This window comes from Vitreoscilla stercoraria DSM 513, assembly GCF_000382305.1.
Classification (GTDB): Bacteria; Pseudomonadota; Gammaproteobacteria; order Burkholderiales; family Neisseriaceae; genus Vitreoscilla; species Vitreoscilla stercoraria.
Map to the genome: position 1 here is coordinate 1 of NZ_KB908019.1, position 57,671 is coordinate 57,671.

54 protein-coding genes, 1 tRNA gene, 1 rRNA gene, 1 pseudogene and 1 riboswitch (1 of these 58 running past the window's edge) are annotated in these 57,671 nt (G+C 44.7%); of the genes and pseudogenes, 41 read left to right on the plus strand and 16 right to left on the minus strand.

The features are described from left to right. Positions 1 to 63: 63 nt before the first annotated feature. Positions 64 to 177 (plus strand): 5S ribosomal RNA (gene rrf / locus H150_RS0101360). A 490-nt stretch (positions 178 to 667) separates the two neighbouring features. After that, a complete protein-coding gene (locus H150_RS0101365) occupies positions 668 to 1,531 on the plus strand; it encodes an SEL1-like repeat protein (RefSeq protein WP_019957249.1) in 864 nt (287 codons plus the stop codon). A gap of 11 nt (positions 1,532 to 1,542) precedes the next feature. Here H150_RS0101365 and H150_RS0101370 read toward each other — a convergent pair. Continuing rightward, positions 1,543 to 1,617 (minus strand) — tRNA-Arg (locus H150_RS0101370). A gap of 44 nt (positions 1,618 to 1,661) precedes the next feature. Then, positions 1,662 to 2,636, minus strand: coding sequence for a polyprenyl synthetase family protein (locus H150_RS0101375; protein ID WP_026353379.1), 975 nt, complete (start codon positions 2,634 to 2,636; stop codon positions 1,662 to 1,664). Positions 2,637 to 2,871: 235 nt separating this feature from the next. Between H150_RS0101375 and rplU the strand changes: the two genes are divergently transcribed. The 8 genes from rplU (at position 2,872) to H150_RS0101420 (ending at position 10,615) form a co-directional block, all read left to right on the plus strand. After that, a complete protein-coding gene (rplU, locus tag H150_RS0101380; protein WP_019957251.1) occupies positions 2,872 to 3,180 on the plus strand; it encodes a 50S ribosomal protein L21 in 309 nt (102 codons plus the stop codon). A gap of 18 nt (positions 3,181 to 3,198) precedes the next feature. Continuing rightward, entirely contained in the window at positions 3,199 to 3,465 is a 267-nt protein-coding gene (gene rpmA / locus H150_RS0101385; protein WP_019957252.1) for a 50S ribosomal protein L27, read from the plus strand. A gap of 173 nt (positions 3,466 to 3,638) precedes the next feature. Further along, the gene (obgE, locus tag H150_RS0101390) at positions 3,639 to 4,790 is read left to right on the plus strand and encodes a GTPase ObgE (protein ID WP_019957253.1); all 1,152 of its coding nucleotides are present in this window, start codon (positions 3,639 to 3,641) and stop codon (positions 4,788 to 4,790) included. An 18-nt stretch (positions 4,791 to 4,808) separates the two neighbouring features. Beyond that, positions 4,809 to 5,447 (plus strand): DUF937 domain-containing protein, encoded by a 639-nt coding sequence (locus tag H150_RS0101395; protein ID WP_019957254.1) that lies wholly within the window; start codon positions 4,809 to 4,811, stop codon positions 5,445 to 5,447. A gap of 171 nt (positions 5,448 to 5,618) precedes the next feature. Next, the gene (gene cysS / locus H150_RS0101400; RefSeq protein WP_019957255.1) at positions 5,619 to 7,037 is read left to right on the plus strand and encodes a cysteine--tRNA ligase; all 1,419 of its coding nucleotides are present in this window, start codon (positions 5,619 to 5,621) and stop codon (positions 7,035 to 7,037) included. Between the two features lie 239 nt (positions 7,038 to 7,276). After that, a complete protein-coding gene (gene rpmE, locus H150_RS0101410) occupies positions 7,277 to 7,492 on the plus strand; it encodes a 50S ribosomal protein L31 (protein ID WP_019957257.1) in 216 nt (71 codons plus the stop codon). A 123-nt stretch (positions 7,493 to 7,615) separates the two neighbouring features. Then, positions 7,616 to 9,292, plus strand: a complete 1,677-nt coding sequence (locus tag H150_RS0101415; RefSeq protein WP_019957258.1) for an ArnT family glycosyltransferase — start codon at positions 7,616 to 7,618, stop codon at positions 9,290 to 9,292. 12 nt (positions 9,293 to 9,304) lie between these two features. After that, a complete protein-coding gene (locus H150_RS0101420; protein WP_019957259.1) occupies positions 9,305 to 10,615 on the plus strand; it encodes a TRZ/ATZ family hydrolase in 1,311 nt (436 codons plus the stop codon). Positions 10,616 to 10,683: 68 nt separating this feature from the next. Here H150_RS0101420 and H150_RS0101425 read toward each other — a convergent pair whose 3' ends face one another. Beyond that, positions 10,684 to 15,585: a FimV/HubP family polar landmark protein gene (locus tag H150_RS0101425; protein ID WP_081619519.1), complete on the minus strand. Its 4,902-nt coding sequence runs from the start codon at positions 15,583 to 15,585 to the stop codon at positions 10,684 to 10,686. A gap of 565 nt (positions 15,586 to 16,150) precedes the next feature. Here H150_RS0101425 and H150_RS0101435 point away from each other — a divergent pair. Genes H150_RS0101435 through H150_RS0101450 form a run of 4 tightly spaced genes read left to right on the plus strand, consistent with a single transcriptional unit; the run spans position 16,151 to position 18,369 of the window. Beyond that, on the plus strand, positions 16,151 to 16,438 hold the full coding sequence (locus tag H150_RS0101435; RefSeq protein ID WP_019957261.1) for a YciI family protein: 288 nt from the start codon (positions 16,151 to 16,153) through the stop codon (positions 16,436 to 16,438). Next, positions 16,435 to 16,722, plus strand: a complete 288-nt coding sequence (locus tag H150_RS0101440; RefSeq protein WP_019957262.1) for a BolA family protein — start codon at positions 16,435 to 16,437, stop codon at positions 16,720 to 16,722. The genes H150_RS0101435 and H150_RS0101440 overlap by 4 nt, the downstream gene beginning before the upstream one ends. Continuing rightward, positions 16,719 to 17,582, plus strand: a complete 864-nt coding sequence (locus H150_RS0101445) for a peptidylprolyl isomerase (RefSeq protein ID WP_019957263.1) — start codon at positions 16,719 to 16,721, stop codon at positions 17,580 to 17,582. Before H150_RS0101440 ends, H150_RS0101445 begins: the two co-directional genes overlap by 4 nt. A 25-nt stretch (positions 17,583 to 17,607) precedes the next feature. After that, positions 17,608 to 18,369 carry a peptidyl-prolyl cis-trans isomerase gene (locus H150_RS0101450; RefSeq protein WP_019957264.1) on the plus strand — a complete coding sequence of 254 codons (762 nt, stop codon included), beginning with the start codon at positions 17,608 to 17,610 and terminating at the stop codon, positions 18,367 to 18,369. A 68-nt stretch (positions 18,370 to 18,437) separates the two neighbouring features. Here the strand turns inward: H150_RS0101450 and rsgA are convergent, their stop codons facing one another. Together rsgA and H150_RS0101460 are read right to left on the minus strand one after the other, a co-directional pair. Next, positions 18,438 to 19,301, minus strand: a complete 864-nt coding sequence (rsgA, locus tag H150_RS0101455; protein WP_019957265.1) for a ribosome small subunit-dependent GTPase A — start codon at positions 19,299 to 19,301, stop codon at positions 18,438 to 18,440. Beyond that, positions 19,301 to 20,551 carry a M48 family metallopeptidase gene (locus H150_RS0101460; RefSeq protein WP_019957266.1) on the minus strand — a complete coding sequence of 417 codons (1,251 nt, stop codon included), beginning with the start codon at positions 20,549 to 20,551 and terminating at the stop codon, positions 19,301 to 19,303. Before H150_RS0101460 ends, rsgA begins: the two co-directional genes overlap by 1 nt. Positions 20,552 to 20,661: 110 nt before the next feature. Here H150_RS0101460 and orn point away from each other — a divergent pair, with 110 nt between their 5' ends. Genes orn through H150_RS0101475 form a run of 3 tightly spaced genes read left to right on the plus strand, consistent with a single transcriptional unit; the run spans position 20,662 to position 23,368 of the window. Then, a complete protein-coding gene (gene orn, locus H150_RS0101465; RefSeq protein ID WP_019957267.1) occupies positions 20,662 to 21,234 on the plus strand; it encodes an oligoribonuclease in 573 nt (190 codons plus the stop codon). A 27-nt stretch (positions 21,235 to 21,261) separates the two neighbouring features. Further along, positions 21,262 to 22,926, plus strand: coding sequence for a glucose-6-phosphate isomerase (pgi, locus tag H150_RS0101470; protein ID WP_211206661.1), 1,665 nt, complete (start codon positions 21,262 to 21,264; stop codon positions 22,924 to 22,926). Then, positions 22,892 to 23,368 (plus strand): CinA family protein, encoded by a 477-nt coding sequence (locus H150_RS0101475; protein ID WP_019957269.1) that lies wholly within the window; start codon positions 22,892 to 22,894, stop codon positions 23,366 to 23,368. Before pgi ends, H150_RS0101475 begins: the two co-directional genes overlap by 35 nt. 245 nt (positions 23,369 to 23,613) lie before the next feature. Here the strand turns inward: H150_RS0101475 and H150_RS0101480 are convergent, their stop codons facing one another. Continuing rightward, positions 23,614 to 24,099 carry a DIP1984 family protein gene (locus tag H150_RS0101480; protein ID WP_019957270.1) on the minus strand — a complete coding sequence of 162 codons (486 nt, stop codon included), beginning with the start codon at positions 24,097 to 24,099 and terminating at the stop codon, positions 23,614 to 23,616. Positions 24,100 to 24,139: 40 nt separating this feature from the next. Beyond that, positions 24,140 to 24,862: a bifunctional 2-polyprenyl-6-hydroxyphenol methylase/3-demethylubiquinol 3-O-methyltransferase UbiG gene (ubiG, locus tag H150_RS0101485; RefSeq protein ID WP_019957271.1), complete on the minus strand. Its 723-nt coding sequence runs from the start codon at positions 24,860 to 24,862 to the stop codon at positions 24,140 to 24,142. A 90-nt stretch (positions 24,863 to 24,952) separates the two neighbouring features. Here ubiG and truA point away from each other — a divergent pair, with 90 nt between their 5' ends. The 8 genes from truA to H150_RS0101525 all read left to right on the plus strand — a co-directional run bounded on the left by truA (position 24,953) and on the right by H150_RS0101525 (position 31,647). Beyond that, a complete protein-coding gene (gene truA, locus H150_RS0101490) occupies positions 24,953 to 25,768 on the plus strand; it encodes a tRNA pseudouridine(38-40) synthase TruA (protein WP_026353383.1) in 816 nt (271 codons plus the stop codon). After that, a complete protein-coding gene (locus H150_RS0101495; RefSeq protein WP_019957273.1) occupies positions 25,765 to 26,397 on the plus strand; it encodes a phosphoribosylanthranilate isomerase in 633 nt (210 codons plus the stop codon). Before truA ends, H150_RS0101495 begins: the two co-directional genes overlap by 4 nt. After that, positions 26,372 to 27,571 (plus strand): tryptophan synthase subunit beta, encoded by a 1,200-nt coding sequence (trpB, locus tag H150_RS0101500; protein ID WP_019957274.1) that lies wholly within the window; start codon positions 26,372 to 26,374, stop codon positions 27,569 to 27,571. Before H150_RS0101495 ends, trpB begins: the two co-directional genes overlap by 26 nt. Positions 27,572 to 27,595: 24 nt before the next feature. Next, positions 27,596 to 28,390: a tryptophan synthase subunit alpha gene (gene trpA, locus H150_RS0101505; RefSeq protein WP_019957275.1), complete on the plus strand. Its 795-nt coding sequence runs from the start codon at positions 27,596 to 27,598 to the stop codon at positions 28,388 to 28,390. A 10-nt stretch (positions 28,391 to 28,400) separates the two neighbouring features. Continuing rightward, positions 28,401 to 29,273, plus strand: coding sequence for an acetyl-CoA carboxylase, carboxyltransferase subunit beta (gene accD / locus H150_RS0101510; protein WP_019957276.1), 873 nt, complete (start codon positions 28,401 to 28,403; stop codon positions 29,271 to 29,273). 159 nt (positions 29,274 to 29,432) lie between these two features. Continuing rightward, entirely contained in the window at positions 29,433 to 29,879 is a 447-nt protein-coding gene (locus tag H150_RS0101515; RefSeq protein ID WP_169708855.1) for a hypothetical protein, read from the plus strand. 22 nt (positions 29,880 to 29,901) lie between these two features. After that, positions 29,902 to 31,053: a PQQ-dependent sugar dehydrogenase gene (locus H150_RS0101520; RefSeq protein ID WP_169708856.1), complete on the plus strand. Its 1,152-nt coding sequence runs from the start codon at positions 29,902 to 29,904 to the stop codon at positions 31,051 to 31,053. Positions 31,054 to 31,203: 150 nt separating this feature from the next. Further along, positions 31,204 to 31,647 (plus strand): hemerythrin domain-containing protein, encoded by a 444-nt coding sequence (locus H150_RS0101525; protein ID WP_019957279.1) that lies wholly within the window; start codon positions 31,204 to 31,206, stop codon positions 31,645 to 31,647. 32 nt (positions 31,648 to 31,679) lie between these two features. On the opposite strand, the gene H150_RS0101530 is transcribed toward H150_RS0101525, so the two are convergent. Beyond that, a complete protein-coding gene (locus tag H150_RS0101530) occupies positions 31,680 to 33,023 on the minus strand; it encodes an NAD(P)-binding protein (RefSeq protein WP_155970366.1) in 1,344 nt (447 codons plus the stop codon). A gap of 291 nt (positions 33,024 to 33,314) precedes the next feature. On the opposite strand from H150_RS0101530, the gene H150_RS0101535 reads away from it, so the two are divergent. The 3 genes from H150_RS0101535 (at position 33,315) to H150_RS0101545 (ending at position 37,843) form a co-directional block, all read left to right on the plus strand. Next, entirely contained in the window at positions 33,315 to 35,096 is a 1,782-nt protein-coding gene (locus H150_RS0101535; protein ID WP_019957281.1) for an autotransporter domain-containing protein, read from the plus strand. A gap of 87 nt (positions 35,097 to 35,183) precedes the next feature. Then, positions 35,184 to 36,485: a DUF2868 domain-containing protein gene (locus H150_RS13490; RefSeq protein WP_169708857.1), complete on the plus strand. Its 1,302-nt coding sequence runs from the start codon at positions 35,184 to 35,186 to the stop codon at positions 36,483 to 36,485. Then, on the plus strand, positions 36,482 to 37,843 hold the full coding sequence (locus H150_RS0101545) for a GTPase/DUF3482 domain-containing protein (protein ID WP_019957283.1): 1,362 nt from the start codon (positions 36,482 to 36,484) through the stop codon (positions 37,841 to 37,843). Before H150_RS13490 ends, H150_RS0101545 begins: the two co-directional genes overlap by 4 nt. 351 nt (positions 37,844 to 38,194) lie before the next feature. Here the strand turns inward: H150_RS0101545 and H150_RS13495 are convergent, their stop codons facing one another. The 5 genes from H150_RS13495 to H150_RS0101570 all read right to left on the minus strand — a co-directional run bounded on the left by H150_RS13495 (position 38,195) and on the right by H150_RS0101570 (position 43,002). Then, positions 38,195 to 39,175 (minus strand): acyltransferase family protein, encoded by a 981-nt coding sequence (locus tag H150_RS13495; RefSeq protein WP_019957284.1) that lies wholly within the window; start codon positions 39,173 to 39,175, stop codon positions 38,195 to 38,197. Positions 39,176 to 39,686: 511 nt separating this feature from the next. Then, positions 39,687 to 39,929: a transposase gene (locus H150_RS15410; protein ID WP_051082956.1), complete on the minus strand. Its 243-nt coding sequence runs from the start codon at positions 39,927 to 39,929 to the stop codon at positions 39,687 to 39,689. Between the two features lie 329 nt (positions 39,930 to 40,258). Continuing rightward, entirely contained in the window at positions 40,259 to 41,122 is an 864-nt protein-coding gene (locus H150_RS0101560; RefSeq protein ID WP_019957285.1) for a hypothetical protein, read from the minus strand. Beyond that, complete coding sequence (locus tag H150_RS0101565) at positions 41,119 to 42,096, minus strand: ribonuclease Z (RefSeq protein ID WP_019957286.1); 978 nt, start codon at positions 42,094 to 42,096, stop codon at positions 41,119 to 41,121. Before H150_RS0101565 ends, H150_RS0101560 begins: the two co-directional genes overlap by 4 nt. Before the next feature lie 15 nt (positions 42,097 to 42,111). Then, the gene (locus H150_RS0101570) at positions 42,112 to 43,002 is read right to left on the minus strand and encodes a hypothetical protein (RefSeq protein WP_019957287.1); all 891 of its coding nucleotides are present in this window, start codon (positions 43,000 to 43,002) and stop codon (positions 42,112 to 42,114) included. 112 nt (positions 43,003 to 43,114) lie between these two features. Further along, positions 43,115 to 43,217: riboswitch (TPP riboswitch) on the plus strand. Between the two features lie 78 nt (positions 43,218 to 43,295). Between H150_RS0101570 and thiM the strand changes: the two genes are divergently transcribed. The 6 genes and pseudogenes from thiM (at position 43,296) to pssA (ending at position 48,269) form a co-directional block, all read left to right on the plus strand. Beyond that, positions 43,296 to 44,054 carry a hydroxyethylthiazole kinase gene (gene thiM / locus H150_RS0101575; protein WP_019957288.1) on the plus strand — a complete coding sequence of 253 codons (759 nt, stop codon included), beginning with the start codon at positions 43,296 to 43,298 and terminating at the stop codon, positions 44,052 to 44,054. Beyond that, positions 44,051 to 44,872 carry a bifunctional hydroxymethylpyrimidine kinase/phosphomethylpyrimidine kinase gene (thiD, locus tag H150_RS0101580; RefSeq protein ID WP_019957289.1) on the plus strand — a complete coding sequence of 274 codons (822 nt, stop codon included), beginning with the start codon at positions 44,051 to 44,053 and terminating at the stop codon, positions 44,870 to 44,872. The genes thiM and thiD overlap by 4 nt, the downstream gene beginning before the upstream one ends. Further along, on the plus strand, positions 44,847 to 45,497 hold the full coding sequence (thiE, locus tag H150_RS0101585) for a thiamine phosphate synthase (protein ID WP_211206662.1): 651 nt from the start codon (positions 44,847 to 44,849) through the stop codon (positions 45,495 to 45,497). The genes thiD and thiE overlap by 26 nt, the downstream gene beginning before the upstream one ends. Before the next feature lie 133 nt (positions 45,498 to 45,630). Next, positions 45,631 to 46,287 (plus strand): annotated as a pseudogene (locus tag H150_RS0101590) (phosphatidylserine decarboxylase); the annotation flags it as partial. Positions 46,288 to 46,298: 11 nt separating this feature from the next. After that, positions 46,299 to 47,450 carry a GTPase HflX gene (gene hflX / locus H150_RS0101595; RefSeq protein ID WP_019957292.1) on the plus strand — a complete coding sequence of 384 codons (1,152 nt, stop codon included), beginning with the start codon at positions 46,299 to 46,301 and terminating at the stop codon, positions 47,448 to 47,450. Positions 47,451 to 47,510: 60 nt separating this feature from the next. Next, a complete protein-coding gene (pssA, locus tag H150_RS0101600; protein WP_026353385.1) occupies positions 47,511 to 48,269 on the plus strand; it encodes a CDP-diacylglycerol--serine O-phosphatidyltransferase in 759 nt (252 codons plus the stop codon). A gap of 59 nt (positions 48,270 to 48,328) precedes the next feature. Here the strand turns inward: pssA and H150_RS13505 are convergent, their stop codons facing one another. Then, positions 48,329 to 48,790, minus strand: a complete 462-nt coding sequence (locus H150_RS13505) for a DUF4870 family protein (RefSeq protein WP_019957294.1) — start codon at positions 48,788 to 48,790, stop codon at positions 48,329 to 48,331. 168 nt (positions 48,791 to 48,958) lie between these two features. On the opposite strand from H150_RS13505, the gene hemE reads away from it, so the two are divergent. The 7 genes from hemE to secB all read left to right on the plus strand — a co-directional run bounded on the left by hemE (position 48,959) and on the right by secB (position 56,754). Then, entirely contained in the window at positions 48,959 to 50,020 is a 1,062-nt protein-coding gene (gene hemE, locus H150_RS0101610; RefSeq protein WP_026353386.1) for a uroporphyrinogen decarboxylase, read from the plus strand. A 103-nt stretch (positions 50,021 to 50,123) separates the two neighbouring features. After that, the gene (locus H150_RS0101615) at positions 50,124 to 50,900 is read left to right on the plus strand and encodes a J domain-containing protein (protein ID WP_019957296.1); all 777 of its coding nucleotides are present in this window, start codon (positions 50,124 to 50,126) and stop codon (positions 50,898 to 50,900) included. Then, positions 50,897 to 52,375: a cardiolipin synthase gene (gene cls, locus H150_RS0101620; protein ID WP_019957297.1), complete on the plus strand. Its 1,479-nt coding sequence runs from the start codon at positions 50,897 to 50,899 to the stop codon at positions 52,373 to 52,375. The genes H150_RS0101615 and cls overlap by 4 nt, the downstream gene beginning before the upstream one ends. 22 nt (positions 52,376 to 52,397) lie before the next feature. Further along, positions 52,398 to 54,566 carry a primosomal protein N' gene (locus H150_RS0101625; RefSeq protein WP_019957298.1) on the plus strand — a complete coding sequence of 723 codons (2,169 nt, stop codon included), beginning with the start codon at positions 52,398 to 52,400 and terminating at the stop codon, positions 54,564 to 54,566. Between the two features lie 10 nt (positions 54,567 to 54,576). Then, a complete protein-coding gene (gene dacB, locus H150_RS0101630) occupies positions 54,577 to 55,947 on the plus strand; it encodes a D-alanyl-D-alanine carboxypeptidase/D-alanyl-D-alanine endopeptidase (protein ID WP_019957299.1) in 1,371 nt (456 codons plus the stop codon). Positions 55,948 to 56,021: 74 nt separating this feature from the next. Continuing rightward, positions 56,022 to 56,282 (plus strand): glutaredoxin 3, encoded by a 261-nt coding sequence (gene grxC / locus H150_RS0101635; RefSeq protein ID WP_019957300.1) that lies wholly within the window; start codon positions 56,022 to 56,024, stop codon positions 56,280 to 56,282. A 25-nt stretch (positions 56,283 to 56,307) separates the two neighbouring features. Beyond that, positions 56,308 to 56,754 (plus strand): protein-export chaperone SecB, encoded by a 447-nt coding sequence (gene secB, locus H150_RS0101640; RefSeq protein ID WP_019957301.1) that lies wholly within the window; start codon positions 56,308 to 56,310, stop codon positions 56,752 to 56,754. A 113-nt stretch (positions 56,755 to 56,867) separates the two neighbouring features. On the opposite strand, the gene H150_RS0101645 is transcribed toward secB, so the two are convergent. Both H150_RS0101645 and H150_RS0101650 read right to left on the minus strand, forming a co-directional pair. Then, on the minus strand, positions 56,868 to 57,392 hold the full coding sequence (locus tag H150_RS0101645; RefSeq protein ID WP_019957302.1) for a GTP-binding protein: 525 nt from the start codon (positions 57,390 to 57,392) through the stop codon (positions 56,868 to 56,870). Positions 57,393 to 57,526: 134 nt separating this feature from the next. Then, positions 57,527 to 57,671, minus strand: the 3' end of a protein-coding gene (locus H150_RS0101650; RefSeq protein ID WP_019957303.1) for an ATP-binding protein. The gene runs 1,352 nt beyond the window's last position; the window shows 145 of its 1,497 coding nt (coding positions 1,353-1,497); the start codon falls outside the window, past its right edge; its stop codon occupies positions 57,527 to 57,529.

Sequence of the window (57,671 nt, forward strand, 5' to 3'; positions counted from 1 at the left end):
GTATAATACAGCCCTATTTCAAAGCTCTGTAACACAGACGGCTTTCTGATTTTAAAGTTTATGTTTGACGACCATAGCGAGTTGGTCCCACGCCTTCCCATCCCGAACAGGACCGTGAAACGACTTAGCGCCGATGATAGTGTGGATTACCCATGTGAAAGTAGGTCATCGTCAAACGCCCCATTTAAAGCCCTGATGCAAACGCATCAGGGCTTTATTCATTCTTAAAGATAGCTTTAAATATAATACACATTCATATAAACAAGCGTCCTGTAAACTTTACAGGACGCTTGTTTATGGATGCTTCCAAATAATTGAAAATAGTATTGAATATTACTTTGACCAATTGGCTCTTTTTAATATTTCATTCGCGATGCGAGGCTGTTTAATTCTTATGAGTATAGGCCTTCTTCTTATTTTGTAGGGGGGAAGGGTCAGCTTAATATCAAGGATATTTAACAGGATAAGGCAAATTTAAACTGTTGTTTATAATGTAAAAGTTAGATAAGAATATGGATATTGCTTCTGTATTGAAAAAAATTTAATTATTATGGATTTAATTGATGTGTATCAAGTAAATTAAAGTTGGTATTGCAATTGCTTTTATCTTATGTAGGTGAAACATTATAAAAAAATAGATGGAAGAATAGATTAGAGGAGTGTCATCGTGGTTACTTTAGAACAGCAAATTGGCGCAAAGTTGGTATTTTTAATGCCAAAAGGAAGTTACACATTTGAAGTTCAAGCCCATCTTCACGATGATTACGGACTTTGCTTTGCTTTGGTTCATGATGGTAATTCATATCAAGATGCTCAATTAGTTAATACTCAATTCACTGATACTGTTTTAGAAGAGATTTTAAGTCTATTGTATCTATTACAAGCTCAAAAAAAATATGGTGATTGGCGGCAGTGTCAGATCACCATTAATGCTGATAAGCATGTTCAATTTAATTTTTCACAAATGCTTTGTAATGCTGACCCTAATGGTGATGATGCGTTACTAGATGATATTCGGGCATTTGTCATGGGTGATTTGGGTAGTGAGATATCTACTAATGTAATATCTGTGGAATTTGATTATCATATCAATATGTTGTTTGCTTTAGCTTTGAATTATGCTACAGGTTCTAATGGTATTGAAAAGAACCCCCAGCTTGCAGCTTATTATTTCAAATCTTTGATTCGATGTGAGACTGTGACTTTAGCGGCATACTATAATTGGGTTGCTTTAGAAAGTGGCTCTGAGCATTATATTGATGTGTGTGAATTTAGTTTGTTGGAGTTGTTACAAAGAGAGCTCAAATCTGATCTGGCTGCCTTGTATGTTTTAGGATTAATGCACCAGTCAGGCTATGAAACTTTGCAACCTAATATTCAACAGGCAATGCATTATTATCAACATGCAGCGTCTTTAGGTTGTACTTTGGCAAAGTTGCGTGTAGAAGACTTATACTTAGATTACATGATTGAAGTTAATAAATCGGTTGCAACCATCAATCATAAAATCCGATTTAATGGATTCAAGTAATCAGTCATGTGTGGCCTCGCCAACAGGAATCGAACCTGTATCTTACGCTTAGGAGGCATATGTTCTATCCGTTGAACTATGGCGAGATGCGTCCTGTAAGTTACAGGACGCTTTGTTTTGATTATATGTTTTAACTTAAGCGAGCAATCGATTGTTCAGCCAATTCACGCATTGCAGTACGCACTTCGTTATCAGGTAAGGCCTGTAAACAAACAATCGCTTGATTGACTGCTTTGTGAGCTTCTTGACGGCAATATGCCAAAGCATCTGAATTTTGTACGTGCGCATAAATCGCATCGAAATATTCACGATCGGCATGTTCTAAAGCATAGCGCACATCTTTGGCTGCTTGCTCTGAGCCTTGCTGCATCAAATAAATCAATGGCAATGTTGGTTTGCCTTCTGCCAAATCATCACCCACATTTTTGCCGATTTGTTCAGGGTCGCCAGAATAATCCAAAATGTCATCGATGATTTGAAAAGCAGTACCCACATACATACCATAGTCTTTTAACGCTTGCTCTTGCTCGGCTGTGGCTTTGGCAAGCAATGCGCCTACTTGTGCAGCCGCCTCGAACAGTTTGGCAGTTTTGTATTGAATGACTTGGAGATATTCAGCTTCGGTGATATTGATGTTACCGATGTTCATCAATTGCATCACTTCGCCTTCGGCGATGATGTTGGTGGCATCAGCCATGACTTCCAAAATGCGCATGTCTTTGGTATGTACCATTAATTGGAAGGCGCGCGTGTATAAAAAGTCACCGACCAAAACAGCGGCAGCATTGCCAAACATATTGTTGGCTGTTTTACGACCTCGGCGTAAATCACTTTCATCGACCACATCGTCATGTAATAAAGTTGAGGTATGAATGAACTCTACCATGGCAGCCAATGAGTACAACATATCTTCATCGTAGCCTAAAACCTTACCTGACAAGACGGTCATGATAGGGCGCAAACGTTTACCGCCTGCGCTGATGATGTATTGACCAATTTGTGAAATCAATGCCACTTCAGACATGACTGCTTGGTTGATGACCACATCAACGCGCGACAAATCATTTTCTAAATGACGTTGGAAGTAAGGCACAGTTTCTAGCATAGGTTGACTTTTGACAGATGGATTCAAAATAACAATCGCAATTATAACATTGTTGCTGTTTGTGTACACTTGGCTTTTGTGGAAAAGCCAATATAGAGAAGCTTTGATATGGCCTGCACTATGAAAATTCACATAATCGATTGATTTGGGTTTTATTTTTGACGTTTTTTTTAAAACAACGTATAATCTTCGATTCTCTTTTGCCATATTGGCAATTTTTTAATTGGAGTTGAGTATGTACGCGGTCGTAAAAACCGGCGGTAAACAATACAAAGTTACCGTTGGCCAAAAATTAAAAGTAGAACAGATACCAGCCGAACTCGACAGCCAAATCGTACTTGAAGAAGTATTGATGGTTGCGGACGGTGAAAACATTCAAATCGGTGCCCCTGTTGTTGCAGGCGCTAAAGTAACTGCTACTGTGGTTTCTCACGGTCGTCACGACAAAGTACGCATTTTCAAAATGCGTCGTCGTAAGCATTACCAAAAACGTCAAGGTCATCGTCAGAATTTCACTGAAATTCGTATCGACGCAATCGCTTAATTTTAGGAGTAAAATCACATGGCAACCAAAAAAGCAGGCGGTAGCTCTAAAAACGGTCGCGATTCAGAAGCTAAACGCTTGGGCGTTAAAGCCTTCGGTAGCGAATTGATTCCAGCTGGTTCTATCATTGTTCGTCAACGTGGTACTCGTTTCCACGCTGGTACCAATGTAGGCATGGGTAAAGACCACACTTTGTTCGCTAAAGTTGACGGTTATGTTGAGTTCACCACCAAAGGTGCGTTGAACCGCAAAACTGTAAACGTTAAGCCTTACACTGGCGAATAAGCAGTAATTTAGAAAAAGCCCTGTCTGTTGATAGGGCTTTTTTTATTTTTTACTTGGTCACAAGACTGATTAGGCGGCCTGAAAAAGGTCTAATGTGTTTTCAGGCCGCCTAATCGGTTTTGTACACACAATCAGAATGATAAAATTAATAATTCAGAATCAAGAGGTTAAGCATGAAGTTTATTGATGAAGCGAAAATTGAAGTGGTAGCAGGCAAGGGTGGCAATGGTGCGTCTAGCTTCCGTCGTGAAAAATTCGTTCCACGCGGTGGTCCTGATGGTGGTGATGGTGGTAAAGGTGGCAGCGTGATTGCTGTGGCGGATGAAAACATCAATACTTTGGTTGAATACCGTTTTGTGAAAAAATATTTGGCTAAAAATGGTGAAAAAGGTCATGGTGCCGACCGTTATGGCAAAGGCGCAGATGACATAGAATTGCACATGCCTGTCGGTACTTTGATTAAAGACGTGGATACCGATGAAATCGTTGCAGACTTGACTGAACACGGTCAGCGCCTTGTTTTGGCTCGTGGCGGTAAAGGTGGTTTAGGCAATATCCATTTTAAATCTTCAACCAATCGCGCACCGCGCCAATGTACGCCTGGCGAGGATGGTGAGAGCCGTTTGTTGAACTTAGAATTGAAAGTTTTGGCAGATGTGGGTTTGCTCGGTATGCCCAATGCAGGTAAATCGACTTTAATCAGTGCCGTTTCTGCAGCACGTCCGAAAGTTGCGGATTATCCATTTACAACCTTGCATCCTAATTTGGGTGTGGTGCGCATGGATGAGAATCACAGCTTTGTGATGGCAGACATTCCAGGTTTGATTGAAGGTGCGGCTGAAGGTGCGGGTTTGGGTCATCGCTTTTTGCGTCATTTGTCACGCACTGGATTGTTATTGCATGTGGTTGATTTAGCACCATTTGCCGAAGATGTTGATCCTGTTAAAGAAGCTTTGGCATTGGCAGAAGAGTTGCGCAAATACGATGAAGCATTGTATGAAAAACCACGTTGGTTTGTGTTGAACAAATTGGACGTTTTGCCTGAAGAAGAGCGTGCTGAACGTGTGCAAGCTTTCTTGGATGCAGTGGGTTGGAATCATCCAAAACCCAACGACCAGTTTGAATTTGATGTGAACACACCGCGTGTGTTTGAAATCTCAGCCATCAACCGTCAAGGTACACAAGATTTGGTGTATGCTATTCATGGTTATATTGAGCGTCAAAAAGAGTTGGCTTTAGAAGAAAAAGCACGTCAAGGTGCGGTATCAACAGAAGTGGTTGAAAAAGCGCAAACTGATCGCTCAGTATTTAAACCAGAATCTTAATTAACAGGAGTCAGCCGCATGAATGCACAATCATCTTTGGTGAATCAATTATTGACACAATTACAAGGTGCCCCTATTTCACAAATTGCTTCTCAATTGGGTGTCAATTCAGATCAGGCACAAAGTGCTGTGAACAGTGCTGTGCCGATGTTATTGGGTATGTTGGGTAACAATGCCACGCAAGGTTCTGGTGCCAGTGATTTATTGGGCGCTTTGATGCGTGACCATGCTCAGCCTGCGGCACAAGCTCAAGGTTTGGGTGGTGGCGATTTATTGAGCAATGTATTGGGTTCTGTTTTGGGTGGCGGTTCTGGCGCTCAAGGTGGTGCGGCGATTTTGGGTCATATTTTTGGTGGCCAACAAGCACAAGCACAAAGCAATTTGGGTCAAGCTTCGGGCTTAGGTGGCGCCAATGCAGGACAGTTGTTGCAAATTTTAGCGCCCATTGTCATGTCTTTCTTGGCCAATAAAGTGCAAACGAGCAATCTGGATGCAGGTGGTTTGGGTCAGGTTTTGGGACAAGAGCGCGCACAAGTACAGCAACAAGGTGGCTTGGCAGGCTCTTTATTGACCAGTGTGTTAGACCAAAATGGTGATGGCAAATTGGATTTGGGCGATGTGTTGAAATTCGGTGCCAGTTTTTTAAACCGTCGTTAAGATTTAATTGTTTGATTCAAAAGCTTTCCATGTATAGTGGAAAGCTTTTTTTATGTATTTAAAAATTTTACAGTACGCTTATATTGATAAAAAAGGTGCAAGATGCGTCCTGTAAGGGGCAAATATCGTATAATTGCCTTTCCTTAAGAATTTTGAAACCATAAGTGAATTATGTTAACCGTATACAATACCTTAACCCGTCAAAAAGAAGCATTTAACCCCATCGATCCTAATAATGTGCGCATGTATGTTTGTGGCATGACGGTGTATGACTATTGTCATTTGGGTCATGCTCGTGTGATGGTGGTGTTTGATATGGTGGCACGTTGGTTGCGCCAATCAGGTTATCCGTTAACTTATGTGCGCAACATCACGGACATCGATGACAAAATCATTGCTCGTGCTGCGCAAAATGGTGAAAGTATTGGCGAATTGACCGCGCGTTTCATTCAAGCGATGGATGAAGATGCGGCAGCTTTGGGTGTGCAAAAACCCAACGAAGAACCTAAAGCCACTGAATATGTGGCGCAAATGATTGCGATGATTGAGCGTTTGATTGCCAATGGCAAAGCGTATGCTGCGGACAATGGTGACGTGTATTATGCGGTACGTGAGTTTGCGGCATATGGTCAATTGTCTGGCAAATCCTTGGATGATTTGCGCGCGGGTGAGCGTGTGGAGGTCGATGGTTTTAAGCGTGATCCATTGGATTTCGTGTTGTGGAAAGCGGCCAAAGCGGGCGAGCCTGCTTGGGAAAGTCCGTGGGGCAATGGTCGTCCAGGTTGGCATATTGAGTGTTCGGCTATGGGCGAAGAAATGTTCGGTCAAGCGTTTGACATTCATGGTGGTGGTGCTGACTTACAATTTCCGCATCATGAAAACGAAATTGCCCAAAGCTGCGGTGCCAGTGGTGTGTGCAATCACAGCCATGACGATTTGGCAGGCAAACACACGCAAAGCCATGTCAAATATTGGATGCACAATGGCTTTATTCGTGTGGACAATGAAAAAATGTCCAAATCTTTGGGTAATTTTTTCACCATTCGCGAAGTGTTGAAAAAATACGATGCGGAAATTGTGCGCTTCTTTATTTTGCGCGCACATTATCGCAGCCCATTGAATTATTCAGATGCGCATTTGGATGATGCCAAAGGTGCGTTGACGCGTTTGTACACGACTTTGAAAAACACCCCGCCTGCTGATGTGGCGATAACTGCTGACAGCAACGAATACACGCAACGTTTCTTTGCGGCGATGAACGATGATTTTGGTACGGTTGAGGCGATGGCGGTGTTGTTTGAATTGGCGGCGGAGGTCAATAAAACCAATGATGCGCAATTGGCAGGCGTCCTGAAAGCTTTGGCGAATGTTTTAGGCTTGTTAGAGCGTGATGCGGTGGCATTTTTACAAGGTGATTTGCATGATACCGATGGTTTGAGCAGTGAGGCGATTGATGCATTGATTGCCCAGCGACAAGCAGCGCGTGCAGCGAAAAACTGGGCGGAATCAGACCGCATTCGTGACGAATTGACAGCAGCTGGTATTATTTTAGAAGATGCAGCAGGTGTAACCACTTGGCGTCGTCAATGATGTGAATCAGCAAGCGTCCTGTAAGATTCTTGCATATAGTCGATTGAAACGATTGAAAAGACCCATTGATGATGGGTCTTTTTGATGTGAATGCAGCGTTATTGTCGCAAAGCTTGTCTGTGAAGCGTGCTTTAAATGGAAAATCCTTGATTGAATAGGAAAGATTGACATATAATCTTGTGTTCATTTTATGCAGCATAGGCACAATCCCTATGCCCGCGAAACTTAAAGGAAAGCACATGAAAGCTGATATCCAACCTAACTACCACGACATCCAAGTAATCTGCTCTTGCGGCAGCACTTTCGTGACCAAATCTACTATGGAAAAAGAAACATTCAATATCGAGGTTTGCTCTGAATGTCATCCTTTCTACACTGGTAAACAAAAAATCGTTGACACGGCTGGTCGTGTTGATCGCTTTAACCAAAAATTCGGCAATATGTTCAACCGTTAATTCGTTTGAAATGCCAAAAAGAAGACAGCTGCGGCTGTCTTTTTTATTGCCATCATTTGATGTCCAGTGTGCAAATGATGGGTATCATGGGGTCACTGGATGAGATATTGAGGTGGATTTGCGATGTTGACATACATCCCTCCTGAGAAGCGCCCTGAAAGCAAACCCACAGAAAAACCTTGGGTTTTGCTGTTGTTGGCATTTGTGTGGCTGTGGCCAGGCATCATCGATCACGATTTATGGAAGCCGCATGAATTTGAATTGCATGCGGCAGTGCAGTCGGTATTGTATCAAGGACAGTTTTGGGCACCGGTGGTGGCAGGACAGCCTTATGTGGAGCAGCCACCTTTGTATGTTTGGGTAGGCAGCTTGTTTCAGAGTGTTTTTTCCCCGTGGCTATTGAGTGAATTCACAGCCATTCGTTTAACCACCGTTTTATTCATGGCGATTGGCTTGGCTTGTGCTGGTGGTGCGGGTCGCCACTTGCTTGGTCGCCGCCATGGGCGCAGTGTGGTGTTGATTTTGATTGGCTGTGTCGGCTTGTTGCTAGCAGGTCATCGTATGGATACATGGGCAATCACATTTGCGGGTTTTGCTTTGAGTCTATACGCCATGACGCGTGCCAATGACCACACTGCTTTGGCAGGATTTGGTTTGGCATTGGGCTGGGTGTTGGTATTTTTATCGTCCAGCTTGAGTGAATTGCTATTGGTGATGTTGATTGCCATCAGCATGTTGGTTTTTGCGCGTTGGCGCAGCCGCCGCTATATGGTCATTTTGGCCATGGCCGCGATGATGGCCATTCCGATGATTACCATTTGGCCTTATGCTTTGTATCAAAGTCACCCTGAAGTATTTCAATTGTGGTGGGAGCGCTATGCTTTTGGTGGTTTTGGCGGATGGAAATACAACTTTTTGGCGCATGAGTTTGGCTATTATGCAACGGTAGCATTGTGGTATGTGTTTCCTGCATGGCCTTTGGCGGTTTGGACGTTTATGAACCGCAGCAAGGTGTCACATCGAGTGTGGCAAGTTTGTGGTATCTGGTTATTGGTCGGTGTATTGTGGTTGGCGTTGATGCGCGAAACGTATACTGAAAATGCATTGATTTTATTGTTGCCTTTGGCGATATTGGGTGCGGCACAATTAGACTCTTTGCGTCGCGGTGCAGTGGCGTTTTTGAATTGGTTTGGCGTAATGTTGTTTGGCATGCTCGCCATATTTTTATGGTTGGGCTTTTTTGCCATGAATTTCGGTTGGCCGACTAAACTGGCTGAACGAGCAGCATATTTTAGCCCATATTATCAGCCTGACTTTGACTATTTCCCAATGATTATCGCGTTTTTATTCACAGTATTGTGGATTTGGGCTGTGACACGCAAACACATGCGAGGTCGTCAAGCAGTGACCAATTGGGCAGCAGGCATGACCTTAAGTTGGAGTTTGCTGATGACTTTGTTCTTACCATGGATTGATGCGGCTAAAAGTTATCGGCCTGTTGTGGAACAATTTCAGGCTGCTTTGCATCCGAATACCGCAGCGCGTTTGGTGTCTGGGCAAGATTGTTTGTACATTGATGCCCAAGAAAATCGCATAGCATGGTTGGCTTGGGAAGCATACAGTGATGTTAAAATCACGATGGATGAGCAGCAAAATTGCCAATACCGTTTGGTGGTTTTGAGCCAAACTCAACAAAATAACTTGAAGCAGTGGGAAGTCGTTTGGCGAGGTCACCGCCCACGCGAAGACTATGAACATTTTGTATTGCTGCAAAAGCAGCAATTTGAAGCATTATTTTAAAAAGGAAGCAGTATGAGCCGTACGACTTTGATTCATGCAGGTTGGATCATTCCTATGAGCGATGAGCCTGTGGTGTTGCGCAATCAGGTTTTGGTATTAAAAGACCATCAAATTGATGCCATTGTCACGCCTGAACAAGCGCAAGACATGATTGCCGATGAAGTATTGCAATTGCCTAATCATGTGTTGATGCCCGGTTTAGTGAATTTACATGGTCACAGCGCGATGACTTTGCTGCGTGGTTTTGCCGATGATTTGGATTTGATGGATTGGTTGAATAACCACATTTGGCCAGCGGAAGGCAAACACGTCAGTGATGAGTTTGTGTATGATGGTTCGGTGTTGGCGATGGCGGAAATGTTGCTCGGTGGCACAACGACCATTAACGACATGTATTTTTACCATGATGCAGTCGCTCGTGCGGGCTTGAAAACAGGCATGCGTACGATGGTCGGTTGTTCTATTTTGGAGTTTCCAACCAATTATGCGCAAAATGCCGATGAATACATCAGCAAATCTTTACAGGACGCCCAAGCTTATCAAAATGAAGAGTTGATTAACTTTGTTTGGGCACCGCATGCGCCTTACACGGTGTCAGATGAAACATTCAAACGTGTGGTGGCGTTGGCAGAAGAACACGATTGGTTGATTCATTGCCACATTCATGAAACTGCTTTTGAAGTGGAAGACTCAGTCAAACAACATGGCAAGCGTCCATTGCAACGTTTGGATGAATTGGGCGTGTTAAGCCCACGTTTGATTGCGGCACACATGGTGCATACCAATGAAGAAGAAATGGCATTGGTGGCTAAGCGTGGCATCAGCATTGCGCACAATCCAGCTTCTAATATGAAATTGGCATCTGGTTTTGCGCCGATTCAAGCGATGTTGGATGCGGGTGTCAATGTGGGATTGGGCACTGATGGCGCAGCGTCTAACAATAAATTGGATATGTTTGCCGACATGCGTTTGGGTGCATTGATTGCCAAAGGCAGCACGCGCAAACCAACCGATGTCAAAGCATATGACATGTTGAAAATGGCGACCATTAATGGTGCCAAAGCCTTACATTTGGATGACAAAGTTGGCACTTTGCAAGCCGGCAAACAAGCCGATATGATTGCAGTGGATTTGTCTGCGTTGGCGACTCAGCCTGTGTTCGATCCGATTTCACATTTGGTGTATGCGGCAGACCGTTCGCAAGTGTCACATGTTTGGATTAATGGCGAGCATTTGGTGGCAGAGGGTGAATTGACTCGTTTGAATCAAGCTGACTTATTGGCCAATGCACAACACTGGCAACAAAAAATTGCCGCAGGCTAATGGTATTACAGGACGCTTGAAATACAAAAACCGCTCTTTAAAAGAGCGGTTTTTTGATACAACGTGTTTTATAAACTATTGAACAAATTTTGTGCACGTTTGGAATAGGTTTCACTGCCGCTTTCAATTAAATCAATCAAAATCTCTCGTGCAGCGTCAGATTCGCCCAAATCCGAGTACATTTGCGCCAATTCCCATTTGGCTGAATACGTATGTTCCATATTGTTCAAATAGGCATCTTTGTCCACGATAGGTGGTGCTGTTTCAATCATGGCCAAAGGTGCTGGGATGGATGGCGATGTGGTTGGTGTCACACTTGGTTCTATCAATGCCAAATCAGGGGCTTCTTGGAACAATTCGCTGTTAAAAGCAGAATCCAAGTCCAAATCTAAGCCCAAACTATCCAGGCTGGATGAGGTTGCAGTGTTGGTACCATTCAATGTCTCTGTGATATGGCTAGCATCCTGTAAACTGGTATCGCTTGGCATATCCAAATCAAATGACAAGTCAAAATCGTCTAATGAAATGTCTTCAGAAGCCTGTTGATTGGCGTTATTTTGAGTGTTGATAAGCTCAGACAAATCAAATGATTCTAATTCTTCTAATGCCAAGGCAATGTCAGTATCACTGGTGGTTGCGGCAGTGGTTTCTGTTTCCAATGATAAAGCAAAATCATCCAAAGAGAATGTGTTGCTAGATGCTGCCGTGGTATCCATCATATCAACAGCATCAACATCTAAAGTCAATTCAAAATCATCTAAATTGAATTCATCTTGAGATGTGGTGTTAGCGTTGGCATTGTCATCCAAGTTTAAATTATCTAAAGTAAGACCCATGCTCGATACCGCTTGTGCATTAGCAGGCACACTGAATGACAAATCAAAATCTTCGATAGACAAGGATTCTGAAATCTCAGGCTCTGGTGTGGCAACAGTCTCTTTGGGCGTGTTTATCTCATCGTTGGATGGGAAATCAAACTGATGAGAGACAATGTCTGGGGTCGCAGTCGGTGCAGGCTGAGAGCTCGGCTCTATGGCTGGATTCAACTCATCCAGATTCAAACCATCTAAACTTAAATCAAAGTCTAAATCGCTGGCTTCATGCTCGGTCAATGATGTCGATTCTGATGTATCGACATCTAAAGACAAAATACTGTCATGAACAGGTAGCTCAATGGTGTTGTCAGGTGCAGCCAAATCGTTTGCGTCTGTTTGTAATAATGCATCCAAATCCAATGCCGCTGCATCGGAAATAGGGTCTGCCGCTTGTATGGTTGGTATATCGGCAATAGCATTTTCATCATCAAGGCTGAGGCTGCCAAAATCAAAAGCATCTTCTGCTTCTGGCAATGCATTAATTGGTTGTTCAGCATGTTCTTCTGTTGGCAAACCAAAGTCACCTGTACCTGCCCATGCTTGGGTAGGGCGATCAGATTTAGCCGGTGGCGTATCAATACTGAAATCTTTGAAATCATGTACAGAGAATTCAGGCGAAGCAGCTTGTTCTACTTTGGTCGCTAATTCAGGAAAATCAGATGTTGTGGGAGCCGCTTCAGTTTCTTCGGCACCCAGTAACGTATCGAAAGTATCATCGGTTTTTAACAAATCATCGAAGTTTAAACCGCTAAACGAATCATCAAAAGCCAATTGATTGTGTTCTGACTCCAATGAAATGCTGCTGAATTTGCTGACAAAATCATCATCTTCTGTATTGGCAATACTGGCATCATTTGATGTGTGGTCTTCGACCTGATTATCAGACTCACTGAACAATTCATCTAAATTGAGTGCAAAGTGATCATCTATTGCAGAATCTGACCCCGCTTCTACTTTTGGCATGTTTGTAGCAGTGATTTCTTCAGGTAGGTCTAATTCATCAAATGATAAATTTGCTACGGGCTCAGCCTCTGCTACGACGGCAGTTGTTACCGCCAATGCAGCTGCCGCCACAGGTATTTTAGCTGATGGTGTTTCGGTAGCGATGGTATCTAAATTGAAATCAAAGTTAATGTCATTGATGTCTTCTTGGCTTAAAGTCAAACCTGCATTGGCAGCTGTGGTACTGTCAAAATTAATATCAGATGTTTTACTTAAGCTTGGTTTGGCAGAAGCCGCGGCTTGGAAATCATCTTCAAAGTCTAAATCATTTAAGGACGGTATTTTGGCAATAGGCGCAGCCGTTTGAGCGATTTCACTCAAACTGTCTAAGCTGCTAACATCAAAATTACTTAAGTCAAAATCATCTAATGCTGGCGCTGAAGTTGGTTGGTTGGTCGGTGCAGATTGGGCTGCTGCAATTTGTGGTGTGTTGTTTAAGTTTTCAAAACTACTTAAATCAAAATCGCCCAAATCAAATTCATCTGCAGCAGGCGCAGCAGTCGGTCGGGTGGTTGGTGCTGATTGTTCTGTTGTATGTTGTGGGGCATCGTTTGATTTTTCAAAACTACTTAAATCAAAATCGCCTAAGTCAAATTCATCCGCCACAGGTGCCGCAGTTGGTCGGGTGGTTGGTGCCGATTGTTCTGTTGTAATTTGAGGGACATCGTTTGATTTTTCGAAACTGCTTAAATCAAAATTGTCCAAATCAAATTCATCCGCGACAGGTGCGGCAGTCGGTTTGCTTGTTGGCGCAGCGTGGGCCACTGCAATTTGAGGTGTATCGTTTAAGCTTTCAAAGCTGCTCAAGTCAAAATCACCCAAATCGAACTCATCAGCTGCAGGCGCAGTCGTTGGTTTAATCGTAGGCGCTGGTTGCGCCATCGCCGTTTTAGGTAAGTCGCCTAAATCATTTAAAGTATCTAGATTGAAATCATCATTGAAGTCGTCAAATGAAGCATTGCTGTGATGGCTGGTTTGGTTGGTACTCTTGTCAAAATTGAGAGCGGCACTTGGTTGGGCAAAGCTGTTTGTATTTTTTAAAACATCGTCTAAATCAAAATTTAAGTTGGTATCAGCGTGTTGTTGATTGGTGAAATTTTGAATAGGTGCAGGCGTTTGATCACCAAAGCCATTTTGTTGTAATAAACTGTCTAATTCATTGAGGTCAAAACCACCTAAATCATCGTTTTGATGAGTTTGAGTTGGGGCCGCTGTAGGCGCAGAGCTAGATGGATGAGGTTTAAATACTTGGTCTAAATCGTCTAAATTAAAGTCATCCAATTCAGGTGCAACAGTGGCGTCTGGATGAGCAAATTGCGCCAAATCTTCTGCGCTTGGCATGAAGTCGTTGTCAAATGAGTTGGTCGCGTAGGTGGCACCCACTGCGGCTGCGCCAATAACGGTTGAACCAGCAATGACTTTAGGGGCGATTGTTGGTTGCGCTGTGGCTTGATGCAAGGTTTCATCGCTGTCTGCATCAAAGCTGTCAAAAGCATTTAAAGCATCTAATTCAGCTGAGGACAGATTATTACTATCATTGCCTTGGGTGTCTTTCTTATCTGTGGACGCCTCATCCAAGTCAAATTGGATATCACCATCATCATGATGGTCATCTCCGCCATCTGGGTCATTGTTGGATTTTTGTTGGCGTTTTTTTAATAAGAAGAAAACCAATAATAAAGTAATCAAACCACCTGCCAAATATGGCAAGTATTGCATAATCAAATCTAAAAGCTCAGGTTCTGGCTCAGGCTCTGGTAATGGTTTTTTAGGTTTTGGCTTGATGACAGGCTCAGTCGCAACAGCAGAAGCAACAACCGCAGAGGCAGTAGCTTCAGAAGCGGCCACTTGCGGAGCAGAGGCTGGCATCGGTATTGGCGCAGATGCAGCTTGTGCAATATCTGCTGCGGCTTTTTTCTCGGCATCGGCAGCAGCTTGCTTATCAATATTGGCAGTATCAGCCGCTTTTTTGTCAGCTGCCGCTTGCGCTTCTGCCGCCGCTTTTTTCTCTGCTTCAATAGCGGCTTTTTTGGCCGCCTCTGCTTCTGCCAACTCTTGTGCTAGTTTTTGTTCTAATTGTTTTTTCTGCGTTTCTAATTCAGCCAATTGTTTTTTGATGGCTTGAACATCATCTCCTGAAGCATTGGCTGCTTGAGCAGCAACGCTTGCGCTTGCTACGGTAGCAACGGCTGCGGTGGCTGCAATTTTATTGGTACTCGAAGCTATGGCTGCTTTAGGCATGCGACCTGTTGCCAATAAGTGCATGTCTTGTGCTGATGGAATATTTAAAGTGGCATCACCATACAATAAGTTTGGATTTTTATTGCGGAAAGCTTGCGGATTGGCACGCAATAAGGCATTGACTGTTTGTGCAGTACTTAAGCCTTGTGGTTGGAAACGACTGGCAATAGCGTGAATATTATCGTTAGGCTGTACTTTGTATTGCTCTGCTGCCGCTACACGCGCTGAACGTATGGTGGGTGTTTTAACTGGCTGAGCGTGCTGACGATTGTTTTGAATGGTGCGTTTGTTGACGCGAGGCATTTCAGCAGCAGGTTTTTTAGCTTTTACTGTGACTGCGGCTTCATCGACTTTGGTACTGGTCGCTTGCGGCGTATTTTGGCTGCTTGAATTGCTTTCAGTTGTGTTTGGTTTGGGTGGCATGGTCACTTGCGCATTGTTGGCCGCTGTCGTTGGTACAGCTGGAATGGCTTTATTGGCGTTGACTTGTGCCGATTGATGTGCGCTGTCTTTAGGATCGATAATGGCTGAGTAATGGCGGCTTTGCGTGCCTGCCTGAATACTCAAACGCATTACAGGGTCATTAATGGGTGTCTTAGAGCGCAAGTGAATGACTGCCGAATCACCTTGCTTGCTCACACGAGCGGAAACCGGTGCGCCAGATATTTTGACAGACGAAGGTGATTTTAAAATCTCTTGAGCCGTAGGACCAGTCACGACAATGCTGCCATTAAAGCGCTCACCTAAATGAGACTGTACGTTCAAGTTGTTCATAGAGGCCATGGCTGCTGTAGAACTGCTTGCTACCAATAAGCCTGCTACTAGTTTTAGATTCATATTCGATTTAGACATAATCCCTCAGTCATCGTATCTATACATCGGTTTGAGTACGTTCAATAATGGCAACAAGCCATTGTGAACGCCTTACAAATATCAGTGATAGTTTAACGTATATTTATTATTGGTATGTTAGCTTAACATCAATCTACAATGAAACGCTGATTGCTTCATGCTTTACGCTAAAAATGCAGCTTGATTGCCACTGTATAACAGAATTTTTGTTCCTAAAATACCACAGTGTTATGCCTACATTATATGCTTTTGGAGTGAGGCATGGGTAACAAGTTTCTTAAGAGGATGGATTTGAATGGCTTGTGGGAGAAAGCTTATAGATGATTGATGTCATCAATATGGGTTATTAAAAGGATAAATGGATAGTGATTAAATATTCTTTCAGGCCGCTTATTGCTTTGTAGAGACAGTCATTGCAAAGTGTTTTGTGGTGTATTTTGGACAGATTAGATGCATCTGATACTTTTAACTCACAACAAAACTGCGATACTATCGAGGTTTTGTAAGCTCGTGTGCTGAAAATGGTCAGACATGATTTACAGCAGTTTATACAAAGGATAGAACCATGTTGTACATGATTTTGGCAACAGATGTAGATGACAGTACAGCGTTGCGTCAAGAACACCGCCCAGCACATTTGGCTCGTTTGGAACAAATGAAGGCGGATGGTCGCTTGTTGTTGGCAGGTCCAACCCCTTATCCTGAACAAGAAGGTGTTTCAGGCAGCTTGATTGTGGCTGAGTTTGAGACTTTGGATGCTGCCGAAGAATGGGCGAGCCAAGATCCATTTGCTTTGAATGGCATTTATACAGAAGTGTTGATTAAACCATTTCGTGTGACGTTAGAAAAATGAGCTTAGTGACTGAGATTGAACAACGTTTGCAGGTGTTAAAACCATTGGTATGCGTGTGTGATGATGAAAGTCATCACCATGTTGGACATGCAGGTAACAATGGTGGTGGACATTATGCTTTGTTGATTGTCAGTGAAGCATTTGAAGGTGTGAGCCGTATTGAGCGTCAACGCATGGTGAATGCACCGTTACAGGATTTATTCCCTGTTCAAATACATGCTTTGAGTATTCGTGCTTTGAGCGTGGCGCAATGGCAAGAACTACAACAGAAAGATTCTAAATGAAAAAAGTATTCATGGTTGCTGCTGTGATGGCGGTATTGAGTGGTGGTGTTCATGCAGCAACATTGGTGACAGTCAATGGTGAGAAAATTGACAGCGCTGTCATTGATGCACAAGTGCAATTGATTACTCAAAAGAGCAATGGTCAAATTCAAGACAGCCAACAATTGCGCAATGGTTTGCTAGAGCGCATGGCAGGTCAAACTGTGGTGGTACAAGAAGCCAAACGCTTGAAATTAGACCAAACAAGTGCATATAAAGATGCGCTGAAACAAGCGCGCGCGGCAGCCAAAGAGCAAGGCGCAGACAAACAGCCAACGTTCAAGCAAGAATTTGCTCAATATGAGCGTGATTTGTTGAATCAAGCTTATGCTATTTATGTGATTGAGCAAAATCCAGTGGCAGCTGCGGAAGTACAGGCTTTTTACACCGATTTTCAGAAGAAATACCAAGGCAGTGAAGAGGTTAAATTGTCTGAGATTTTCTTAAGCACAGAAGCCGATGCTAAGGCAGTAGTGGCTGACTTGAAAAAAGGTCAGAAGTTTGCAGATGTGGCCAAAGCCAAAAGCTTGGACCCGCGTGCCAAACAAAGCGGTGGTGAAAATCCTAATTATGTGAATTTGAAAGACATGCAGCAAAATGCCCCAGCGGTTTATGCGGTGATTTCAAATTTGAAAAAAGGTCAATATAGCCAACCGGTCAACGCTCAAAATGTTTGGGGCGTGTTTAAATTAGAAGACAAACGTGCGGCTAATATTCCAGCTTTTGAGACGGTACAAGCCAATATTGTCAATCAATTGCGCAATGAGCGTGTGAATGCAGCAACGGGTCAATTGTTCCAAAAAGCAAAAATTGAACAGTAATTTTGAATCACAAGGTTAAGTAAACATGAAAAAAACCAGTATTGCCGCCATTTTGATGGCGTGCATGGTAGGTGTGGCTGTTGCAGCAGCGCCTGCAATTGAAGAAGTGCGTATTGATGCGTTGGTAAAACAGTTTGAGCAAATGAATCCCGGTCAACAAATGCCTGCTGCCGATCGCGATCATTTGAAAGGTCAAATCAAAAGCCATTTGCAACAGCAAGAAATTTTAAAGCAAGAAGCTTTAAAATTGGGTTTGAATAACCAGCCTGAAGTCAAAGCGATGTTGCAAAATATGGAAGCGGAAGTGTATGCGGCCAAATATGTGGAGCATTTGAAAGCCAATGTGGTCATCAGTGATGCTGATTTGCATGCCAAATACCGTGAATTGACGCGCGAATTGAAATTGCAATTTGCAGAATTCGATAACCGTGAAGCTGCGATTCAAGCGCAAGAATTGTTGAAAAAAGGCGCGATGTTTACAGATTTGGTGAAATTGTTGCCAGCTCAAGAACAAGGTTTGGCCGGCAATTGGTGGCCAGCGGCTGAAATGGGTCAATTCCCAGCTGGCGTTCAAGGTTTGGTCAAAGGTCAAATCACTGCTGAGCCTGTGGAAATTGAAGGCAAATTCTATTTGTTCCGCGTGGCTGATGAGCGTGCGAGTGCTGAAGCACCTGCGTTTGATGCCATTAAAGACCAATTGGCCAATGAAACCCGCGAAGCCAAAGTCAAAGAACAATTAATCACTTTGTTCAAAGCCAATGGCGTAGAAGTACCACAAATGCAATAAGGCGAAAGTCAGATGGAACAAGCGTCCTGTAAAAGTTTACAGGACGCTTTTTTCATGTCTAACCAGTTTTAGTGAGACAGTTCGTCCGTAATCATTTGTAAAAAATCCACACGACTGGCTGGTAACACGCCTTGTTCGACGGCATTTTTCACCGCGCAATTGGGTTCATTGCGATGGGTGCAATTGTGAAAGCGACAGGCTCCTATCAAATGACGCATATCAGGGAAATAATGCAACAAATCGGCACGTTCTAAATGGTGCAAACCGAAGGCTTGTAAGCCGGGAGAGTCGATTAATTGCGTGTCTTCGTCCAATTGATAAAGCTGTGCGTGGGTGGTGGTGTGTTTGCCTGAATCCAATGCCGTCGAAATGTCGCCCGTGCGGGCGATGTTTTCGCCCAAAATGGCATTGGTTAAAGTGGACTTGCCCATACCAGATTGACCCAAGAAAATATTGCTGTGACCTTTTAAAATCGGGCGCAAATCGTCTACGCTTTGTAAGGCACTCAAGGTGCTAAAACCATAGCCTAAATCCGCATAATATTGGAACACCGCTTGCCATTTGGCAGTGCCTTCTAAATCAGACTTATTCAGGACGATGTGGGCTTGAATGTTGCCCGCTTCGGCAGCAAGCAACGCCCGTTGCACTAACATTTCATTCGGGGAAGGTTCTGCGGCAATCACAATCAATAATTGTGACACATTGGCGGCAATCAATTTGCTTTTGAACGCATCTTGGCGATAAAGCAAGCTTTGGCGCGGTAAAAAATCTTCTATGACCACTTGTTCTGCATTGATAGATTGGATTTTAACTTGGTCGCCGCAAGCATAATCGACCCGCTTTTTGCGTGTGGTGGCTTGAAAGGTTTGGCCTTGTTCGTCACGAACAATGTATTGGCGACCATAACTGGTGATGATTTGTGCAGTTTGCATCAATGTTTTCCTGCTTGTTTGAGGGCGGCAATGCGCTCGTTGGCATTCGGATGGCTGGCGTAAAAACGGCTGTGCCATGCATCAGGCGTGAGCGTGCTGGCATTGCTGCGATAAAGTTTGGTGAGTGCTGAAATCAAATCGGCAGCTTGGCTGTGTTGGGCAGCAAAACGATCGGCTTGGTATTCGTTGCGGCGCGACATCAGGCTTGCCAATGGTGAAAATGGAAAAGTGAACACAGGTAAAATCAACATGAAAAGCAATAAAGCCATCGCATGGCTAGGATAATGCACGCCCAATTGGTTGAAAAAACCAAACTCAGGTAAGTTTAACAATTGGCTTAAAATCCACAATACTGCTAATCCCAACACAAATTGGATGCTGATTTGTTGTGTGATATGGCCGTGTTTGAAGTGCCCCAACTCATGCGCCAAAACGGCTTCGACTTCTTTGTCGTTTAATTCGGTTAATAAAGTATCGTAAAACACGATGCGTTTTTGTTTTCCAAACCCTGTAAAGTAAGCATTGCTGTGACCTGAGCGTTTAGATCCATCCACGACAAACAAGCCATTGCTGGCAAAGCCTGTACGAGTGAGCAAGGCTTCTATGCGTTGTTTCAGGTCGCCTTCGGGTATGGGTGTAAATTGATTGAACAAAGGTGCAATCCATTTTGGATAAGCCCACAATAAGCCCAAGGATAAGCCGACCCAAACCATCCACACCCATAACCACCAATTTGTTCCCATGCTGCCCATTAAGTAAATTAGCACATACAAGACAGGGACACTGATGAGTGCGACGACTGCTGTGGTTTTGAGGGTATCGTTGAGAAATTGTCCCAAAGTGTTGCGGTTGAAACCGAAACTTTGTTCTAATTTAAAAGTGCGGTACAGTGCAAAAGGCAAAGACAAAAGACTATTGGTGAGCGCAAACAAGCCCAACATCACCACGCCTTGTGTCATTGGTGCGTATGCAAACCATTTGGCACTGAGGCTGGCAATCAAGTTTAAGCCTCCGCCTAGCGTCCAAATCAACAATAAAGCGGCCTGAAACAAAATTTCATAACGCAGTAAACGTTGTTTGGCGAGCGTATAATCTGCCGCTTTTTGATGCTCATCCAAGCTGATTTGGTGGTTAAAATCATCAGGCACAAAAGCCCGATGCCGCCTAACCGACAAGCTTTGGCGAATAGACAGGTATAATTGCAATAATGTGCTGAATACAAAAAACAGCAAAAACAGTCCAGTCAGCATAAAATCAGTGAAAAAATAATCGTGTCGTATTATCGCATGATTGACCTTGAGCGGGCGGATGGCTTGAAGAATGTTTGAATACAATGACGCAATATATTGTGTTAGAAAGAATGAATAAAATGGCAAATGCAAGCAACTTGGTTTGGTTAGACATGGAAATGACGGGCTTAGACCCAAACAAAGAGCGCATCATTGAAGTGGCGATGATTGTGACTGACAATGAATTGAATACCATCGCACAATCTCCGATTTTGACTGTGCATCAAAGCGATGAGTTACTCAATGCGATGGATGAATGGAATACCGCCACGCACACCCGTACAGGCTTGGTCGAGCGTGTCAAAGTATCCACGATGAATGAAGCGGAAGTGGAAGCGCAATTGTTGGCGTTCATGCAGCAATATGTGCCTGAAAAAACCTCACCTATGTGCGGCAATTCAGTACACCAAGACCGTCGTTTTATGCAAATTTACATGCCAGCTTTAGAAGCCTATTTCCATTATCGCAATTTGGATGTGTCTACTTTAAAAGAATTGGCGCGCCGCTGGCGACCTGAAATTGCCAAAGGTGTGGTGAAAAAAGGAGCACATCAGGCTTTGGCCGACATTGAAGAGAGCATTGCAGAGATGCGTTATTATCGCGAACATTTTTTAAAATTGAGCCAAACCGAGGCAAGTGAGTAAGACGTTGGTTGATGATGGTGAGCCTGTATGATTAGAGAATCAAAAACAATGGCCAAAGTTTTAGAAGATTTGTCCGAGCATCAACAATACATTGCTTTGCAACACATGCGCGATTGGTTTGAGCAAGATGCCCATCGCTTTGAGCGCATGCATCAAAAAGTGGGACCTTTGCTGCTCGATTACAGTAAAAACCGTGTGACAGAAGAAACATGGCAATTATTGAGTGATTTGGCCGATGCCTCCGATTTGAAAAGTTGGCGTGAAGCGATGTTTGGCGGCGAAAAAATCAATCGCAGTGAAGCAAGAGCGGTATTGCACACAGCTTTGCGCCAAGAACGCAATGCGGTGGTGGAAGTCGATGGCGTCAATGTGGTGGCGCAAGCGTATCAAGCTTTGGATAAGGCTTTGGATTTTGCTGAAAAAATCCGCCAAGGTATGCATTTGGGCTATACTAAGCAGCGCATTGTGGATGTGGTTAATTTGGGTGTGGGTGGCTCGGATTTGGGTCCGAAAATGGTCACTGAGGCACTGAAATCTTTTGCCACGGGCGATGTGAATGTGCATTTTGTTTCCAATGTGGATGGCGCACATTTGCACCATGTTTTGGAGCATTTGCGTCCTGAAACCACTTTGTTTGTGGTCGCCAGCAAGTCTTTTACCACGCCTGAAACCTTGCTCAATGCACAAGCGGCCAAAGCTTGGCTATTGGCACAAACTGCATGGCCTGACGATGCGGTTGCTGCACATTTTGCCGCCATTTCGACCAATTTACAGGCCACTGCGGCTTTTGGCATACACCCTATGCAAGTGTTTGAAATGTTCGATTGGGTCGGTGGTCGTTATTCGGTGTGGTCAACCATCGGTTTGCCCGTGATGTGTGCGATTGGGCGAGAGGCGTTTTTGCAGTTTTTAGCAGGTGGTCGGGCGATGGATGCACATTTTCAAAATGCACCATGGCGAGAAAACATGCCTGTTATCATGGCTTTATTAGGCATTTGGTATAATAATTTCTTCGATGCCCACAGCCATGCAGTGATTCCATACGATTATGGCATGCGTTCGTGGACAGAATATTTGCAGCAATTGGACATGGAAAGCAATGGCAAAAATGTTACCCAAAACAATCAGCCAGTGAATTATGCTACCGGTCCCATTATTTGGGGTTCGCAAGGGGTGAATTGCCAACATGCTTATTTCCAATTGTTACATCAAGGTTCACGGTTGGTGCCCAGCGATTTTATTGTGCCTGTGAACAGCCATTTGCCTGTGGGCAAGCAACATACGGTTTTGGTTGCCAATGCTTTGGCACAAACGGAGGCGTTGATGCGTGGCAAGACTTTGGCAGAGGCACAAGCAGAATTGGCGCTGAACGGCCAAGACATTCATTTGGCAGCGCAAAAAGTCTTTTCTGGCAACCAGCCGACCAATACTTTGATGCTGACAGACATCAATCCTTATACTTTAGGCATGTTGATTGCCCTGTATGAGCACAAGGTTTTTGTGCAAGGCGTGATTTGGCGCATTAACTCTTTTGACCAATGGGGTGTAGAATACGGCAAAGTTTTGGCCAAAACCATTGAGCAAGAGTTGGTCAGTGGCGTGCGTGTGCCTCACGATGCTTCCACGTTTGGTTTAATTGATTATTATCAGGAGTGTTATGTTTCAACAACAACTGCAAGCCTTGACGACTAAATTGTCGAAACAAGGCGTGAAAGTCACTTGTGCAGAATCGTGTACCGGCGGTTTGTTAGCGGCAAATTTAACCCGTTTACCCGGAAGTTCGGATTGGTTTGATGTCGGTTTCATCACTTACAGCAACGATGCCAAAAAGCAATTGTTGGATGTGAAACAAGAAACTTTGCGTCATTACGGAGCGGTGAGCGAAGAAGTGGCGCGTGAAATGGCATTGGGTGCATTGATTCGTTGCAAATCACATTATTCATTGTCGATCACGGGCATTGCAGGGCCTGATGGTGGTACTGAAGACAAACCTGTGGGTTTGGTGTGGTTTGGTTTGGCGAGCAAACAACGCATTTGGGCAGAATCACGCCAATTCAATGGCGATCGCGATCAAGTGCGTGCGCAAGCGGTACAATTTGCGATTCAGTTTTTGGCATCTAAATTAGATGATTAAGCTTCAAAACTGTGATTAAAAAGCGTCCTGTAAACGGTTACAGGACGCTTTTTTAATGGGTGGATGCATTGTCAATACACGGTAGTTTTAAGTGCCAAGTGACAGATTAAAGATGCCAAGTGCGACGCCTAAAAAGTGCGGTTTTGAAGCAGGCGTGTTGCTTCTGGCAAAAGGTTTGTCTTGTTTGAAACCTCACAAACCCTATAAAGAGGTCTTGTATTCGCCCAATGCACCCGTTAACAGAGTCAATCCAAGCCAATGACGTCAATGTGCCAATTGGAGGCTTGAATTTCCAAATTGTTGGTGCGAATGCGCATGCCGACTGCATCGGCTTGTTGCTGCAAATCTCCGACCGAAACGGTTTTGACCCAACGAATTTCGTGGTTGCTGTAACGGTTTTGTTTTTCGCTGGCCGCATCAATCGTTTGTTGTAAAATACGATGTTGTTGCAGCAGCGCATCGCGCTCATTCAAAGCATCCATCAACGGACGGTTGTGTGTGCTCATCGCCTGAGCGTTGGTCAGATGAATCGCTTTGATCAAGCGATGCAATTGTGTGTTCAAGCGCAAAGCGTCCTGTAACAAAGTTTGCGGATTTTCGCTCGGTTCATCGCCTTCTTGTACCAACACATTCGCTTGCAGGCGTTGACCAATTGATGCCAATTGGGTTTGCAAGTTTTTGCGCTCTAATAAAGCTTCTGCCAATTTCATATTGATTTCCCCGTATTTCATTCAAGCGTCCTGTAACATTTACAGGACGCTTGAAGGTGTTTTAAGCTTGAATCTTGCGACAAGCTGCCATGTAATTGACATCAATGCTGTCGCACAAGCTGTACACATCGGTCAATGGATTGAAAGTGAAGCCTGTAAAATTGACAATTTCCAAACCTGCGTTGCGGCACATGCGCGCCATTTCGGCAGGGGTGACGAATTTTTTGTAGTCGTGTGTGCCGCGTGGCAACAAGCCCATGATGTATTCGGCGGCTAAAATGCTTTGGAAATATGATTTGGGATTTCGGTTGATGGTGGAGAAGAAAATCCAACCATCGTCTTTGGCCAATTGTGCACAAGAACGAATCACGCTCGCTGGGTCTGGCACATGTTCCATCATTTCCATGCACACCACCACATCAAACTGCTTGGGTTGTTCTGCCGCCAAATCTTCCACGCTGACTAAACGGTAAGACACATTTTGCAATTCGGTTTCGATGGCGTGTAGTTGGGCGATTTTCAATGATTTTTCTGCTAAATCCACACCCAAAGTGGTCGCGCCTGCTTGGGTGATGGCTTCGGTCAAAATGCCGCCACCACAGCCAACATCGACAACGTTTTTGCCTTTTAAGGACGCATAATCATCGATGTATTGCAAACGCAAAGGGTTGATGCGGTGCAACGGTTTAAATTCACTTTCTTGGTCCCACCATTTGTGAGCCAATTGGCTGAATTTCTCGATTTCGCTAGGGTCGACATTGATGTGGGTCGCTGGCTCAGTCATGGAGGGCATCCTGTAAATTGATGGCGCTTATTATAAGCGAAGGGACGCGCTTTGTGGCACTCTTACCCAACACAAGCGGATTCAGGTAAAATGTCCGCCATGTCTACTACCCGTATCGCCCTGATTTTGCACTATGACGGCAGTGCATTCTATGGCTGGCAAGTTCAGCCCCAAGGCATTCCTACCGTTCAGGCCGCTTTAGAGCACGCTTTGGCAAAAATTGCCCAACATCCTGTTGCCACCATTGTGGCAGGGCGTACCGACACGGGCGTGCATGCCACAGGTCAAGTGGTACATTTTGATACCACTGCCAAACGCCCTTTATCGGCATGGGTGCGTGGGGTCAATGCGCATTTGCCTAAAGGCATCGCCATTCAAAGTGCGCACGAAGTAGCGCCTGAATTCAGCGCACGTTTTGATGCGTATCGCCGTGCTTATCGTTATGTGTTGTGCAATGAAGCGGTGCGTCCTGTATTGCTTGCAGGCAAAGTGGGTTGGGCATTTCGTGAACTAGATGTTGCTGCAATGCAGCAAGCAGCGGTATGCTTGGCGGGGACGCACGATTTTTCCAGTTTTCGTGCTGCTGAGTGCCAAGCCAAATCGCCGATTAAAACCATGTATGACGTGAAAATCAGTCAGCAAGGCAGCATGATTTGTTTTGATTTTGAAGCGAATGCTTTTTTGCATCACATGATACGCAATTTGGTTGGTGCATTGGTGTATGTTGGTTATGGCAAACTGACGCCTGACGAATTTCATCATTTATTATTACAAAAAAATCGCACCCAAGCGCCGCCGACTTTTATGCCTGATGGTTTGTATTTGACACAAGTACATTATCCTGAGCATTTTGCAATGCCTGTGGCGCAGGTGCCATCTTGGTTGTGGGGAATAGAAGCAAAATGACGCGTGTGAAAATTTGTGGCATCACCCGAGTAGAAGATGCTCAGGCAGCGATTGCTTTGGGTGTGGATGCACTAGGATTGGTGTTTTTTGAAAAAAGCCCTCGCTTTGTGAGTATTGAACAAGCACAACAAATTGCAGCAGTGGTGCCAGCTTTCACGCAAACAGTGGGTTTGTTTGTCAATGCAAGTGAAAGCCAAGTGCATGAAGTGTTGCGCCAAGTACCTTTGGATGTGTTGCAATTTCATGGCGATGAAACTCCAGAGTTTTGTCGCCTTTTTATGCGTCCATATATTAAAGCGGTGCGTGTGGCTTCGGTACAAGACATCGAAGCGGCAGCAGCAACATTTTTTGACGCACGGGCATTGTTGTTTGATGCACATGTTGAAGGTGTGTACGGTGGCACAGGACAGGTGTTTGATTGGCGATTGTTGCCTAAAAATTTAACTCAAGCATGGGTTTTGTCAGGAGGTTTGTATCCTGAAAATGTGACCGAAGCGGTTGCCAAAACTGGTGCGATGGCAGTGGATGTTTCAAGCGGAGTAGAAGCGGCCAAAGGCATTAAAGACGCTCAGAAAATGCGTCAATTCATACAAGGAGCAAAATGTGCAGGAACAGAATTTACCGAATGAACGAGGCTGGTTTGGCGAATATGGCGGTGTATTTGTCGCGGAAACCTTGATTCCAGCTTTGAAGCAGTTACAGGACGCTTATGCTGAGGCGCAACTTGATCCTGAGTTTCAACAAGAATTTGACTATTATTTGCGTCATTTTGTGGGTCGTCCTAGTCCTTGCTACCATGCTGAAGGTTTGAGTGCACATTTGGGTGGTGCGCAAATTTATTTGAAGCGCGAAGATTTGAATCACACGGGCGCGCACAAAATCAACAATGCTTTGGGTCAAGCTTTGCTGGCCAAACGTATGGGCAAAAAACGTGTGATTGCCGAAACTGGCGCAGGTCAACACGGTGTGGCAACGGCAACCGTAGCTGCACGTTTTGGCATGGAATGCATTGTGTATATGGGCAGCGAAGACATTCAGCGCCAAATGCCCAACGTGTTTCGCATGAAATTGTTGGGTGCGAAAGTCGTGGCGGTGGACAGTGGTTCGAAAACCTTGAAAGACGCGCTCAACGAAGCGATGCGCGATTGGGTGGCGAATATTGACGACACCTTCTACATTTTAGGTACGGCAGCAGGTCCGCACCCTTATCCACAAATTGTGCGTGATTTTCAGTGCATCATTGGCAACGAAGCCAAAGTGCAAATGCCAGAATTGATTGGTCGCCAGCCTGATGTGGCGGTGGCGTGTGTGGGCGGTGGTTCTAACGCTATTGGCTTGTTCCATCCGTATTTGACCGAGCCACAAGTAAAATTGGTCGGCATTGAGCCAGCAGGCCGCGGCTTGGATACAGCAGACCACGCGGCACCTTTGGCAAAAGGTCAGCCAGGTGTGTTGCATGGTTTTAGAAGCTATTTGATTCAAGACGAAAACGGCCAAGTTTTGGGTACACATTCGATTTCGGCAGGTTTGGATTATCCTGGTGTGGGTCCTGAACACAGTTATTTGAAAGATTCAGGCCAAGTGGTTTACGATTCGGTTGATGACGACGAAGCGATGCAGGCGTTTGATTTGCTGTGCAGCAAAGAAGGCATCATTCCAGCGTTGGAAAGCAGCCACGCGTTGGCTTGGGCGGTGCGTGAAGCACCAAAAATGGCCAAAGACCAAGTGATTTTGGTGAATTTGTCTGGTCGTGGTGACAAAGACATCAACACGGTTGCCAAGCTTCGTGGCATTGAAATCTAATCCAAGCGTCCTGAAAGAATTGTTATGAGCAGAATCAGTCAAGTATTTGCCAATTTACAAGCTAAAAAAGCTTTGATTCCTTACATTACCGCAGGCGACCCCAATTTGGGCACGACTTTGCAATTGATGCACACTTTGGTCGACAGCGGCGCCGATCTGATTGAGTTGGGCGTGCCATTTTCAGACCCGATGGCAGACGGTGAGGTCATTCAACGTGCGGCAACGCGTGCGGTCGCGCAAGGCGTCTCTTTGCGCGATGTGTTGGGTTTGGTGGCACAATTTCGTGAGACCAACCAAACCACACCTGTGATGTTGATGGGTTATTTGAATCCGATTCACCGCTTGGGTTACGAAGCGTTTGCGCAAGCAGCGGCTGAGGCAGGTGTTGATGGCGTGTTGACCGTGGATTGTCCGATTGAAGAAATTGGCGCTTTGAATCAATATTTGAAACCTGCTGGCATCGATTGTATTTTCTTAATTTCGCCAACAACACCGGTTGAGCGCATTGAAGCGATTGCTCGAGAAGCCAGTGGTTTTGTATACTATGTGTCTTTGAATGGCGTGACAGGCTCAGCGAATTTGGATGTGGCTGCTGTGGCCAAGCAAGTTGCGCTCGTCAAACAATATGTGCCATTGCCTGTGGGCGTGGGTTTTGGTATTCGTGATGCCGCCAGTGCAAAAGCCATTGCTGAGGTTGCGGATGCAGCGATTGTAGGTAGCCGTTTGGTGCAAGCCATTGAAAACAATGTAGGCAATGAGCCAGCGGTTGTTGCCGCCATCGTACAAGAGTTAAACCAAGCTGTGAAAGCAGCAGTATAAGGGGACTGACGTGAGTTGGTTAGACAAAATTTTACCTCCAAAAATCAAAAGCCGTGATACGAGCAGCCGCTCGAATGTGCCTGAAGGTTTGTGGAGCAAGTGTCCATCTTGTTCAGAGGTGTTGTATGCCACTGATTTACAGAAAAACATGCAAGTGTGCCCAAAGTGTGGTCACCACCATGCTTTGAGTGCGCGTGAGCGTTTGGGTGTGTTGTTGGATGAAGAAGATCGCCAAGAGATTGGTATCGATGTTAAACCAGTAGACATTTTGAAATTCAAAGACACCAAAAAATACCCAGACCGTTTGGTTGCCGCACGCAAAGCGACAGGTGAAGACGATGCTTTGGTGGTGATGAGTGGCAAAATGGCTGGGTTACCTGTGGTGGTGGCAGCATTTGAATTCAAATTCATTGGCGGCTCTATGGGCTCGGTGGTAGGCGAGCGTTTCGTGCGCGGTGTGCGTGAAGCGGTGCGTTTGAATTGTCCATTCATTTGTGTGGCTGCTTCAGGCGGCGCACGCATGCAAGAAGGCTTGAATTCTTTGATGCAAATGACCAAAACTTCAGCGGCTTTGCATTTGTTGTCTGAAAAACGCTTGCCGTTTGTTTCTGTATTGACCGATCCGACTATGGGTGGTGTGTCTGCCAGCTTCGCTTTCTTGGGCGATGTGGTGGTGGCTGAGCCAAATGCCTTGATTGGTTTTGCAGGTCCACGCGTGATTGAGCAAACAGTGCGTGAAACTTTGCCTGAAGGCTTTCAGCGTGCTGAATTTTTGTTGGAAAAAGGCGCTATTGACCAAATCGTTGATCGTCGTGAGATGAAACAAACTTTGGCTGATTTATTGACTTTATTACAACGTCATGAAGCGGTGAAAGTCGCTTAATCGCAGCTTCAATCTGATTTGTAGAAGCGTCCTGTAAATACAGGACGCTTTTTTTGTGGCTTTTTACGGTGGTTTCGGTTAAAAACAACTTAATTTATTTTATTTGCATGGTTATATGTCATATTTATATGGCGAAAACTTGAATAGAAGGGAAGAGCTGTGTCGCGTTATTTCCGTAAGGTTGGATTTGTCTGTTTGATGGGATTGGCGCCTTTGGCGATGGCTGAACAATGGGTCATATTAGGCAGTCCATCTGGTATAAGATATAACAGCCATACTCCACGTTTGTCGTTTGTTCCTGAATCGATTGATACACAAGCCAGAACTGTGGTTGTGAAACGTGAGCAAGATCAGCCTGCGTTTAATGCAGAGGTGAGACAATCTAAGGCCACGGATTTATCTGTGGACTCTGTGATTGCACAGCGTCATTATCGTTGTGACAAGCGCCAATTTCACACGCCTGCGGCACAATATTTGACGGATAAGGGACAAGTGGTGCATGAATATGACTACCGTTTGCGTCAAGGTTTGTTGTTTCAGTTAAGCAATGTGGATGAAGGCGGTGAGGCTGAGCAAACTTTATTCAGACGAGTATGTGGGTTTTAATCTAGCACAATCAGGAACAGCAATGAAAACAATGACAGCATGGTTATGCCATTGTAGCTTAGGTTTGAGTTTGGCGTTCAGTATGAGCGCTTGCCAAGCTGAAACGGTCGCGACTTCGAAGTCTATCATTGTTGCTAATGAAGAAGTGTTGCAATGGCAAGATGTGGTGTCCTTGAATGAGCCTTGGGCGATGGTGTTTGTGAGCAATGATGCTGTTTTGATTACAGAAAAATCTGGTCAGCTGCAATGGGTTGATGTTAATACCAAAGCCATTCACAATATTTCAGGCGTGCCAGCTGTGGTGTATGGTGGGCAAGGAGGATTGGGAGATGTGGCGTTGCATCCTGATTTTGCCAACAATCGTTTGGTGTATTTGAGTTATGCCGAGGCAGGAGACAAGCACACGCAAGGTGCGGCAGTGGTCAGAGCCAAGCTTGAAGGTGTTGCCCCAAATTTATCTTTGCAAAATGTGGAAGTCATTTGGCGACAAATGCCGAAAGTCACAGGTAAGGGGCATTACGGTCACAGATTGTTGTTCGGTCACGATGGCAAATTGTGGATTTCTTCGAGCGAGCGTCAAAAGTTTCAACCTGCGCAAGACATGAACAGTCATTTGGGCAAAATCATTCGTTTGAACGATGACGGTAGCACGCCTAGTGACAATCCTTTTGTTGGGCAAGGTGCCATGACTGAGCAAATTTGGTCTTTGGGTCATCGCAATATATTGGGCATGGCGTTGGATGTTACAGGTCGCTTGTGGGTCAATGAGATGGGACCTCAAGGCGGAGATGAATTCAATTTGATACAAAAAAGAGGTAATTATGGTTACCCTGAAGTGTCAGATGGCGATCATTACAGTGGCCGTGTGATTCCCAATCATGATACCCGTCCTGAATTCATTGCGCCAAAAATCGTATGGACACCTGTGATTTCTCCATCTAGTTTAATACGTTATCAAGGTTCAGGCCGCCCGAATTGGCAACACGATTTTTTAATGGGTGGTTTGTCTTCCAAAGCTTTGATTCGAGTGCGTATCCAAGCCGATAGTGCGCAAGAAATGGCACGATATGACATGAAAGAGCGCATCCGTTCGGTTGCACAAAGCCCAGATGGTCGAGTATGGATTTTAGAAGATGGTCGTAAGGGGCGTTTGCGTCAATTATTGCCTCCTTAATATCGGTATGGTTGGATATTGAAAATACTTTGTATGGGTGTTGATGTTGTATGAATGAGTAATATGCATTGATTTGGGAAACTTTTTGTTTTTTTTGTTTTCTGTTGAGCAAGTTGTTTGAATTTGAGCAGATTTTAAAAAGGGCTGAGCATGAGTATTTTTGATGCATTGTTGCAGTCGCACGATAAGCAAAGAGGTTTGTGTGCCAAAATTATGCAGACCAAAGGCGATACAACCAAAAGACGCCAATTGCATCAACAATTGATGCTGGAGTTGCGTGCCCATGCTCAAGCAGAGGAGCGTTATTTTTATGCGCCATTGATGTTTCATGATGAGGGGTTAGAAATTACCCGTCATGTTATGTTTGAGCACCATCAATTAGAAGATTTGCTGCGAGAAATCGATGCTTTGGATTATAGCCATTCCAAATGGTTGGTGAAAATGAGGCAAGTGACTGACATGGTTTTATTGCATTTGCATGAGGAAGAGGAGCAATTTTTTCCCAAAGCCAAAGAAATTTTAAGTGAATTACAAAAACAAAGTTTGGCGCATCAATATTGGGATGAATACCATAAAATATACGATGCGGCATAAGACAGCTGGTATTTCTGCTTATTCATCTCGATTCATTGGCCTTTTTGTATTGAAGAGTTGGCATCTTGCTCAAACAATCTAGGCCAAGCGGCACCCAATTGATTGCATACATCAATTGCTGAAGTCACGGCAGATTCTAATATCGGCAAACCACCACCGAACCATGCACCACAAAACCACACCCGTTTTTGATTGGGAGAGGCTTGTTTTTGCAATTGTTGTAGTGTGAGTATGGAGTGGAGTGACTCAGGTGTGTACATGGAACGCGTCAAGTGAGTTTGGCTGATGATGTGTTCGGATGGAATTGGCATCAAAGATTGCCAAGTTTGTAATAATGGTTGATGGGTATGTTTTAAGGCCGCTTCTATGGGATTGAGCCACACAGTCAAACTTTGTTGTTGGGCATCGGGCGACATCAGATAATTTAGAATACTCCAATCTTGGCGATCATTGGGCATTAAACGTGTGTCCGTATGGTTGACCAAAATTCCCTCTGTATAGGGCAACTGGTTTAACAGTTGTCGTTCTTGCACAAATTGATGCGAATCTAAAAACGATGTTTGCGCATGGGTGGTCGCAATGATGACATGGTCAAAATGGTGAATCTGATCGAGGTCATTTTTCACATACACTTGTTGATGTTCTTGCCATACAGCTTGAATGTTTTGGGCAGGAATATGAGTATTGTCAGTTTGTAAAGCCCGGACTAAATATTGGGTACCACCTTGCAGCCGATACAGGTTTTTGCCTTGTAACATCACATGACAAAAATGCAATAAAGGCTTGGCTGGCCATTTCATTAAATTGGCCACATCACAACTACATAAAGTTAACAACATTGGCAAAATACAACCATGCCAAAACAATGGTGGTAAATTTTGTTGTTGTAACCATGTTTGCAAATCTATGGTGTTACTCATCTCTGGCAGTTTTTGCAAGGCCCATTTAAAGCGATAAATTCCCCAAGCCAAAGTAGGCGCATATTTGTTAAAACGTGGATGAGTCGGAATTGGTGTTTGTAAGCCACCTAAGCGACCTGTTTTAAGCCAAGTTTTTCCAACTTCTCGTTTGCTTGTCAGCCATGAACACGACATGTGCGTGTGTACGTGGTCAGTATTGATGCCTAATAATTCTGCTAACAACAAAGTATTGAGCCACAAAGTAGGATTCAATATGTGAAAAGGAGCATCAAAATGGTTTTGAGAAGGGACATGTTGATATGCACTTTGCTCTGTAGGATTGAAGTGTTCTAATAAAGTGACACGATGATCGTTTTGGCGCAATACATAAGCTGCAGTCAAACCTGCCAGACTGTTGCCAATAATGCCAATATTCAAAGGTTTCAATGACATTTTCATCAAGTTAAATATAAGCATTTACCATAACCTTGTATGGGGTATATTGTAAATGTGTTTGTTGGATTCCAAGATTCATTTTGGTGAATTCAATGAAATCATGTATTTGTGGACATATTGTGTCTGCACAGAAAACGCATGATTCGTTACAAATTTAAAAGTAAAATCTCACCAACCTTCATTAATGACGATGGTTTTGAATGATTGTGTTGTAAATGTGTTGGCTGGTGATGGGCGTTGTGATGTAAACAATTGGGGATGAAAGACCTTCTGTTATGCTGATGAATTAAAATAAAAACCAATAGGAATACAATGAAAACAACATATTTGGCTGCTTGTGTGGCCTGTTTGGGTTTGAGTGTATTGGTACAGGCGCAGCCATTTTCCAATACGTATTTTATGGGCGACAGTTTGACCGACAGCGGTCAATTTATGGGACAACGTTTTACCACCAATCCAGGTCAAGTTTGGTCGCAACATTTGGCTGCTCATTTGGGCGGCAATGCCAATCCAAGTCGTTTGGGTGGAAACAATTATGCGGTCGGTGGTGCGCGTGTGGGTGAGGATACCAGCGATACGGTAGCAGGAGTGACGGTTGCCATTCCATCTATCAAGACTCAGATTGCACAGCTCAAAGCCTCTCAAGGTGGTAAATTGGATAGCCGTGCTTTGTATGCGGTTTGGGGTGGCGCAAATGATTTGTTTGCCATTACTGCAGGAGCGCCAGCACAAGCGACGATGACCGCCGCGATTATTGATCACACGACTGCCATACACAGTTTATCCAGTGCAGGTGCAACATACATTTTGGTGCCGAATTTACCTAATTTAGGTATGACGCCTGCTTTTCGTGGCAATGAAGCCGCGGGTACGCAGCTAAGCCAAACCTACAACCAAGCGTTGTATGAGCCATTTATCAAAAACAGCGTCAAAACCAATATCATTCCTTTAGATATTTATTCTTTGCTCGATGATGTTTCTAAAAATCCTGCCTCTTACGGCTTTAAAAATGTCACCACGCCAGCTTGTGGCACAACCAGCTCTGTGCAATGTGGTCCTGCACAATTATTAGAACCGAATGCCGACCAAACGTATTTGTTTGCCGATGGCGTGCATCCGACCAGTAAAGCCCATGAGGTGGTTGGACAATATGCCGCAGCAGTGCTGCAAGCACCTGCGCAAATGGCGGTTTTGGGTCGTGCTGCCAATCAAGCAGGTTTGGCGCAAATGCAGCATGTGGACAGACGTTTGCACAATATTGCACCTTTACAAGATGGCAAAACGGCGGTTTGGGTACAAGGTGGTGTGGCTTTGGGTAGTGGCAATGCGGCCAATAGTGAGTTGGATGGCGCAGGTGGTAAAGTGGTCATCGGTGTGGACAAGCGTTTGGGGGAGTGGACGGTTGGCACTTATGTGGCGCACGACAGCATTGATGGCAAAACAGGTCATATTCACCAATACGACCAACAGCGATTGGCAGGTGGCGTGTATGGTCGCTGGCAAAGCGGCTCTGCGTGGGTGAATGCGCAAGCGTATTATGCCAATTTGGATGTGGACACGCAGCGCCAATTGGCTTTGGGCAATAAAACCCAGAATCACCAAGCCAGTGGCGATGGCGACCAATATGGTGTGCGCTTGATGACAGGTTTGAATTGGCAACATGGTGATTTGAGTCATGGTCCTGTTGTGGGTGTGAGCATGCAAAAAGCGTCAATAGATCGTTTGCAAGAATCGGGTGCAGATTTCAGCGCTATGACATTTGATGCATTGAAGCAAGAATCGGTACAAAGCAGCTTGGGTTATCAAATGGCGTATCAAATCAATCCAAAATGGGACACGTTTGCCTCTTTGCAATGGCAGCGTGAATTCAAAGATGGTGTGGATAAAGTGGGTGCGCATTTGAACAGCATGGATGCTTTGCATTTTGAAGTGCCTGTGAACGAAGACAAAGCGCGCAACAGCGGTTTGTTGGAGTTGGGTGTCAATGGCAAAATCAACGAACAATGGCATCTGGGCGCAGGCGTGAATGCGCAGTTTGGTGATGCAGTGAATGCCCAAACGGCGGTGTATTTGAATACGTCTTATCGCTTTTAATCAGTGGGATGCTTTAAGTGTCCTGTAACACCTTAAAAACGCTTGCAAAATGTTACAATGCAAGCGTTTTTTGATGGAATAATGGCTGTGATACCAAATAAAGTGACATTGATTGAATACATTCGCCGCTTGGAAGAGGCACAACATGTGTTTGCAGTGGACCCTGCGCGCGTGAATGCGGCCTTAAAAGAGACCGATGGTCATTGGGAAGACAAATTATGGCAGCGAGCCCAAGCCATAGACCAAGACCAACGCTTACAAAAGCGCATTGTCCATTGGCACAATCAAGCCAAATGGTGGGTGTATGCGCTGACGGTATTGTGGTTGGTGTTGGGTGTGGTCAGTGCGGTTGGTTTGATGCAAACGGCCAGTTTGAATTTCTTTTACGTTTTAATCAGCGTTTTGGGCATGAATGCGTTGATGTTGCTGGTGTGGTTGTGGCAAAGCAGGCGCACTGTAACAGGCATGAGTGGGTTGGGATTGTTCGCGACTTTAGGCAACAAGCGTCCTGAACAACGTATTTTGGCAGATTATTACCAAGAACAATGGTTGCGTCCTGAAATGAAGTGGCATTGGGGCAAACTTAGCCATCAATTGTGGTTGGCGAGTTTGGGCGGGTTGTTGCTGGGCGTGGTGGTGATGTTGTTGGTGCGCCAATACACGTTCAATTGGCAATCGACTTTGCTCGATTCAGGCAGCTTGGGCAATATGGTGATGGCGTTGGCGTGGTTGCCGAAGCTTTTGGGTTTGAATGTGCCTGATTTACATGCGGTAGCGAGCAGCGAAGCTTTGGGCGATGTGGCATTTTCCAAGCAGTGGGCGAATTTATTGTGGTCGTCTTTATTGCTGTATGGCATTGTGCCGCGAATGTTGGCGTGGGTATTTTGCCATTTGCACAGTCAGAAAATGCTGTTTGCGCTGCCATTGCAATTACCGTATTACCAACGCCTAAAGCGTTTGTGGAGTACGAAAGTGGTCGATAGCGCAGCCGATTATCGTGACGATGCACTGCACAAGCGTCCTGAAAATGCAGCGGTTGTGGCCAACGCCACGGTATTCGTTGCGGCTTGGGAAACCGAGCCCAATAGCCGCGCATGGCAGCAGCGTCCTGTAGGCGCAGTGTCGCTGGGTATCATTGACAGTCGCGAAGAGCAAGCGGTGTTGTTACAGCGTTTGCAAATGCAAGCGAGCCAATTGTATTTGTGGGTGCGCGTTCACAGCATGCCCGATCGTGGTGTGATGCGTCGTTTGAACCAATATGCCGATCATGCGCAAGCAGGTTTCACCGTCTGTTTGTGGCAAGAATACGCAGATGAAGAACGTTTGCAATTGTGGCAACACAAACTCAATGAGCAAGCGATTTTGTGGCAACAGGAAGGGCAGTCGTGAAGCATTTGAATATTGCGGTGGTCGGACACACCAATACTGGCAAAACCTCTTTGTTGCGCACTTTATTGCGTGATGAGGTATTTGGTGAGGTGAAAAATGCACCTGCCACCACGCGCCATGTCCAAATTGCCAGTATTGAAGTGGATGCAAACCATGCCGTGCAATTGTTTGATACGCCCGGTTTGGAAGATGCGGGCGGTTTGCTCGATTGGTTGGAACACAATACAGTCAATCGTTTGGATGGCATTGAACGCATCGAACAATTTTTACAGGACGCTGTGGCACGCAACGAGTTTGCGCAAGAAGCCAAAGTTTTGCGTCAAGTGTTGGCAAGCGATGTCAGTTTGTATGTGATTGATGCGCGTGAACCTGTGGTGGCGAAATACAAAGACGAATTGACGGTGTTGTCTTGGTGCGCCAAGCCTGTGATGCCGGTGTTCAATTTTGTGCAAACAGGCAATGCTGCTGCTTGGCACGAGATGCTCGCGCGGCGCAGTTTGCATGTACACAGCCAATTTGACACCGTAGCATTTGATTTTGACAGCGAAATGCTGCTGTGGACGCAGTTGGATATTTTGCTCAATCACCATTCGATTTTGGACATTTTGCAAACGCAACGCCGTGAACAATGGCATGTTTTGCACCAGCAAGCGCATGAATTATTGGCACATTTTTTGATGGATGTGGCGGCATTTGTGCAAACCGTACAAGAGCATGAGCCGTTAGAGCCTGTATTGGCCAATATGCAAGCCAAAGTGCGCCAACGTGAGGCTCATTTCCAACAAAATTTGCTGCAATTGTTTCGCTTTTACCAACAAGCCGATTTGCCTGCACATTGGATGGCGCAAGCGTTTTCACAAAATCCATTTGATGCCGAATTGCTCAAAAAAATGGGCATTCGAACGAGTACTGGAGCTGCAGTGGGCGCTTTGGTTGGATTGGGTGTGGATGCGGCGACTTTGGGTTTGTCGGGCGGTTTGGGTGCGGCTTTGGGTGGCATGCTCGGTGGCGTGTTGTCCAATGCGGCAAGCATCAGCGACAAAATCAAACGCATCAAAACCATTCACATCGACCCTGCCACCATCGTGTTGTTGGCCACTCGCGGCAAAGCTTTGATGGAGACTTTGAACAAACGTGGGCATGCCTCACAACACGTTTTGAATTTGCAAGATTGGGAAGCTTTATGGCGCAACAGCCGTTTGCCTAAGCCTTTGAAAAATGCGCGCACCCATCCGCAATGGTCAAGCCTAAATCAAGGCATATCTGTACAAAAAGCCCAAATCAGCCGCCAAACTGCAGCGCTTGAATTGGCGATGATTTTGGAGCAAGAACAAGTGGTATTGGCTCAGAAGGAATGATGTATTGAGTATTTCATGGCTCAATTTTAAGCGTCCTGTAACATTGACAGGACGCTTATTTCATATTGGTATGGGTAAGTTGGTTTAATGTGTTTTTGGCATAAAATAAATAGTTGATAAGAGGGTGTTTTTGTATGGATAGAAGTTTGATTTTAGTCCATTAGAATCAAAAAATTTTTTAAGAAAATCAATCATATTACTAAATAGTCTATTGAAAATGAGATATTTTAACAAGATTGGATGAAGCAGTTGGCAGAGGCTTTATGTGGTTTAGAAAAGCCTCTGTTAACATGTGATTTTTTTGATTTAAATGAAGTATTTTTCGGAGAGAAGGTCAATGACTGTTTGATTCTACTGATTCTGTCCATTAAAAAAGGGAGAATTGCTGCATATTTTTTTATTTATATAATTGATTGAATTGTAAAAAATATTCTTTTTTAACATTAAACAAGTTAAAAAAGTTGTGATAGTACTGAGAAATATAGTGAAAGCAACATCATCTTTGAGATTAAACAATGATACGATGATTAACACCACGAAACCATGAAAAATATAGACAGATAACGTACGTTGTCCTAATTGCAGCCATCGACCACGAAACAATTGTATAGAGGAAAAGAATGCTAAGACAGTGATCAAAGAAAGAGCTAGAAAAGCCATTCTCTTTATCATACCTGATATTGCATCTACGCCCAATTGTGAGTAACTGAAACTTCCATAAAGCCAGTATTTGTTGATATCTGTATAAAAATAATAAACCAACAGACCAATAAAAATGAATGGGGCAGCATATAAACAAAGCTTCTTTTGTTTTACATAATTGACGATTTGATGTCCATAAAAAGCACCCATTACAAAAAATGGAAAAAATACAAAAATTCTGCCTAGTGAAAAATAATAATTATTAATCGGTGAAAGCCCAATGAGCAATGATAAGGCCACAGCGATAATGACAGGTGTTTTGAGTTTCTTCAGTAAAGGAGTCATGACAGTCCATGCAATCATAGCAGCTATATACCAAAGTATCCAAAACGGAGAGATTAAATACTCTAAATAAATCTCCCCTTTTAATCCCCAATTAAAAAGACAATAAATGATTTGAAAAGGAATCAATAAAGAGAAAAAATAAATGACTTTTTTCACCAAATCTTTATCTTTGAAAAACATTCCTGAGATGAAAGTGAAGGCTGGTATATGAAAAGTGTATATTGTTGCTAATATTGCTTTAATTTCAGGACTTTTCCATCCTACCAATTTTTCCAAAAAATGACCTAAAACAACTAAAAATATCAATATGGCCTTACCTGTATCTAAATAAGTATCTCTGGGCATCTGGTTTTATTCTTTTTAAAATTTTAGATGAACATATTATAGGGGCTGTTGAACATTCACAATTTTAACCAAATCAAACTGCAAGATAATGAAACTGTCCCAATATAGCTGTTGAGCAGTTTGTCGTAGCGATTGAATACAGCCCGCTGATGCTTTAGATTGGCAAGGCAAATGTATTTTAACCACATGCTTAGCCTGATAAATTCTCTAGTCCATGTGACCATTACTGGTTTTGGCATTTTTCTTTCGAGGAGTATTGGTATGAGTCTCTCGGAAATGAATGCGTTCTTTAAATGCTTCAGAAGCATAGCCTTTGTCTGTATTTAAGAACTCAGTATCTTTTAAATCCAAAAGTTCAAGTATTCAAGCGGATTGCCATATGCATTAACAGTCAAATATATTTTCGGGCTGTGACCACCAACACTTTTGGTCGTGCCTTGGTTACTACCACTTGCTGCGCCTGCACTGCTTTGATGGATTAAAACATAAGTGGTATCAGTTGAAACCTACTTCATATCAGTATTCTTAATAGTCTATAAAACAAATCAGAAGCAGACCACTGTCTAAATGCTTTAAATACAGTATTCGCTTTGCCATAATAGTTTGGTAAATATCGCCAAGGGCAATCAGTTTTGAGGCGGTAAATGATGCCTAAAAAGGTGTCTTTCAAACTGAGTTTGTCATCAATATTCAAATCTAGGAAAATTGGCTTTAGCTTCTGCCACTGCTCCTTGATGATAATGGTTGTAGGCATAGATAGGGGATGTTTAAAAGATTGTTTGGTGATAATATTTTAATGTCCTCTATCCAACCTATTCAAATGTCCCGCAGGCTTTATTGATTTCAGATATTTGAAAGACAGAAATTTTTCATAATCGGTTGAGTTACTACTCCTTTGTGATGCCATGATATTAAAATATCTTAGGTAGCTTGCTTATTAAAGTTCGAAAATTTAATTTTTTCGACCATTGTATCAAGCGATGACAAAATCCCTGCCACATTCAAGGGCATGGAACAATTGACCGCTTTGCTCAAAATATTACCCAAAAATAATTTAAGCGTCCTGTAACATTGACAGACCGTTTATTCAGGCCTGAAAGTCATTTCCATCGGTTGATTGCCGTTGTAAATGCGCACTTGGATTTGGCGGGCTTCCTGTAATGCGGTGACCATGTCAGAGCGCAGTGCGCGCGTGACCAAAGGCAAATCGTTGCGCAAACCCATGCCAACGGTATCATCAAATTCAAAATCATTATGGTTGTGAGTGCGGATGTTGACTTTCACCTGACACAAACCTTGCGGATTCATGTCGCATGAAGTATTGATTAACATCGGCCAAACTTCGTTTTTTTCATATTTCAATGCCAATTGATTCGGATATTCAGCCGCTTCCAAATAAGCATATTGCTCTTGGGCATTTTCTTGCCAACCTTGTTGCACCAAGGCTTGTTGAAATTCTAATTTGTCCCAATCGCTAGGCGCGAAAATGGTGCGCTGTAAAATAGGCCAACTGAATAGTAAAACAAGCCCTAAAATCAATGCGGCAATGGCACCATACACTATCAATTTGCTCACCAAGCTGTAACGCTTGTGGGATGTGGCGTAAATGTCTTGCTCCAAATACACATCAGGCTCAATGCGCACATCGCCCCGCCCATCGTGAATGCTGTTGTCTAACAAACCCAAACGATGCGGCTCATTGTGCGTTTCCAATTGCAATGACGGGGATATGGACGTAAACAAATCAGGTTGTTGTTGGCGCAATTGGGCGTCGTAGCGTTGACGCGTTGCAGGGTTGAGCAACCAAGCTTCGGCTTTGTCTAAAATAGCGGGATTGAGGCTGTGATGGTGTCTGTGGGTTTGGATGGCTTGTGCGATGGCTTGGCTGTCTGCCAGCGGTGTGAGACTCAGTAAAACGTAGATGTTGCTGATGCGAGGTGGGCTCATGAATGGCTTTGCAAAAACAATGATAAACGGTTAGATTCGCCATTTTTAAGTAAATGGTATACCTGAAAATCGTCTGCCAAAAATACCTGTCCCTCGTAAAATTGTTGCGCTTCTTGCAGCAAAGGCTGTAACAAAGTTTTGGTGGCATAGCGGCTGCTAAAATGGGTCAAAATCAAATTTGGCAAACCTGTGTTTTGTGCAAATGTAGCCACTTGTTTGGCTGAGCTGTGCATCGGAAAACTACCCACTTTGTCCGCCACTTCTTGGGTATAAGTCGCTTCGTGTATCAACACATCTACATCCACACAAGCGTCCTGTAACAGTTCAGGCGTGTCGTTGTCGCCCGCTACAATCACACAAGCGCGGTGTTGTTGCTGGATGACAAAATCATCAGAATCATAAGTGTGTCCATTGATTTCTACATCTTGACCTTGTTGCAACAAGCCCCATGTTTTGCCTTTGGGAACTTGAGCATGTTCTAAAGCGGCAAGATTCAATTGGCGTTTGGATTCGGTGTAAGTGATTTTAAACGCATGGCTTGGCACACGGTGGTTCAAAGCGTGGGTTTCGATGACAAAGCCATCTAATGTTATGGGCGCATGCAAAAGTTGTTCAACATGGATAAATTGCAATTCATACGTCAAATGCATATCGGTTAAGGCAATGGTTTGTTGTAGCCATTGCCATACTGCATCGGGAGCGATGATGGTTAAAGGTGCGGTGCGTTTGTGCATGCTTGCGCTGGCAATTGCACCGGGTAAACCATAGCAATGGTCGCCATGCACATGGGTGATGCAAATAGCACTTAAATGGTGCATAGACCAATCGGTATGCAGCAATTGGTGTTGCGTCGCTTCACCACAATCGATGAGCAGCCACGGCTTGCGTTGGTATTGACCCAATGCCAAAGCGCTGACATTGCGTTTTTTGGTTGGAATGCCAGCGGAAGTACCTAAAAATTGCCAATGTAACATACGGTTTTCTTTGCGTTAACGTCTGCGAGCGGGTTTGGTGTTTTCAGGTGGCATCAAATCACGTCCAAAATGCATTTCAGGCAAATCGTCACTGTTAGGAAAGACGGCTTTGATATACGAAGAGCGGCTCAATTCACGCATTAAAAATGGGACTTGTTGCATATCTTTGAAGACCAAATTCTTGCCGATGATTTGTGCGGTATAAGTGTATGGTGCTTGTCCGTCAAACACAAAAGTCACGTCACAAAACTGATTGCCACGTTCTCCGCAATCAATGTTTTTAGCGCGCGGCAAAGCCAAAACGGGTAAATCTTGGGTAGCATTTTTATGGATGCTTAAATAAGCGTGAGAAGCATCGCTAGAAGGCAAATACGTCTCGCCCTCTTTTTGCAGCCACGTATTCCAATTTTCAGGCGGCACTTGCTGTTCGGACAAATGTTGTTGCAGCAAAATCTTTTGGTCTTGGCGCATTTGTACTTGTGCCATTTGCCACAATGCGATGACCAAAACACCTGTCACCAGCAAACATCCTAATAATAATAACCAATGCCAAGCACCCATACGTGGTTTGGGGCGTTCAGGTGAGCGCGCAGGTGTATAGGTATGTGTGTGGGCTGACGTGGTGGCTTGATGGTGTTGGGCTAAAGCTTGCGTATGGGTCATAGGCAAAGTTTTTTGTTTGGACAGCTCTGTTTTCCAATCGGTGGTTAAGGTGCCTTTTTGCAAAGCTTGCTTGAGTGAGTGGTCATAAGCTTGGCGTAGATTGGTATTTAACAAATAAAAACGGGCACTTTGCACTACTGCATCAGGCAGTTGTTGTGAGGATTCTGCGGCATCAATCGCTTGTTTTAATTCAGCATCTGAGGCAGTCGAAGAAACGTTTAAAACCGCATATAAATTCAGCATTGTCGTTGCAGCAATCGTGAAAGTGATTAATCAAATAGACTGTTTGCTTAAGTGTAGGGCATACAGTGTAAAACTGACAAGTTTTGAGCACAGTGTTATAGTGCGAAACATCACATCGTTGCAGGGGAACGCCATTTGGGCGTTGAGAAAGATTTCGATCTGACCCTTTGAACCTGTCGGTTAATACCGGCGTAGGGAGCAAGCGTCTTGAATCTGAAAAGCAAGGCTTTTCAGGCCGCTTTACTCACCACTGAACGGTGTTGGTTTTTGAACTTCTCAAAAGGACAACCAACATGGGTTTATATCATATTCGCCAACACGCACCTTTGGTGCATTGTATCAGCAACATTGTCGTTGCCAATTTCAAAGCCAATGGATTGCTCGCCATTGGCGCATCTCCTGTGATGGCTGATGCGCCTGAAGAAGTGGCGCAAATGGTTGCCATTGCAGGTGCTTTGTCTATCAATATGGGTACACTCAATTCTGAGTCTGTCAAAGCCATGCTCGCTGCAGGTATCGCTGCCAATAATTTGGGCGTGCCGGTCGTATTTGACCCTGTTGGTGCAGGCGCCACCGAATTTCGCCGTACCACCACAGAGCGCATCATGCAGCAAGTTAAATTGGCGGTATTGCGTTGCAATATCGGTGAATTGGCAGCCGTGGCGGGCGTTGCATGGCAGCAAAAAGGCGTGGACGCAGGCGAGGGCGACATTGATACCATCACTTTGGCCAAACAAGTGGCAACACAATATCAAACTGTGGTGGCTGTGACAGGCGAAGTCGACATAGTCACCGATGGTGAGCGTGTGCTTGAAATTGCTGGCGGCAGCACTTTAACGCCACAAGTGACGGGAACGGGTTGTTTGCTCAGTGCGGTAGTGGCGGCGAGTTTGGTTGGCGCTGACAATGCACTAGAGGCAACCGCTTCGGTATTGCAAGACTATAAACGTGTGGCGGAACAAGCCGCAGCGGCATCCCATCAAGCAGTGGGCAGTTTTCAAGTGGCATTTTTGAATGCATTGCAACAGATTTCAACAGAGATAACAGCATGAACGTGGTGATGACGGTTGCAGGTTCGGACAGTGGCGGCGGCGCAGGCATACAAGCGGATTTGAAGACGTTTCAAGAATTGGGTGTGTTTGGCACTTCAGTTGTCACCGCTTTGACCGCGCAAAATACGTTGGGCGTGCATGGCGTGCATGCGGCGCCTGCAGATTTTGTGTTGGCACAATTGGATGCTGTTTTAAGCGATTTGGATGTCAAAGCCATCAAAACAGGTATGTTGTTTTCTGCCGACATCATCCAAACCGTTGCCAAGCGTTTGCAAGACTTTGAAGGCATGTTGATTGTTGACCCTGTGATGATTGCCAAAGGTGGTGCATCGCTGTTGCAACAACAAGCGGTTGAAGCGATGCGCACTGATTTATTGCCATTGGCCACGGTGTTAACGCCGAATGTGCCAGAAGCAGAAGTATTGAGCGGCCTGAAAATTGAAACGGTCGAAGACATGGCTAAAGCCGCAGAAGTATTGCTGGGCTTTGGGGTGAAAAATGTGGTGATGAAAGGCGGTCACAGCCAAGAAAAAGCTGCGCGTGACCATGTATTTTTAGCCGACGGTCGCCGTTTTAGCATGGCAACCGAACGCATCAACAGCCCAAACACACATGGCACAGGCTGCACATTTTCAGCGGCATTGACCGCATTTTTGGCGCAAGGCTTTGGCATGCCTGAAGCGATGGTCGAAGCCAAACGCTTTATTCATTTGGGCATTGTGCATGATATCCATTTGGGTCATGGACACGGTCCGACCAACCATCGTGCTTATCGTCAGCAACAAGGACAATGTGAGGTTGAATGTGTTTGGGCGTGAAAATTTAAAACTGTATTTCATCATGGGCAGCCAAGATGTGGATGGGCGTCCTGAACAGGCTTTGCAAGTGTTGAAAAATGCTTTAATAGACGGCATCACCTTGTTTCAATGGCGTGAAAAAGGGGTTGGTAGCTTGCAAAATCAGCCTGAAGCGTATGAACAATTTGCGTGCGCTTGTTTGGCTTTGTGTCGTGAACATGCTGTGCCGTTCATTGTGAATGACGATGTGGCGTTGGCGTTGAAGCTTCATGCGGATGGCGTGCACATTGGTCAAGATGATGCCCATGTCGCGGCAACGCGTGCGTTGATTGGCAACAAAATTTTGGGCGTGTCGGCACACAGCGTCGAAGAAGTGGCCAGCGCCATGGCAATGGGCGCAGATTATGTGGGTTTGGGACCGATTTACCCTACTGTTTCTAAAATGGATGCCAATGCACCAACGGGCTTGGTGTGGCTCAAACAAGCGCGTGCGGCTTTTCCAGATGTGGCGATGGTGGCCATTGGAGGGATTAATTTGGAGCGGGCACCTGAGGTGTTTGCTGCGGGCGCAGATGGCATTGCGGTGATTTCTGCCATTTGTCGCCATCGTGATTTTGTGCGGGATTTTTATCAATTGGGCGTGTGAATGCACGATGAAAACAAGCGTCCTGTAAATCTTACAGGACGCTTGTTTTTTATGCTGCGGTGCTTTTTCACAGCAGCCAATTGAAAGTGGTTATAATGCTTGCTTAAATATATCGAGTTATAAAGGAAGTATTGTGGCTAAAGCTCATTATCCTCATCCTATTTTGGCACGCGAAGGTTGGCCGTTTATTGCGGTTACTTTGATTGCCAGTTTGATAATCACGTGTTTGTTTGGTGCGTGGTCGTTGCCGTTTTGGTTGATTACCATATTTGTGGTGCAATTTTTCCGCGATCCTGCACGCGAAACACCTACTCATGACGCACATGCCATCACCAGCCCAGCTGACGGTCGCATTGTGGTGGTTGAAAAAACCCAAGACCCTTATCGCCAATGTGAAGCTTTGAAAATCAGCGTGTTCATGAATGTGTTCAATGTGCATTCGAATCGTTCACCGATTGAAGGCAAGGTTGAGAAAGTAGAATATTTTCCAGGCTTGTTTGTGAATGCTGATTTGGACAAAGCCAGTTTGGAAAACGAGCGCAATGCGGTTTTGATGCACACCGATACGGGTCACAAAATTACGTTTGTCCAAGTAGCAGGTTTGGTGGCGCGTCGCATTTTGTGTTACACCAAAGCCACAGACCGTTTGTATCGTGGTCAGCGTTATGGTTTTATCCGTTTTGGTTCACGCGTGGACTTGTATTTGCCTGTGGATGCACAAGCGCAAGTGACGATTGGTCAAAAAGTGTCGGCCTCAACAACCGTCTTGGCACGTTTGCCTGAACAAAGCCGTCCTGAATAATGGCTAAACTTCACAAAGACATTGATGCCAGCGACAAGCGTCCTGAACGCATTGTGTTGTTGGCAGTCGATTTCACCGATTTTGGTGGCAATCGTGTCGTGCGTCAAAACGACTTTCAGGCCGCTGTGGCCGAAGCCAAAGAGCTTATCAAAGCCACAGGCGGCGAGTTGGTCGAAACCTTGACTTGCCAAAAAGACAAGCCCAATGCTGCTTTGTTCGTTGGCAGTGGTAAGGCTGAGGAAGTGGCGGATTTGGTGACGCAGTTTGAAGCGAATTTGGTGGTGGTCAATCACCCGTTGTCACCCACGCAAGAGCGCAATTTGGAAAAAGCATGCCAATGTCGAGTCATAGACCGAGTGGGCTTGATTTTGGATATTTTTGCGCAGCGAGCGCGCACGCAAGAAGGCAAATTGCAAGTGGAATTGGCACAATTGACGCATTTGTCGAGCCGTTTGGTGCGAGGTTATGGGCATTTGCAAAGCCAAAAAGGCGGTATTGGCATGAAAGGTCCGGGTGAAACGCAGTTGGAAACCGACCGCCGTTTGATCGGCAGCAAAATCACCCGCTTGAAACAACAATTGCAGCAAGTCAAACAACAACGCCAAACCCAGCGCAAAAGCCGTTATCGCAATGGTACACCAACGTTTGCCTTGGTCGGTTATACCAATGCAGGCAAGTCCAGTTTGTTCAATCGTTTGACCAAGGCGGAAGTATTGGCCAAAGACCAATTGTTTGCCACTTTGGATACGACTGCTCGGCGTTTGTTTTTGGCACCTCCGAATGTGAACGTGGTCTTAACCGATACAGTGGGTTTTGTACGTGATTTGCCGCACAGCTTGGTTGAAGCATTTGCCGCGACGCTCGAAGAAACGGCACAAGCGGATGTGTTGTTACACGTGGTGGATCGTTCGCATCCTGAATGGTCACGCCAAATTGATGATGTCAATGAAGTGTTGAAACAAATCAAGGCAGATGATATTCCAACTTTATTGGTATTGAATAAAATTGATTTGTTGCCTCAGAATAATGTGTTGCCTGAAGGCGCTGTGGTCGATGCCAAAGGTGAGGTGGTCGCAATGCATGTTTCGGTGCAAAGCGGGGCAGGCTTGTCTGATTTGCGTGCTTGGATGACAGAAAAAGCGCAGGCTTAATGAAGGATGAATGGGATGGAAACAGAAAAAGAAACCATAACACAGACACAAGAAGTCGATATATCAGAACCAGAAGAAGTCAGACAAAAACGTTTGCGTGACAATGCCATTTATTTGCTACCGAATGCGTTCACAATTGCTGCTTTGTTTGCTGCATTTCAAGCCATTATTTTGGCGACGGTGCATGATAAATTTGAATTGGCGGCCATTTATGTGTTTGCCTCGATGATTTTGGATGGCATGGATGGGCGTGTGGCGCGCATGACCAATAGCCAATCGGCTTTTGGTGAGCAAATGGACAGCTTGGCGGACATGGTCAGTTTTGGTGTTGCGCCTGCTTTGATTGCGTACAAATGGCAATTGTATGAGTTTGGTCATTTGGGCTTGGCGATTGCTTTCATTTATTGCGCTTGTGCAGGCTTGCGCTTGGCTTTGTTCAATACCATGATCGGCAAGGCTGATAAGCGTTGGTTTATTGGTATTCCAAGTCCAACCGCCGCAGCTTTGATTGCAGGCTTGGTGTGGGTGCATCATGGCTTTGAAAGCATTCCGGGCATTGCTTATATTTGTTTGGCTTTGACGTTGTTTGCAGGTTTGTCGATGATTGTGCAAATTCCATTTTGGAGTTTCAAAGAGTTTGGACCTTTGCGCCAAGAGCCTTATTGGGCCATGTTGCTGATTGTTTGTATCATTTTGTTGATTTGGTGGAAACCAGCTTTGGTGTTGTTTTTGATGTTCTTGGCTTACAGTTGTTCGGGCTATGTGGTGTGGATTTTAAAACGCATGAAGAAAAAATCAGCAACACCTGCTGCAATGTAAATAAAAAGCGTCCTGTAATTTACAGGACGCTTTTTTGTTGGCGTTAATAAAATGGGAATTTACCACCAAGCCAAAGGATCTATCGGTTTGCGCTCGTTGAATTTGATAAAACCCATGATGCAGCGATACACATACCAAACAAATACCAAAGGCAAAATCAACAAGCCAATTATAATGGGCGTGGTTATGAAACCCACGCATGACGCGGCAAAAGCAATCCAAAATGTCCGAATCAAAAAGGTAATGTGGTCAGCATACACGGTGCTTTCTAAATCATTGCGTTTGACATATGCCATGATGACACCGATTAAGGCGCTCAAACCTGTGACCACACCAATGGCAAACAAAATGTAAATAATCAACACATATTGACGCGCTTCGGCTGAATCGCTGCTTGGGTCATGAGGCGGATTTTGATAAGTTGTTTGGGACGGCTCAGGCGTGGGTGTGACGCTTTGATGTTTGTCTAAACTGATGCTCGATGGTTTGGATTCAGAAGGGTTGGGTTCATGACTGCTCATAACAATACTCCTAATCGGGTTAAGTGACACATTGAGTCAGGCATTTTGAGACATGTGTCTGAACAAAGTTTGGATTTTCTATCAACATCTTTGTGTGAACTCAGCCATTATTAAACCATCTTTGGCTATAATCAGGCATCTTATTAAAAATTTTTTGTGATGGTGGACATGACCGAATTGAAAAACGACGTGTTTTTACGTGCTTTGTTAAAGCAAGAGGTGGAATACACACCAGTGTGGATGATGCGCCAAGCAGGTCGTTATTTGCCTGAATACCGTGCGACACGTGCGCAAGCGGGTGACTTTTTGTCTTTGTGTAAAAACACCGAATTGGCAACCGAAGTCACCATACAGCCTTTGGAACGGTTTGATTTGGATGCGGCGATTTTGTTTTCAGACATCCTGACCATTCCCGATGCGATGGGCTTGGGTTTGTATTTTGCTGAAGGTGAAGGTCCTAAGTTTGAGCGTCCTGTAAGAACCGAAGCCGATGTTTTGGCTTTGGAAGTGATGGACATGCACAAACTGCAATACGTCACCGATGCCGTTTCCAGCATCCGCAAAGCCTTGAATGGGCGAGTGCCATTGATTGGTTTTTCAGGCAGCCCGTTTACTTTGGCGTGTTATATGATTGAAGGCGGCTCTAGCAAAGAATTTCGCACTATCAAAACCATGATGTATCAGCGTCCTGATTTGTTGCATCGCGTGTTGGATGTATTGGCTGATTCAGTTATCGTTTATTTGAATACGCAAATTGATGCAGGTGCGCAAGCGGTACAAATTTTTGATACTTGGGGCGGGGTGTTGAGTGAAACGGCTTATCAAAACTTCTCGTTGCGTTATATGCAAAAAATTGTGGCGGGCTTGAAACGCGAATCTGAAGGTCGCCAAGTGCCAGTGATTGTGTTTACCAAAGGCGGCGGTTTGTGGCTTGAAAAAATGGCAGACATCGGTGCCGATGCTTTGGGTTTGGATTGGACGGTGAATTTGAGCCAAGCCAAAGCGCGTGTGGGCGACAAAGTGGCTTTGCAAGGCAATTTTGATCCGTTTGCTTTGTTTGGTACGCCTGAGTTGATTGAGTCAGAAGTGGCGCGCATTTTGGCAGAGTTTGGAACAGGTTCTGGGCATGTGTTCAATTTGGGTCATGGCATCAACCAATTTACCCATCCTGAACATGCAAAGATTTTAATCGATAGCGTGCACCAGTTGTCGCGTGCTTACCACGATTGATTGCATCATGTTTCAAGCGTCCTGTAAAAAGTTTACAGGACGCTTTTTTATGGGTTTAGAATGCTGACACCATTATTGGTTGGGAATTGTCAGGGGAACAAGTATGCAGAATTTTTATGAGATTTTAGGCATTGAAAGCAATGCCACATCGATGGATGTGGAAAAGGCGATTCGCTTGGCACGCCAGCGTGGTGATGTGGAAGAAACTGTTTTGATGCAAGCGCGCAATTGCTTGATTGACCCTAAAATGCGCAAGATATACAACCATAAAATGGGTATCAAAGTCGCCGCTAGAGTGCGTGGCGGTTCGGGTTTGAAGTCGAGTATGCCGTTTTGGATACCGGTGACGGTATTGGTGGTATTGTTATTGGGCGGGTTGGTGGGGCTGCATTTTGCGCGACAAGATGCAGCCGAAAAAAGACAAGAAGCACAAGAGCGTGCACAAATGGCCAAAATGCAACAAGCAGACGCACAAGAGGGTATCGTGCACAGCGCCCAACCTAAAATGGGTGCGTGGGAGTCTAGCCAATTAATGTATGCACCGACACCGCAATATATGCAAGCCTCGACACAATTGCAAAACGAATTTTCTATGTTCAAACAAGCCAAACTGGTTTTGTCGGTGCCAGAGGGTGAACCTGCGCAATTATTGATGGTATTAGATCAAAATATTTTTTGTGAAAATGATTGCCGCATACAATTGGTTTTTGATGAGTACAATCGTTTTGCTTTGCCATCACAGGCGCATGGTAATTATTTGGCAGCCGCTGTATCGGACAGCATCTTAAGCAGTTTTGAACATGATGGCAAGGTGACGATCATATTGCCCGATCAAGATCAAAGCACGTTTGTTTTTGAATATCGAGCTTTAAAGCCATGATAACAGCCACGTCTTGGTCTGAAATCCTATTGTGGTTGCATTTGATGGCGACTTTGATTTGTGCGCTGCGGGTATTGTATTTTCAGAAAAAAACGGGCGTGGCTTTGGCGTGGTTGGTTGTGTTGATTTTGACGCCAGTGGTAGGCGTAGTGGCGTATTTTTTGGTGGGCGAAACCCGTTTGGGTCGAGCAAGGCTGCGACGCAAGCAAGAGTTGACACAGTTTTATCAAGATTTCAGCCGCGAATATGTGGCGCATGGTTTACCACGAGCGGTATTACCATCTCCTTGGCAATCCATTAGCGATATAGCCAGTCATGCTACGGGGTTTACTGTCAATAGCGGTCATCAATGTCAGTTTTTAAATCAAACAGATGCCATTTTAGCTGCCATGGTGGTCGATATTCATCAGGCGCAAAGAACTGTGGTGTTGATGTTTTATATCATTGAACCCAAAGGTCAGGTGGCGCATGTCTTAGAAGCGGTGTTGTCTGCACGTGAACGAGGGGTGCATTGTGAAATTATGGCAGATGGTTTGGGCAGCGCATCGTTTTTCAAATCGGCTTGGTATGAACGTTTGCGTCAAGCCGGCGTGCTATTGCATCAATCTTTGCCTGTGGGCTTGCTAAAAACTTTATTGGTACGCAGTGATTTGCGCAACCACCGCAAAATGTTGGTCGTCGATGAGCATGTGGCGTATACAGGCAGTTACAATTTGGTGGATTCACAAGTCTTCAAACAAAGCTCGGATGTGGGACAATGGGTCGATATGGTGGTGAGGGTCGAAGGGGCGGTGGTATTGCATTTATTGGCAATGTTTTATGCAGATGTGGCAGTTGAGCGGCAACAAGACTTATTACAAGTGCAAAATTGGTGGCGCAACCGTGGTGATTTTGTTCAATTGGCCACTCAGCGTTTACGGAAAACAGGTTCGCTCATACAACTGATTCCTTCCGCGCCAGACCAATCTCACACGGTTTTTTATGATGTTTTGATTGCTGCGTTGTATCAGGCCCAACACAATATCGTCATTAGTACGCCTTATTTTGTACCAGATGATGCTTTGTTATTGGCATTGACCACAGCCGCAAGGCGCAAGGTATCGGTTTTTTTGATTGTGCCAGCGAAGGTCGATTCTTTTTTGGTGCGCCATGCGTCGTTGGCTTATTTTCGAGAATTGCTCGACAGCGGCGTACACATTGCTCAGTTTCAGGACGGTTTATTACACACCAAAAGTGTGGTGATTGATGAATCTGTCGCTTTCTTTGGTACGGTCAATATGGACATGCGCAGCTTTTATTTGAATTTGGAATTGACCTTGGCTTTGTACAGCGTGGCAGATATTCGTGTGTTGGCAGCACAACAACAGCATTATTTGCAAGACAGTATTTTGGTCGATGCGCAAGCTTGGAAACACCGTTCTGTGCCATCACGCCTGCTTGAAAACGTGGTGCGTTTATTAGGACCTTTGTTGTAATTTTGTTAGAAAGTTCAATTCGATGTATTGGCACCAAATCGCCATCAATGTGCCGCTTGAGCGCTTGTTTACTTATTCTCATCCAACTGTGTTGCCTGCGGGTACTTTGGTGGTGGTGTCGTTTCGCAATCGTCGCAGCGTTGGTGTGGTGTGGGCGCAAGTGGAAGAATTGGATTTTGATGCCGCCAAAGTGTTGCCTGTATTGGAAGTATTGGCAGACGTACCGCCCTTAAGCCGTCATTGGCGTGAGATGATGGATTTTTGCAGTCGTTATTATTTGTACCCTTTGGGTCAAGCTGTGGGGGCGGCATTGCCACAAGGCTTGCGTGATAAAGAGGGTTTTGTGGCGCAAGAAACCAAGCGTTGGTATCGCTTTAATGAAGCAGGCAAAACCGCAGTCAAAGAACCCTCATTGAGCCACCATAAAAAACATGCATTGTGGCAAGCTTTACACAGTCAATGTCTGTCACTGCGAGAATTGAAACAAATCCATCCACAAGCGGCAGCACAGTTGGCGCAATATGAAGCACAAGGCTATCTGGATGTGCGCGACACGCCTTTGAAAATGGGTTTTGCGACTGAATTTGTGCTCAATGAAGCGCAAGAACAAGCCAAAACCGCCATCGTGGCAACGTTGAACCAATTTCAAGCATTTTTACTGCATGGGATTACAGGCAGCGGTAAAACCGAAGTGTATTTTGCAGTGATGGCGCAAGTATTGGCGCAGGGACAACAAGTGTTGATGTTGTTGCCTGAAATCAATTTGACGCCGCAATTATTGTCCCGTGTGCAAGAGCGGTTTTATGGTTATGAAACGGCGGTATTACACAGTCAAACTGCTGCAGGCGTACGCAGCCAAGATTTTGTGCGGGCGATGAAAGGCGAGGTGTCTTTGGTTATTGGCACGCGTTTAAGCGTGTTCACGCCCATGCCCAATTTAGGCTTGATTGTGGTGGATGAAGAACATGATGGTTCATTCAAACAGCAAAACGAATTGCGTTATCATGCGCGAGATGTGGCGTTGTGGCGAGCCAAGCAAGCGTCTTGTCCCATTGTATTGGGCAGCGCAACACCCAGTTTAGAGTCTTGGAACAATGCCAAAACGGCGCGTTTTCAATTGTTGTCCTTGCCAATGCGAGCCAATAGCCAAGCGACTTTGCCCAAGGTACATATTTTAGATGTCAGTCGTTTGCCGTTGGAACATGGCGTGTCTGAACCCGTGAAACAAGCATTGCTGAAAAATTGGCAACAAGGCGGTATGTCTTTGGTGTATTTAAACCGCCGTGGTTTTGCGCCTGTATTGGCGTGTACCTCTTGTGGGCATACGTTTGATTGTCCCAATTGTTCGGCAAAATTGGTTTGGCATCAACGACAGAATCAATTGCGTTGTCATCATTGTGATTTGCGCCAAGCTGTACCACCGTTTTGTAGTGAGTGCCACGATACCGACCTGAAACCGCTTGGGCAAGGTACGCAAAGAATAGAAGAGGCCTTACAAGAATGGTTGCCACATGCTCGCATTGTGCGAGTGGATCGAGACAGCACCAGCGGCAAACAAGATTGGCACGATTTATATGAGAAAATCCAAGCCGATGCGGTTGATGTGTTGGTTGGTACGCAAATGCTTGCGAAAGGGCACGATTTCGCTCGTTTGAATTTGGTGGTGATTTTGAATGCTGATGGCGCTTTGTATTCCAGTGATTTTCGTGCGCCTGAACATTTGTTTTCGCAATTGTTGCAAGTTTCAGGACGAGCAGGTCGAGCCGAAACCGCAGGTCGGGTGTTGTTGCAAACGCAAATGCCTGAGCATCCCGTGTTTCATGCTTTGGTGAAGCAAGATTATGCAGCGTTTGCCAATCAAGAATTGGCGTTGCGACAAGCTTACCAATTCCCACCGTTTGCCCACATGTTGGCGGTGCGAGTGGATGCACCACAAATGGACATGGCACAAAATTTATTAGAGCAGATTTTAGAAAATATAGAGCTGCCTGAAGATGTCAGTGCATTTGGTCCCGTACCGATGTTGATGGCCAGATTGAATCAGCGTGAGCGCGCACAAATTTTTTTACAAGCGCCATCGCGACAATCTTTACACAAAGCAGGACGATTGTTTCAGGCCGCTTTGCTGCATGCGATGCCGCATCAAAGCCAGTGGCGTTTTGCTTTGGATGTGGATGTACAAGATGCTTAATGGGGGATGGATGTTACAGAAGAAAACAATCAAAATAGGTTTGTTAGCGTGCTTGTTGATGCCGATGTGGGCACAGGCTTTGAATTTGGGTACTTTGCGTGCCGATGAAGTGGCTGTCTTTGCACAGAATGTACAAACCAAACAAGTCGTGGCGGAGCACCGAGCTGATGCGCTGATGAATCCAGCTTCGACCATGAAGTTGGTAACGGCTTGGCACAGTTTGAATGTTTTGGGTGCGCAGCACCGAGTCCACACTTATTGGCACAGTCGCGCTCCAATTGAAAATGGCGTCTTGAAAGGCGATTTGGTGTGGCGTGGCAGTGGTGATCCTTTGCTCAATCAAGAAGATATGTTGGGTATGATGAAGCAATTGCAAGCGCAAGGCATACGTCATATTCAAGGCAAATTGGTTTTGGACGAAAGCTTGTGGCAAAACATTCCTACGGCTTTGAATTTCAACGATGATGGTGAGGCCGCATTTACGGTCAATCCACATCCGCACATGCTCAATTACCATGTCGTGTGGCTGCAATATTCACCCAATGAAGCAGCACGTTGGCAAGTTCATCCTCCTTTGGCCCATGTGACGGTCAATGATGATTTGGTGCGCCGTGTGGGCAATGGTGCTTGTGGCATGCTCAAACGCCGTTTGAAAAGCTACTGGTCGGCTGACAATGTGATTGCACTACAAGGCAGTGTGACTGCTGCTTGTGCTCAGAATCAATTGTATAGCAAAGGTGTCGTTGGAGCGGAATATGCACACAAGGCATTTTTAGGTTTGTGGCAAAGCTTGGGTGGTACAGGTGCACAAACTTTTAGTGTGAGCCAAAGCCCCATTCCAGCTGGTAGAGTATTGAGCCGACATGCATCTTTGCCTGTGTCTGAGATGGTCAACCGCATGAACAAGTATTCTAACAATGTGATTGCACGTTCATTGGTCTTGTTGGCACATCCTCAAAACCAAGGTGATGGCGCTCAAGCTTTGAGTGTGTTGCGTCAGCGCTTAACTCAAGCTCCTTGGGATACCAAAGCTTGGGTCGTTGAAAATGGTTCAGGTTTGTCACGCATTGAGCGAGTCAGCGCTCGCAGTATGAGTGACATGCTCAAACACATAGACCAAAGTGCGATGCAAGCGGTTTTTAGACAAAGTTTGCCTATTGCGGGGATAGATGGAACCTTGCGCAATCGCTTACAGTCTATGCGCGGTCAATTGTTTTTAAAAACGGGTACGCTCAATGGGGTTAAGGCATTGGCAGGTTATGGAGTGAACAAACGTGGACAGACCATTGCCTTGAGTATTTTTATCAATGGTCCTGAAGCGAATCACACCACCGAGCAATTGGATGCCTTGGCAATGAGAATTATGGATTTGGCACAATAATCACAGATGCAGTACTTGCATTTTGAGACAATTGTCCCTATCTTGATGCCATATTGAAAGATGGAGCAAGTGTGATGCAAAAAGTGACCATGTACACTTCCTCATATTGTCCATATTGTGTGATGGCAAAACGCTTATTGGCACAATATGGCGTGACTGAAGTAGAAGAAGTGAGAATTGATAGAGATGCTGAACAATACGCATACATGCAAGAAGTCACAGGCTTACGCAGTGTGCCACAGATTTTTATCGGCGAAACCCATGTGGGTGGATTTGACAGTTTGAATGCGCTCAATCGAGCAGGTCAATTGGCCACCTTATTAAACGGCGAATGATTTTTTAAAGAACGGGAAAACGAAAATGGCAGAAGAAAACCAACCAGTATTCAGCATCGAAAAAATTTATGTCAAAGATTTGTCTTTGGAAGTGCCTCATGCACCTCAAGTTTTCTTGACCAATGAGTCTCCTGAAGTTGAAATGAAAATTGCAACGCGTGGCGATAAAATTGAAGAAGGTTTTTACAACGTGAGCGTGACTGTGACAGTGACGGCTAAGTTGGCGACAGAAGACAAAACCATGTTCTTGAGTGAAGTGACTCAAAACGGTATCTTCCGCATTTCGAATATTGATGATGAAGATGTGAATTTGTTGTTGGGCGTGGCTTGTCCTAACATCTTGTTCCCGTATGCACGTGAAGCCATTTCTACAACGGTTACCCGCGCAGGTTTCCCACCTGTGATGTTGGCGCCAATCAATTTTGAAGCCATGTACCAATCACAAGGTGAAGCGGTTCAAGGCAATGCTTAATTAGCATTGTAATGATGAAAGCGTCCTGTAAAGATTACAGGACGCTTTTTTTATAATAATGGTGTTGCTGATGTGATTGTGATTTTGTATTGTCATGAGATCAATGAAAAAATCTAACTAAAAAGCAAAGTCATTACCAAGCGTCTGACTTCACGTTCTTCGCGCGCATCCATTAATAAAACAGGAATGCCGATGCGAAATTGCTCAGTAATGCCTTTGTAATCGCTGCGATTGGGCATGGGATTGTCTTTGTCGACTTGATTGATGCCAACCACAACAGGCAAATCTTGCTCGATAATCAAATCTTTGAATGCAGACAAATAAAAATGTAAGTCTTCTAATGGTTTTTCTGCGCTGCCATTGATCAATATGACCAAACCCATGCTGCCACGGCTGAGAATTTCCCACATGAAATCAAATCGTTTTTGACCTGGCGTGCCATATAAGTGTACTTTGGTTTCTGCATCTAAAATGACGGAACCATAGTCCATGGCAACCGTGGTTTGGTCTTTGATTTTGGATACATCATCAGATGCGCGTACCTCGGTTAAGATAGGATCAGAACCGCTAAAAGCTTTGATGAGTGTGGTTTTTCCTGAGCCAACGGGACCTGTAAAGATGATTTTATGCTCAAACACAGAGACCCCCCTCTTTTTTAATTGATAGGTTTCGAAATGTGATTTTGATGCTTAAGTATGTATCCTTATTGAATATTTAGATTAGAGTCCTTTTTAAAAGTTGCATATTACATGAAAGAATTGCCTGAGTGATTCTATGATTTTGGTAGTTTTATTGTGACACAAGTCCAAGTATTTTTTTCAGTTTGAATGTTGATTTGACCACCTTTTTCATCTAACCAGTTGCGTAAACTATATAAGCTTTGTGCATTTTTTGCTGCATTGATGGCAGACAATGGC

Coding starts and splice junctions, on each gene's coding strand:
- thiM (WP_019957288.1), top strand. CDS start 43,296: ATGGGTTTATATCATATTCGCCAACACGCACCTTTGGTGCATTGTATC.
- pgi (WP_211206661.1), top strand. CDS start 21,262: ATGATTAGAGAATCAAAAACAATGGCCAAAGTTTTAGAAGATTTGTCC.
- H150_RS0101445 (WP_019957263.1), top strand. CDS start 16,719: ATGAAAAAAGTATTCATGGTTGCTGCTGTGATGGCGGTATTGAGTGGT.
- H150_RS0101395 (WP_019957254.1), top strand. CDS start 4,809: ATGAATGCACAATCATCTTTGGTGAATCAATTATTGACACAATTACAA.
- H150_RS0101450 (WP_019957264.1), top strand. CDS start 17,608: ATGAAAAAAACCAGTATTGCCGCCATTTTGATGGCGTGCATGGTAGGT.
- rplU (WP_019957251.1), top strand. CDS start 2,872: ATGTACGCGGTCGTAAAAACCGGCGGTAAACAATACAAAGTTACCGTT.
- rpmE (WP_019957257.1), top strand. CDS start 7,277: ATGAAAGCTGATATCCAACCTAACTACCACGACATCCAAGTAATCTGC.
- thiD (WP_019957289.1), top strand. CDS start 44,051: ATGAACGTGGTGATGACGGTTGCAGGTTCGGACAGTGGCGGCGGCGCA.
- H150_RS0101415 (WP_019957258.1), top strand. CDS start 7,616: ATGTTGACATACATCCCTCCTGAGAAGCGCCCTGAAAGCAAACCCACA.
- ubiG (WP_019957271.1), bottom strand. CDS start 24,862: ATGACTGAGCCAGCGACCCACATCAATGTCGACCCTAGCGAAATCGAG.
- hflX (WP_019957292.1), top strand. CDS start 46,299: ATGGCTAAACTTCACAAAGACATTGATGCCAGCGACAAGCGTCCTGAA.
- H150_RS0101525 (WP_019957279.1), top strand. CDS start 31,204: ATGAGTATTTTTGATGCATTGTTGCAGTCGCACGATAAGCAAAGAGGT.
- H150_RS13505 (WP_019957294.1), bottom strand. CDS start 48,790: ATGAGCAGTCATGAACCCAACCCTTCTGAATCCAAACCATCGAGCATC.
- H150_RS0101375 (WP_026353379.1), bottom strand. CDS start 2,636: ATGCTAGAAACTGTGCCTTACTTCCAACGTCATTTAGAAAATGATTTG.
- H150_RS0101440 (WP_019957262.1), top strand. CDS start 16,435: ATGAGCTTAGTGACTGAGATTGAACAACGTTTGCAGGTGTTAAAACCA.
- trpA (WP_019957275.1), top strand. CDS start 27,596: ATGAGCAGAATCAGTCAAGTATTTGCCAATTTACAAGCTAAAAAAGCT.
- H150_RS0101570 (WP_019957287.1), bottom strand. CDS start 43,002: ATGCTGAATTTATATGCGGTTTTAAACGTTTCTTCGACTGCCTCAGAT.
- H150_RS13495 (WP_019957284.1), bottom strand. CDS start 39,175: ATGCCCAGAGATACTTATTTAGATACAGGTAAGGCCATATTGATATTT.
- H150_RS0101425 (WP_081619519.1), bottom strand. CDS start 15,585: ATGTCTAAATCGAATATGAATCTAAAACTAGTAGCAGGCTTATTGGTA.
- H150_RS0101565 (WP_019957286.1), bottom strand. CDS start 42,096: ATGTTACATTGGCAATTTTTAGGTACTTCCGCTGGCATTCCAACCAAA.
- rsgA (WP_019957265.1), bottom strand. CDS start 19,301: ATGCAAACTGCACAAATCATCACCAGTTATGGTCGCCAATACATTGTT.
- H150_RS0101495 (WP_019957273.1), top strand. CDS start 25,765: ATGACGCGTGTGAAAATTTGTGGCATCACCCGAGTAGAAGATGCTCAG.
- H150_RS15410 (WP_051082956.1), bottom strand. CDS start 39,929: ATGCCTACAACCATTATCATCAAGGAGCAGTGGCAGAAGCTAAAGCCA.
- H150_RS0101625 (WP_019957298.1), top strand. CDS start 52,398: ATGTATTGGCACCAAATCGCCATCAATGTGCCGCTTGAGCGCTTGTTT.
- H150_RS0101475 (WP_019957269.1), top strand. CDS start 22,892: ATGTTTCAACAACAACTGCAAGCCTTGACGACTAAATTGTCGAAACAA.
- H150_RS0101615 (WP_019957296.1), top strand. CDS start 50,124: ATGCAGAATTTTTATGAGATTTTAGGCATTGAAAGCAATGCCACATCG.
- obgE (WP_019957253.1), top strand. CDS start 3,639: ATGAAGTTTATTGATGAAGCGAAAATTGAAGTGGTAGCAGGCAAGGGT.
- H150_RS0101530 (WP_155970366.1), bottom strand. CDS start 33,023: ATGCTTATATTTAACTTGATGAAAATGTCATTGAAACCTTTGAATATT.
- H150_RS0101420 (WP_019957259.1), top strand. CDS start 9,305: ATGAGCCGTACGACTTTGATTCATGCAGGTTGGATCATTCCTATGAGC.
- rpmA (WP_019957252.1), top strand. CDS start 3,199: ATGGCAACCAAAAAAGCAGGCGGTAGCTCTAAAAACGGTCGCGATTCA.
- cysS (WP_019957255.1), top strand. CDS start 5,619: ATGTTAACCGTATACAATACCTTAACCCGTCAAAAAGAAGCATTTAAC.
- grxC (WP_019957300.1), top strand. CDS start 56,022: ATGCAAAAAGTGACCATGTACACTTCCTCATATTGTCCATATTGTGTG.
- hemE (WP_026353386.1), top strand. CDS start 48,959: ATGACCGAATTGAAAAACGACGTGTTTTTACGTGCTTTGTTAAAGCAA.
- H150_RS0101435 (WP_019957261.1), top strand. CDS start 16,151: ATGTTGTACATGATTTTGGCAACAGATGTAGATGACAGTACAGCGTTG.
- truA (WP_026353383.1), top strand. CDS start 24,953: ATGTCCGCCATGTCTACTACCCGTATCGCCCTGATTTTGCACTATGAC.
- H150_RS0101535 (WP_019957281.1), top strand. CDS start 33,315: ATGAAAACAACATATTTGGCTGCTTGTGTGGCCTGTTTGGGTTTGAGT.
- H150_RS0101460 (WP_019957266.1), bottom strand. CDS start 20,551: ATGCTGACTGGACTGTTTTTGCTGTTTTTTGTATTCAGCACATTATTG.
- orn (WP_019957267.1), top strand. CDS start 20,662: ATGAATAAAATGGCAAATGCAAGCAACTTGGTTTGGTTAGACATGGAA.
- secB (WP_019957301.1), top strand. CDS start 56,308: ATGGCAGAAGAAAACCAACCAGTATTCAGCATCGAAAAAATTTATGTC.
- cls (WP_019957297.1), top strand. CDS start 50,897: ATGATAACAGCCACGTCTTGGTCTGAAATCCTATTGTGGTTGCATTTG.
- H150_RS0101520 (WP_169708856.1), top strand. CDS start 29,902: ATGAAAACAATGACAGCATGGTTATGCCATTGTAGCTTAGGTTTGAGT.
- H150_RS0101480 (WP_019957270.1), bottom strand. CDS start 24,099: ATGAAATACGGGGAAATCAATATGAAATTGGCAGAAGCTTTATTAGAG.
- H150_RS0101560 (WP_019957285.1), bottom strand. CDS start 41,122: ATGAGCCCACCTCGCATCAGCAACATCTACGTTTTACTGAGTCTCACA.
- dacB (WP_019957299.1), top strand. CDS start 54,577: ATGTTACAGAAGAAAACAATCAAAATAGGTTTGTTAGCGTGCTTGTTG.